We start from the raw sequence: 52,956 nt of genomic DNA, 5'->3' as shown, positions 1-52,956 counted from the left end.
CGCGGCCGGCGAAACCGATCCGTTCTACGCCAACAAGCTGGTCGTCGGCCGCTACTACGTCGAGCGCATCCTGCCGGATACGGCCGCGCACCTGGCCAAGCTGAAGACCGGCGCCGAGCTGATGATGGCGCTGCCGGCGGAGGCGTTCTGATGGCCGCCTACACCGCCGACGTCGCGTGGAGCCTGCGCGACGGCGAGGACTTCGCGAAAGGACGCTACAGCCGCGGCCACGTGATCAGCTTCGACGGCGGGCTGATCGTGCCGGCCTCGGCCTCGCCGCACGTGGTCGGCAAGTGGGCCGTGCAGGAGGCCGTCGACCCCGAGGAAATGTTCGTCGCCGCGCTGTCCAACTGCCACATGCTGACCTTCCTGCATAAGGCGCGGCTGGCCGGCTTCGTGGTCACGTCCTATCGCGACCACGCCAGCGGGATCATGGAAGAAATCGCGCCGGGCAAGATGGCGGTGACCAAGGTCACGCTGTCGCCGCAGATCGAGTGGAACGGCCAGGCGCCCGACGCCGAGCAACTGGCTCACCTGCACCATGAGGCGCACGAAGAGTGCTTCATCGCCAATTCGGTGAAGACTGAGGTGACGGTGGCCTAGGACGCCAGCAGCGCGCGCAGGCGGTCGGTCAGGGCCGCGGCGTCCTTCAGATCGCATTCCCAGATGGTCTCGACGCGCCAGCCGGCGGCGGTCAGTTCCGCTGCGGCGCGCTGGTCGCGGGCGATGTTGCGGGTCACCTTCGCGGTCCAGTACTCGCGGTTGGCCTTGGGCACCCGCGAGCCGCGACGGCAGTCGTGGCCGTGCCAGAAGCAGCCATGAACGAAGATCGCCAGCCGGCGGCCGGGCATGACGATGTCCGGTGAGCCGGGCAGGTCCTTGCGGTTCAGGCGATAGCGGGCGCCGAGCGCGGTCAGGGCCTTGCGGACCTTGAGCTCGGGCGCAGTGTTCTTGCCCTTCACCCGGGCCATCACCGCCGATCGCTTCTCGGGGGTGAAGACGTCGCTCACGGCCGCAGCGCCTTGGGCGTGCGTCCCAGACGCAGGGTTCCGGTCAGCACCCGTGCGGCGACCTGGCGACCGCCGGGCGCCTTGGACATCGGCGTGAAGAACGCGTCGCGCACGAACGGACCCAGCCAGCCGCCGGACTGGAACATCGGCGTCAGCCAGCGCGACATGAACTGGTAGAGCCCGGTGTGGCGGCGGCGCGAGGCCTGGAATCCGCGGACTGACCGGGAGACGCTGTCGCCCAGCCGTTCGGCCAGCTCGACGGCGTCGATCAGGCCCATGTTCGCGCCTTGGCCGAGCTGAGGGCTGGTTCCGTGAGCGGCGTCGCCGATCAGCACGAAGGGCCCGTCCGACCAGCGGCCGACGCGCACGTCGCGATAGCTGGCGCGGGAGAATTGCGCGGGCGTCTGGAACTGCTCGATGATCGGCGCGGCCTGCGGCCACATAGCGATCGCCCGCTGGCGCCAGTCGCCCAGGTCGCCGCTGAGGAAGCCGTCCATCTGCGTCACCGGCAAGGACCAGAAGAAGCTGACCAGCTGACCGTCGCCGTCGTCCGGGCGGCGCCCGATCGGCAGCACGCCCATCATGGTCGAGGCGCGATCATAGCGCTGGGAAAGCGACCCGGCGAAGGCGCCGGTCTCGTCGCGGGCGTTGGCCCAGACCGCGCCCCACGGATAGACGGGGGCCTTGGCGTTCGGCCGCAGCTGCGCGCGCAGGCGCGAGGCCGCGCCATCGGCGACGACCACGAGGTCGAAGGGGCCGTGGCTCTGGCCGGCCGTGTCGATCAGGCGTGCGACGGGGTGGTGCTCGACGCTCGCCACATCGACGTCGGTGAGCAGCTGGACACCGGCGGCCTCAAGGCCGTCATGCAGAACGTCGAACAGGGTGGCGCGGTGCGCGCCGACGCCAAACGCGTCCGGGCGCCAGTCGGCGTAGCGCATGTCCATGATCAGGCGGCCGCGCAAGTCGCGGCCGTCCAGCCGATCGACCCGCGCGCCGCGCGCGATCACCTGTTCAGCAAGCCCGAGCTGGCGCAGGGCCGCCAGGCCCGAGGGCTGCAGCAGCAGTCCGGAGCCCAGCGGGCGCGGCTGCTGGAAGGCTTCCAGCAGCGTCACCGCATGACCCTTGCGCGCCAGGGCGCGCGCCGCCGCCATGCCGGCGACGCCGCATCCGACGACCGCGATCCTCAGGGGCTTAGAGCCCTTCGAACAGCGCGGTGGAGAGGTAACGCTCGGCGAAGCTGGGGATGATCGCCACGATCAGCTTGCCGGCGTACTCGTCGCGGGAAGCCAGGTCGAAGGCGGCGGTCAGGGCCGCGCCCGACGAGATGCCGACCGGCAGGCCCTCTTCCTTGGCCACGCGGCGGGCCATGGCGAAGCTGTCGTCGTTCGACACCTGGATGATCTCGTCGATCACGCCGCGGTCGAGAATCGAGGGCACGAAACCGGCGCCGATGCCCTGGATCTTGTGCGGGGCGGGCTGGCCGCCGGACAGCACGGGCGAGGCTTCCGGCTCGACCGCGACCATTTTCAGGCCCGGCTTGCGGGCCTTCAGGGCCTGGCCGATGCCGGTGATGGTGCCGCCGGTGCCGACGCCGGAGATCACCGCGTCGACCTTGCCGTCGGTGTCGTTCCAGATTTCCTCGGCGGTCGAGACCCGGTGGATCAGCGGGTTGGCCTCGTTGTCGAACTGCTGGGGCATGACTGCGCCGGGCGTGGCCTCGACGATTTCCTTGGCGCGGGCGACGGCGCCGGCCATGCCGCGCTCGGCCGGGGTCAGTTCGAGCTTGGCGCCGAGGATCAGCAGCATTTTGCGACGCTCGATCGACATGCTTTCCGGCATGACCAGGGTGATTGGATAGCCCTTGGAGGCGGCGACGAAGGCCAGTGCGATGCCGGTGTTGCCGCTGGTCGGTTCGACGATCGAGCCGCCCGGCTTCAGCTTGCCGGTGACTTCAAGCCACTCGATCATCGCCACGCCGATCCGATCCTTGACCGAGGCCAGCGGGTTGAAGAACTCGAGCTTGGCGACGACTTCGCCCTTTGGCTTCAGCGCCTTGGTCAGGTTCGGCAGGCGGACCAGCGGCGTGTCGCCGATCAGGTCGATGACGGAGTCGAAGATCTTGCCGCGGCCGGAACGCTTGTAGCGGGCTGCGTCATAGGTGGAGTCGGCCATGGCTCTCTCGTCGGTTTAGCTGTGCCGCCAACCTAAGCGCCCAGGGGAGATTTGGAAGCGCACTTCTTCTGTTTCGCCGGCCAGTCTGGCTATTCGGCGGCGACGGCCGTCCGACGGTCGAGCAAAGGCTCGAGGATCTGCTCGGCCAGCCAGCGCACGACCGGGACCACGACCCCGTCGCCGACCACGTGCAGCGCGCCGGTGGCGGCGCGCGGCAGAGCGTAGCTGTCGGGCAGGCCCATCAGCCTGGCCCCTTCGCGCGGCGAGACCAGCCGGCTGCGCACCTCGCCGTGCTCGACGACGACCAGGGTCTGGCGAGAGGAGCCGCCGCGCGGGGTGCGAAGGCAGCCGGCCAGGCCGTCGAAGCGGACCTCGGCGCGTTGCACGCGCTGGCCGTCCTCGACGCGCATCCTCCGGAAGACGGCGCCGACCTGGCGGGTTCCGGACGCGCGGGCGGCCTCGATCTTGGCCAGGTGCGGCGGGGCCATCAGCGCCAGCAGGCGCTCGGTCTTGTCTTGTCCGTGCCAGGCTACGGCGGCGTCAGGCTCCAGCAGGGCGGCGAGGTCGGTGTTGCGGGCGGCGGGCGCGGCGCCGCGCCACCAGATCCAGCGGCGGGTCAGATCTTCGGGCAGCCGGGCGTGGGCCTCGCGCACCGCGCGGGTGTGGAAGGGGCTGTCGCCGGAAAGGCTGGGCGCCGGCGGCTCGCGCGTGGCGATCACGAAGACCCGCGGCCGCGACTGCGGCGTGAAGCGGGCCGCGTCGATCTCCAGCGCGCCGAAGGCGTAGCCCTGGTCGGCCAGCGCCTGGCAGAGGGCGGTGAAGTCGGCGCCGCCGTGCGAGGAGAGCAGACCGGTCACGTTCTCGATGACTATGGCGCGGGGCGCGGCGTCGCCCAGCGCCTGGACCAGCCGCCAGAACCCGAAGAAGGCCGACGAGCGTCCGCCCGCCAGCCCGGCGCGAGCCCCGGCGAGGCTGAAGTCCTGGCAGGGCGAGGAGGCCCAGGCGAGATCGGCGTGGGGCGGCAGGGCCGCGGGATCGATCGCCCATACGTCGCCCTGGTGGAAGTGCGCGTCGGCGTCAGCGAAGTTGGCCCGATAGGTGGCCGCTTTCAACGGGTCGAAATCGTTGGCGAACGCGCAGGCCCACGCTGGTCCCAGGCCCAGACGGGCCATGCCGCCGCCGGCGAAAAATTCGTAGAAGGAAAGCACCCGACTCATTGCGCGTTGAGTCTACCCTGGCCGCCGCCATGCGAAAGGACGCCGTATGCGACACGCTCTCCTGATCACCGCCGCCGCGCTTCTGCTCGCCGCCTGCCAGCCGCAGGCGCCGGACGGTTCGGTCGCCCAGCCGCCGGCCGATGCGCCCGCGCCCGCGCCCGCCCCGGCTCCTGCTCCGGCCGGATCGCTGCCGGCCGCCTTCCAGGGCGACCTTGACGCGCACGGGACCGAGCCGTTCTGGGGCGTGAAGATCCGTGAGGGCCAGATCGAGTTCTCGACCCCCGATTCCAACATCGCCTTCCCGAACAAGGGCGCGTCGGTGGCGGACGGTGCGGTGGTCTGGGAGAACGCCGACGGGCCGCGGCCGATCAAGGTCACGCTGCGCGAAGAGGCCGGCTGTTCGGACGGAATGTCGGACCTGAAGTATCCGCTGGCGGCCGAGGTCGCACTGGGCGGCACGACTTACAAGGGCTGCGCCGTGAAGACCGCGGAAAAGCCGCGGGAAGGTCAGTAGAAGGGATGCCGCAGCCCGGGCGAGCCGGGCTGCGGCCTGCCGCCGTCAGGCGGTCGGGAAGCCCTTGTCGCGCAGGTAGGCCTTAACGTCGACGTCGCGGCCCATCAGGGTGTGGTAGGCGATCGCTGGATCGATCGAGTTGCCGACGCTCATGACGTTGTCGTGCAGCTTCTTGGCCATGGCCTTGTCGTACATGCCGCCCGGCGAGCTCTTGAACGCGTCGACGACGTCGAGGGCCAGGGTCTCTGACCACAGATAGCTGTAATAGCCGGCCGAGTAGCCGTCCGAAGCGAAGACGTGCCCGAACTGCGGGGTGCGGTGGCGCATGACCACTTCGTGCGGCATGCCGAGCTTGGCCAGCTGCTCGCGCTCGAAGGCGTCGGGGTCGATGTCGGCGCCGCCGGCCAGGTGCAGTTTCATGTCGATCAGCGCTGAGGACAGGTACTCGGTGACGTCGAAGCCCTGGCGGAAGGTCTTGGCCTTTTCCAGCTTGTCGACCAGCGCCTGCGGAATCGGCGCGCCGGTCTTGTGGTGCAGGGCGAACTTGCTCAGCACCTGCTTGGTCGGCAGCCAGTGCTCGTTGATCTGGCTGGGGAACTCGACGTAGTCGCGCGGCACGGCGGTGCCGGCCAGGGTGGGGTAGTTCACGTCGGAGTTCAGGCCGTGGATGGCGTGGCCGAACTCGTGGAACATGGTCTCTGCGTCGTCCCAGGAGATCAGGACAGGCTCGCCGGGCGCGCCTTTCACGAAGTTGGAGTTGTTCGAGACGATCGTGGTGATCGGCTTGTCGAACTTCTCCTGGCGGCGGTAGGCGTTCATCCAGGCGCCCGAGCGCTTGCCGGTCCGAGCGTAGGGGTCGAAGTACCAGAGGCCGACGTGCTGGCCGCCCTTCTTCACGTCCCAGACGCGGATGTCCGGGTGGGCGACGGGGACGTCGGCGACCTGCACGAACTCGAAGCCGTAGACTTCGCCGGCGGCCCAGAACATGCCCTCGCGCAGCTTCTCCAGCTGCATGTACGGCTTGAGCTCGTTCATATCGAGGTCGTAGCGCGCGGCGCGGACCTTCTCGGCGTAGAAGCGATAGTCCCAGGGTTCGATCTTGATCCCGGCCCGTTCCTTGTCGGCGATCGCCTGCATCTCGGCGACCTCTTCCTTCACCCGGGCGATGGCCGAGGGCCACACGCGGGTCATCAGCTCCATGGCCGCTTCGGGGGTCTTGGCCATGGTGTTTTCCAGCCGCCAGTGGGCGTGGGACGCGTAGCCGAGCAGCTGGGCGCGCTCGAAGCGCAGCTTCAGGATCTTCTTGATGTTGGCGTTGTTGTCCTTGGCGTCGCCGTTGTCGCCGCGGCTGTAATAGGTGCGCCAGACCTTCTCGCGCAGGTCGCGGCGGTTCGAATAGGTCAGGAACGGATCCATCGAGGATCGTGTGTTGAGGATCGCCCACTCGCCCTTCTTGCCGCGCTCCTCGGCGGCCGCAGCGGCGGCGGCGCGGACGTCGTCGGGCAGGCCGGCCAGCTCGCTCTCGGTGCGCAGGTAGAGGACGTAGTCGGTCTCGTCGGCCAGCAGGTTCTGGCTGAAGCTGGTGAAGAGGGCGGCCAGTTCCTGGTTGATCTGGGCCACGCGCTTCTTGTCGGCGGCCGAAAGCTTGGCGCCGGCGCGCACGAAGCGGTTCCAGTAGACCCAGGTCAGGCGCTGCTGCTCGGGGGTCAGTTTCGCGCGATCATTGTAGACCGCCTCGATCCGCGCGAAGAGCTTCTCGTTCTGCAGGGTCTCGTCGCTGTGCGCGGCGAGCTTGGGGTTCAACACCTTTTCCTGGGCGCGCAGCTCCGGCGTCGACAGGGTCGAGGACCAGACGCCGCCGAACATGCCGACCCGGTTGATCAGGTCGCCGGACCGCTCGAGCGCGGCGATGGTGTTGTCGAAGTCCGCCGGCGCGGGGTTGGCGGCGATGGCGTTGATCTCGCCGCGCTCGGTCTTCATCGCCAGGTCGTAGGCGGCCGGGAAGTCGGCGACGGCGACCTTGTCGAAGGCGGGAACCCCGCCGAACGGGCCCGTCCATGCGGCCGTCAGGGCGCTGGTCGCGGCGGCGCCTTGCGCGAAGGCGGCGGCGGGCAGGGCCGAGGCGGCGGCGAGCGCGCCGGAGGCGGCAAGGAACGTACGCCGTTTCATGAGGACTCCAGGATGAATTGGTGGGAAGGCGGCGACCTTAAGGTCAAGCCGAACCGACGTCACATGACACGGTCGTAATGTGACGTCAGGCCGCGTCGAGGACGGCCTGGATCTCCAGGGCGACGGACGCGCCTTCGCGGCTGACGGCCAGCGCCGACTCGTAGGGCCGGCCGCAGGCGTTGAGCACCAGGGCGACCACCTGGATCGCGTGCTCCGGGCTGGACAGGCCCATCAGGATGTCTCGCTGGACCATGCGGCTGGCGCCGAACACCAGGGTGCGGACGGCGGCCGGGTCCATGTCGCGAAACTCGCCGCGCGACACGCCCTCATAGAACATCAGGTCGAGATTGGCCTCGAGCACCGGGGTGCGTTCGAGCCGCGATCCGTCGAGGCGGGCGGTCATCCAGCCCCAGGCCGGGTCGCGGCTGACCGAGAGGATGTAGCTGTGCAGCCGGGTGGCCAGGCGCAGCGACACCGACATGCTGGCCGGCAGCCGGGCGTCGAGCACCGCGGTCATCGCCGCGATGATCTTGCGGCTCACCGCCCGCAGCAGGTCCTCGGCGGTCGGGAAGTAGTTGTAGAAGGTGCCGCGGGAGACGTCGGCTGCGGCGACGAAGTCCTCGATCGAGCAGGCGTCGGGGCCCTTCTCGCCGATAACCGCGATGGCGGCCTCGAGCAGGCGCTCGCGCGTTTGCGCCTTGCGCTGCTCGGCCGCCGCGGCCCGGGCCTCAAGATTGACCCGCATGGGACGCCGGGGAGTCAGGCGGCCTCGGGCAGGTACTGGCGCACCGCGTTGGCGGCGGCGAGCGACAGGGGATCGCTCTGGCGTTCGAGCACGTCGATCTCGTGTTCCAGGGCGGCGGTGATTTCGCGATGCGCGAGCGGCGAGAGCTCGAGCAGGGCGCGGGTGGTCGCACGCGACAGCGCAAGCGCGGTGGCGAGGTCGACCTCAACCCCGATCTGCCAGGTCGGCGACGGGGTGTCGGGAGAGGTGGGGGCGCGGGCGGGGAGGGCCATGGCTGCTAGGTTTTCGGGTCCAGGTTGGCAGGCGACGCTGGGGAAAAAGGAATACGCGCGGCCGGCCTGCGTCTCGGGCCGTCCGCTGGGTTTACACACCACACTGCAACGCTTGATTTGACAGATATGTCAGCCTGACACGGTTGTCAATTTGAAATGTCGCAGTTCGGCGAACGGCCGCATGGACGGCCGCCGCGGGCCCGGTTACATCCAGGGACATGGCCATTGGCGTCTTCGATTCCGGCGTGGGCGGGCTCTCCGTGCACCGCGCGCTCGTGCAGCGGCTGCCGCGGGCCGACTTCATTTATCTGGGCGATCAGGCCAACGCGCCGTACGGCGGGCGGACCGGCGAGGAGATCGTCGAGCTGACCCGGGCCGGCTGCGAGCATCTGTTCGACCTCGGCTGCGATCTCGTTGTGCTGGCCTGCAACACCGCCTCGGCCATCGCCCTGCGGCGGCTGCAGCAGACCTGGCTGCCGGGCTATCGCAAGGCGCTGGGACGACCCGTCAACATCCTCGGCATCATCGTCCCGACCATCGAGGCGGCGACCGGCATGCCCTGGGAGCACGAGGCCGAGCTACGCGGCGACAAGATCGAGAAGCTCGACATCCTGGCCGTGTTCTGCACACCGGCCACGGCGCGTTCGCGAGTCTACGAGATCGAGATCGACAAGCGCCGCCAGGACGTGGCGGTGTTCGCCGAGCCCTGCCCCGAGCTGGCGCGGATGATCGAGAACGGCGCCGGCGCCGTCGAGCTGGCCCAGGCCGTCGAGGCGCACGTGGCGGCGGTGGCCACCCGCGTCGGCCGTGCTCCGGACCGGGCGATCCTGGGCTGCACCCACTACGAGATCATCGCCGACATTTTCCGCGCGGCGCTGAAGCCCGGCACGCCGCTGATCCACCAGCCGCAGGCGACCGCCGACGCGCTGGAGGCGTACCTCGCCAAGCATCCGGAGTACCGCACCGGCGATGGGGCCGGGCGGCGGTTCGTCACCACGGGCGAGCCGGGCGCGCAGAACTTGCTGGTTGAGACCTTCTGGGGAGGGCCGCTAAGCTTCGAGAAGGCTTAGGGAGGCCCAAGATCATGAAAGTGCTGGGTATTATCGCCGCGCTGCTGCTGGCGACCGGCTCGGCGCACGCCGAAGTCGCCGACAGCGGCCCGGCCGGATTTCAGGTGCGCCACGTCGTGGAGATCGCCGCGCCGGCGGCCAAGGTCCGCACCGCGGCGCTGGACATCGGCAAGTGGTGGAACAGCAGCCACACCTATTCGGGCGATGCGAAAAACCTGTCGATTGATGCGTCCGGGTGCTTTTGCGAGAAGCTTCCAGACGGCTTTGTGCGCCACATGACCCTGGTCTATTCCGCGCCGGACGCCCTGCGGCTGGCCGGGGCGTTGGGGCCGTTGGCGACGACCGGGGCGAGCGGGCACCTGGGCCTGGCGTTCGGCAAGACCAGCGATTCGAAAAAGACGCAACTGACCCTGACCTATGACGTCGGCGGCTACGCCAGGGGCGGCCTGGCCCAGACTTGGGCCGCGCCCGTCGACGGCGTGCTCGGCGAGCAGGTCGCGCGGCTCAAGACCTACGTCGAGACGGGCAAGCCGAATTAACTCCGCGCCGCCTTGGTCAGCACCGCGTCGAGGCGCGCGCCCGGTTCGTAGAGGTCAAGGCTCGGCGACGGCGCCGCGCCGGCGCTCTGATGGGCGTCGGCCATCGGCGCGCCAAGCCGGGTCTCGACCGGGATCACCCCGCTCCAGGCGCTCCAGCCGTCGTCGGCCGCCATGCGATTGACGCCGCCGTCGCGCCGCTTGGCGCTGGCCTCCTCGATGGTCATCTCGACCAGGCCGATCTGCAGGATCTCGTTGTCGGTCGAGGGGCGCAGTTCGGCCGAGCGCTCGGGATAGAGCCGGTCGATGAACGCCTCCATCGCTGCGCGGCGGGCGGCCAGTCCCTCGATCAGCCGCGCGCGGCCGAAGGCCATCACCGAGCGGTAGTTCATCGAGTGCGCGATTCCCGAACGCGCCAGCACCAGGCCGTCGATCTGGCTGACCGTGACGCAGACCGGCAGGCCGCAGCCTTGCGCCTTCAGCATCCGGCTGGCGGCCGAGCCGTGCCAGTAGAGCTTGCGCCCCTCGCGCCAGTAGGTGGTCGGGGTGACGAACGGCTGGCCGTTGATCACGTAGCCGACATGGCAGAGTAGTCCAGCGTCGAGAATGGCGAACACCGCCTCTTCGTCATAGGCGGCGCGGTCGGGCTTGCGCCGGGCCCGCGAGCGCGGGGTCGGGGTGAAGCTGCTCATCCCAGTGGCTCCTTTCGCGGAAAGACTAGCTGCATGCGGACTGTTGTGAAGATCCAGTATCGGCTATCTGTCCAGACCACATTGCGGCGGGGAGGCTGAATGAGCTGGGCCGACATCTATCCGTGGCGCGGCCCGCAGGCCGGCGAGCCGGTGATCCGGCAGATCTACGACCAGGTGCGTGGAGCCATCGTGCAGAGCGCGCTGAAGCCCGGCGAACGGCTGCCCTCCAGCCGCGACTTCGCCCGCCGCCTGGGCGTGGCGCGGGCCTCGGTTGTGGCCGCCTACGATCTGCTGCTGGCCGAGGGCTATGCGGTCGGCCGGCCGGGCTCGGGCACCTATGTCTCCGGCGACCTTTCCGGCGTCGCCGAACTGAAGCCGACGCCGCCCGAGGCGTACGAGCCGGCGGTGGTGCCCCCGCGCGTCCGCGAGCTGGACGAGGCGGCGCTGCCGACGCCTCAGCCCGAGCAGCGGCTGTTCACGACCGGGCGCACCCTGCTGGATGCGCGCGCGCAGGACGCCTGGTCGCGATCGACGCGGCGGGCGCTCCGCCATCTCGATCCGGTCCACTTCGGCTATTCCGACCCCCGCGGCGACCACGCGCTGCGGGCGGCGATCAGCGACTATCTGCGGGCCGCGCGCGGGGTGATCTGCGAGCCCGACCAGGTGATCGTCACGGCCGGCGCCCAGCACGCCGTCGACATCGCCGCCCGGGTGCTGCTGAAGGACGGCGACCGGGTGTGGATGGAGGATCCCGGCTATCCGGCCACCCGCCACGCCCTGGCGGCGATGGGGGCCGACATCTTTCATGCGCCGGTGGACCGGCACGGGATCGTGGTCGCAGCCGGGGTCGAGGCGGCGCCCGAGGCGCGCGTGGCCTTCGTCACCCCTTCGCACCAGTATCCGCTCGGCATGACGCTCTCGATGGGTCGGCGGATGGAGCTGCTGGCCTGGGCGCGGGCCGCCGGCGCCTGGATCGTCGAGGACGACTACGCCTCGGAGTTCCGCTACACCGGCCCGCCGCTGGAGTCGCTGCAGGGCCTCGATGGCGGCGAGCGGGTGATCTATGTCGGCACCCTCAACAAGGCGCTCTTTCCGGGCCTGCGCATGGGCTACATGGTGGCTCCCAAGCCGTTGGCCACGGCCCTAGCCAACGCCCGCCAACTGATGGACCGCCAGCCGCCGACCCTGACCCAGGCGATCGTGCTGGACTTCTTCCGCGAGGGTCATTTCGCCGCCCACATCCGCCGGCGACGGCTGGCCTACAAGGCCCAGCGCGACGCCCTGGCCGGCGCGCTGGAGGCCCAGCTCGGCCATCTTCTGGAGGTCGACGTCCCCGACCAGGGCATGACCCTGATCGCCTATCTGAAGGGGAGCGGCCCGGATCTCGAGGTCGAGGCGGCCGCCGCCGCCGGCGGGGTCAGCGTGCGGGCGATCAGCCGGCTCTATCGCCAGGCGCAGCCGCGCCAGGGTCTGATGCTGGGCTTCTCGGGCTTCCCGGAGCGGATGATGGCGGGCGGCGTGGCGCGGCTGGCGCGGGCCCTGGAGGCCTAGGCCCGAAAGACGTTCAGCGCCGCGTACTGCAGCAGGATGATGGTCTTGGCGTCGGCGATCTCGCCGCGTTCGATCATCGCCATGGCCTCGTCGAACGGCAGTTCGAGGACGCCGATCTCCTCGCCCTCGCTCTCCAGCCCCCCGCCGTCGCCGACCCGCATGGCGGCGTCGTACTCGGCGACGAAGAAGTGCAGCTTCTCGGTCACCGAGCCGGGGCTCATGAAGCACTCGAAGATCTTGCGGATGGCGCCCAGCCGGTAACCGGTCTCCTCCTCCACCTCGGCGCGAATGCGCTCCTCGGGCGTGGCGTCGTCGAGCAAGCCGGCGGGGGCCTCGACCAAGAGGTCGTCATGGCCGTTCACATAGGCCGGGTAGCGGAACTGACGGGTCAGGACCACGGTGCGCGCGGCGAGATTGTAGGGCAGCAGCGCCGCGCCGTTGCCGCGGTCGTAGGTCTCGCGGCTCTGGGTCTGCCAGGTCCCGTCGGCCCGCCGCCAGTCGAAGGTCGTGGCCTTCAGCACATACCAGTTATCGGACAGCAGGCGCACGTCGCGCACCCGGATACGGTCTGACACGGACATGGCGCGGGCCTCCTGGACGAAGGCGGCATTCGGAAACGATTCCGCCCGCCTGGCTATGGGCCGGGCGGGCGGAAAGGACGTCCGTCGAAGCGGGCGCGTCAGGCGGCCGAGGCGGTCTCGGCGGCGACCACGCGGCTGACCGCATTGACCACCGCGCCAATGCGCAGGGCGGCCTGGATCGAGGTGTTCGGCATGCCGTGCTTCTTCAGCTCGGACTCGTGCGCGTCCAGGCACATGCCGCAGCCGTTGATAGCCGAAACGGCGGTGGACCACAGCTCGAAGTCAACCTTGTCGACGCCGGGATTGGCCAGGATGTTCATCCGCAGCTTGGCCGGCAGGGTCTTGTACTCGGGGTTCGAGAGCAGGTGCAGCGAGCGGTAGTAGACATTGTTCATGCCCATGATCGCGGCGGCGGCCTTGGCGGCGGTCGCCGCTTCGGCCGAGAGACCGGCCGCCGCGGCGGCGGCGTCGACCGCCCTGATCACCGCCGGCGTGCCCACCGCGTGGGCCGACGCGACGAAAGCGCCCCACTTCTGCTGATCGGTGAGCAGGGTCTCGTTGGCCAGGCTCGACAGGTTGAGGCTGAGGTCCTTGGCGTAGGCGGGCAACGTCTCGCGCAGGGCGTCGAGCGACATGGCGTTCTCCAAACTTTAGGCGTGCAAAGGCGTCCGCCAGTCTCGGCGACGCTTACGCCAGGATAAAGGGCAAAGAGGCGTCCGGGCCGCGCGGGGAGGAGCGGCGGCCCGGACTAGGCGGCGTGCGGACGGGTCGTGACCCGTCCGTTTGCTGAAGGCCTTTAGGCCGCCAGGGTCTCGCCGCCGACCGCGCGGTTGCACGGGCAGAGTTCGTCGGTTTGCAGCGCGTCGAGGACGCGCAGGGTGTCGGCCGGAGCGCGGCCCACGTTCAGGTTGGTCACATAGACGTGCTGCACGACGTTGTGCGGGTCGACCACGAAGGTGGCGCGCAGGGCGACGCCCTCGTCTTCGTTCAGGACGCCGAGGGCGCGGGCGAACTTGCCGCTGTTGTCGGCGAAGTTCCAGATGGCCAGGCTGTTGAGGTCCGGGTGCTCACGGCGCCAGCCGAGCTTGGAGTGCTCGTTGTCGGTCGAGCCGCCCAGGACGACGGTGTCGCGCTCTTCGAACTGCGGGTTCAGGCGCGCGAACTCGGCGATTTCGGTCGGGCAAACGAAGGTGAAGTCCTTCGGGTAGAAGAAGATGACCTTCCACTTGCCGGGGAACGATTCGTTGGTGAGGGTCTCGAAGGCGCTTTCGCCGTTTTCTTCGTGACGGTTGAACTTCGGCTTCACGCCGACGACTTTGAATTCCGGAAGCTTTTCACCAACGCCGAGCATCGATCTCTCCAAATGATTTGAACTGGTCGGCCGAAGCCGTGGCGTTGAGATAGTGCTGCAGCGCACAAAAGGCCAATCGATAGTTTCTGGCTTTCGGATAGAAATTTCCTATCTTGGGCCTATGAACCTCCCGACCCTGCGACAGCTCCAGTACCTCAAGCTCTTGGCCGAGCACGGCTCGTTCGGCCGCGCCGCCGAGGCGGCCCACGTCACCCAGCCCACGCTCTCAGCCGGGGTGCAGGAGCTGGAGAAGATTCTCGGCGGCCCGGTCGTCGATCGGGCGCGCTCGGGGGTGATCCTGACCGCGATCGGCGAGGTGGCGCTGGGGAAGGCCACGACCATCCTCAACGAAGCCGAGGAGCTGGTGCAGTCGGCCCGCAACGCCGGCCAGCCGCTGACCGGCCGCTTCCGGCTTGGCGTCATCCCGACCGTCGCCCCGTTCCTGTTGCCGCGGGCGCTGCCGCTGTTGCGCGCCCGTTTCCCGAAACTGCGCCTCTATCTGCGCGAGGATCTGACCCATCGGCTGATCGCGCTTCTGAAGGCTGGCCAGCTGGACGCCGCGCTGATCGCCTTGCCCTACGACATGAGCGGCCTGGCCCACGCCCACGTCTCCGACGACGAGCTGCTGGCGGCGCTGCCTCGCACGCACCCGCTGGCCCGCGAGGCGGCGGCCCCGCCCTCGGCCCTGGAGAGCGACGACCTGATCCTGCTGGAGGACGGCCACTGCCTGCGCGACCACGCCCTGGCCGCCTGCGGGCTGCGCCCGCCGCGGGCGACGGGCGAGGAGGAGGCTTTCGCGGCGACCTCGCTGCCGACCCTGGTTCAGATGGTCGGCTCGGGCCTGGGGGTCACCTTCCTGCCTGCGATGGCGGTGGCGGCCGGCCTGACCGAGGCGGCGGACGTGGCGGTGATGCCGCTCGAGGCCGACCATCCGAGCCGCGAGATCGTCGTCGCCTGGCGGTCCGGCTCCAGCCGCGCCGCCGAGGGCCGACTGCTGGCCGAGACCCTCCGCACCTGACGATCTAAAAACATCTTAGATATATCTTGAACCTCGATCCAACTTCGATATATCTGCAATTGAGACATATCTAAATAGGATCGAAAATGCACCGACATCATCATTGGAAAGCTCATCGCGAGCATCGGGGCCGCGGGCCCTTCGGCGGCGGCGGTTTCGGCCGAGGCGGCGAACACTGGGGCGGCCGCGGCCGCGGCGGACCGCGCATCGGCCGGCTGCTGGAGCACGGCGACCTGCGCTTCGTCATCCTGGCGCTTCTCAAGGACAAGCCGAGCCACGGCTACGAACTGATCCGCGCGCTTGAGGAGCGCACCGGCGGGTCCTATCGGCCGAGCCCCGGCGTGATCTATCCGACCCTGAGCCTGCTGGAAGACGAGGGCTTCGCCCGACCCACCGGCGCCGAGGGCGGCCGCAAGGCCTTCGAGATCACCGAGACCGGCCTGGAGGCGCTGGAGCGGAACAAGCCGGCGGTGGACGCCGTTTTCGCTCGGCTGGACGAAGCGGCTGAATCCTCGCCGCGCTCTTCGCCCCGCGTGGCCCGGGCCATGCAGAACCTGGCCATGGCCCTGCGGGTCAAGCTCGCGGGCGAAAAGCCGACCGACGCCCAGGTGGACGCGATTGTCGCGGCCATCGACGACGCCGTCGCCAAGATCGAGAAGGCCTGAACATGGAGGCCGTCATGAAATCGAGCGCCACCGTCCCGACCGCCCACGCCGGCCGCTACATGGTGCAGCTCTGCAAGCACTTCGGCCACAAGGTCCCGGCCGAATGGAACGACCACGAGGGCAAGATCACCTTCGAGATGGGCGAGGCCGCGCTGCGGGCCGCCCCCGAAACCCTGATGATGGTGGCCCGCGCGGGCGACCCTGACAGCCTGGCCCTGCTTGAGAAGGTGATGGACAGCCACCTCAAGCGCTTCGCCTTCCGCGAGCCCGACATGGCCGTGGAATGGCGGCGCGGGGCGTGACCCCAGCTGTCATCCCGGTTTCGGCGCAGCCGAAGACCGCGACCCATTTGCGCCGGACGGCGCCGAGCACGCACCGAGAGATCCGGTGTTCATGGGTCCCGGTCTTGCTTCGCAAACCGGGATGACGCCTGGTCCTAATCCATCAGCTTCTGGGCCAGGTACACGTAGTGCCGGGCCCAGCGCTTGGCGTTCATCTCCGGGTCGGCGTCGTTCGAGTGCCCGCCGAAGGTGTTCTCGAAATAGAGGTAGGGGTAGCCGAGAGCCTCAAGCTTAGCGGCGAACTTGCGGGCGTGGCCGGGGTGCACCCGGTCGTCGCGCGTGTTCGTGGTGACGTAGGGCTCGGGGTACTTCTGGCCGGCCATCAGGTTCAGGTAGCCGTCGTACTTGGCGATGAAGGCGTGGTCTTCGGCGACGTCCGGGTTCCCGTACTCGCCGACCCACGAGGCCCCGGCCGAGAGCTTGTGGTAGCGCAGCATGTCGACCAGCGGGCTCTCGACGACGACGGCGTTCCAGAGCTCGGGATGCTGGGTCAGCGAGACGGTGGTCAGCACCCCGCCGTTCGATCGGCCGTAGATGCCCAGGCGGCGTGGCGAGGTGATCTTGCGCGCTTCCAGGTCGCGGGCGACTGCGGCGAAGTCGTCGAAGGCCAGCTGGCGCTTGTCGCGCAGCACCGACTGGTGCCAGGCGGGACCGAACTCGCCGCCGCCGCGGATGTTGGCGATCACATAGGCGCCGCCGCGCTCCAGCCAGATCTTGCCCAACTCCGGGATATAGATCGGCGGCTTGGCGACCTCGAACCCGCCGTAACCGTACATGATGGTCGGGATCGATCCGTCCAGCTTGGCTGCCTTCGGGCGGACCACGAAGTAGGGGATCTTGGTCCCGTCGGACGAGGTCGCCCAGAACTGGTCGACCTGGTCCTTGCCGGCGTCGAAGCGGGCCGGCAGCGACTTGAGCTTCTGCGCCTTGCCAGTCGCGCCGTCGGCCAGCCACAGGCTCGACGGGGTCAGGAAGCCCTCGGCCCCGACGAACAGCTGGTCGTCCTTGCCCGAGGTGGAGATGATCGACAGCGTCTCGCCCTTGGGCAGGGCCAGGCGCCGTGCGGTCCATTTGCCGGCCGTCAGGTCGTAGACGTCGACCGCGCCCTTGACGTCCTCCAGCAGCTCGACCGCCAGCAGGCCCTTGGTGTTGGTGACCGACTGGATCGCCTGGCGCGGGCCGGGCTGGAAGACCAGCGCCGGCCCCGCGGCCAGGTCCTTGGGGTCGTAGGCGATCAGCGCCCCGGTTCCGAAGCCGTTCCAGGCGTCCTGCAGGGTGAAGATCATCCGCCCGTCGACATAGGCCTGGAACTGGGCCTTCTTCGGCAGGGCGACCGGGGTCAGGCGGCCGTCGGAATAGAGCGAGTAGTCGGACTCGAAAAAGGTCAGGCCGCGCTGGATCAGCACCCCGTCGGTCTTGCCGCCCTCGCCGCGCAGCACGCTGGCGTTGGCCCAGACGTCGGACTCTTCACCGCGGAAGATCTCGGTGGCTTCGCCGGTGCGCTTGAGGATTTTGACCACGTTGGCGTAGCCCGAGGCGGTGACCTCGCCGGGCGTCCATTCACGCCAGGCGACCAGGGTGTCGCGGTCGATCCACTCGGCGCCCTGCTTGCCCTCGGGCGAGCGGAAGCCGCCTTCGACGAAGGTCTTGGTCGCGGTGTCGAACTCGCGCAATTCCACCGCGTCGCCGCCGCCGTTCGACAGCCGCACCAGGCAAAGCGTCTCGTCCGGCTTCAGGCAGGTCGCGCCCTTCCAGAACCAGTTGCGGCCCTCGTCCTTGGCCAGCCTATCGACGTCCAGCACCACGTCCCAGGTCGGCGCGGCGCTGCGATAGGAGGCGAGGGTCGTGTGGCGCCAGACGCCGTGGGTGTTGGTCGCGTCCTGCCAGAAGTTGTCGACCCCGCCGGCCCGGAAGTCGGGCTTCGGGATGCGGTCGGTGGCGGTGAAGATCGCGCGGCCCTCGCCAAGGAAGGTCGGGTAGCGGGCATCGCCCTCCAGCCGGGCCAGGGTCTTGGCGTTCTGGGCCTCGACCCAGGCCATGGCGCGGGGGCTGTCGATATCTTCGAGCCAGATGAACGGGTCGGCGGCTTGTGCAATGGCGGCGACCGGGGCGGCGATGAGAGCGCCAAAAAGCGCTGCTGTAACAAGCTTCATGGCCGTTACGCTTAGCGGGGCAGGCTGGGCTTGTCGCGTGCAAGGTGATCGCAGCTCGCCTATATAGCCCCGGCCATGAGCCGTCCGTTCCTGAAGATGAACGGGCTCGGCAACGACTTCGTCGTGGTCGAGGCCCGCACCGCCCCCTTCGCGCCCACTGCGGCGGAGGTGCGCGCGATCGCCGATCGAAAGTCCGGCGTCGGCTGCGATCAGCTGGTTTCTATAGAGCCGTCGGCGAAAGCTGACGCTCGCGTGCGATTCTGGAACGCCGACGGCGACGAGGTCGGGGCCTGCGGCAACGCCAGCCGCTGCGTCGGCTGGCTGCTGATGGAGGCTTCCGGCGCCGACCAGGCGGTGATCGAGACCCAGGGCGGTCTGCTGACGGCCACCCGCGCCGGCGACAAGATCGTCAGCGTCGACATGGGCGAGCCGGGCCTCGACTGGCGGCAGATCCCGCTGGACGAAGAGATGGACACCCGCGGCATAGAGCTGCAGGTCGGCCCGATCGACGATCCGATCCTGCACACGCCGGGCTGCGTCTCGATGGGCAATCCGCACGTGGTGTTCTTCGTGCCGGACGTGGAGACCGCGCCCGTGGTGCAGGTCGGTCCGATGATCGAGCATCACCGGCTGTTCCCGGAGGGGGTCAATGTCGGCTTCGCCCAGATCGTCGCGCGCGACCGCATCCGGCTGAAGGTCTGGGAACGCGGCGCGGGCCTGACCAAGGCCTGCGGCACCGGCGCCTGCGCGGCGCTGGTCGCCTCGTTCCGCCGCGGGCTGGTCGACCGCAAGGCGACTTTGGTGCTGGACGGCGGCGAGCTGGTCATCGAGTGGCGCGAGAGCGACGGCCATGTGATCATGACCGGGCCGGCCCAGGTCGATTTCACCGGAACCTTGCCGTGAGCCACGACCACGACGCCCTCGAAGACTTCGAGCTGACGCCGCGCACGGCGCGCGCCGAGCCCGGCGGCGTCGACATCGTCACCTTCGGCTGCCGCCTGAACGCCTATGAGAGCGAGGTCATCCGCGCGCGTGCGGCCGAGGACGGGCTGGAGAACGCCATCGTCTTCAACACCTGCGCGGTGACCAATGAGGCCGTCCGCCAGGCGCGCCAGGCGATCCGCAAGGCCCGGCGCGAGAACCCGGAGGCCAAGCTGATCGTCACCGGCTGCGCGGCGCAGATCGATCCGGCCGCCTTCGCGGCCATGGCCGAGGTCGACCTGGTGCTCGGCAACGCCGAGAAGTCGCAGGCCGGCGCCTATGCCGACCAGGTCCCCGAGGGCAAGGTCCGCGTCAACGACATCATGAGCGTGCGCGAGACCGCCGGTCACCTGATCGACGGCTTGAAGGATCGCGCCCGCGCCTATGTCGAGGTGCAGAACGGCTGCGACCACCGCTGCACCTTCTGCATCATCCCGTACGGCCGCGGAAACTCGCGCTCGGCGCCGGCTGGCGAGGTGGTCGAACAGGTCCGCAAGCTGGCCGCCCAGGGTTACCAGGAAGTGGTGCTGACCGGGGTCGACGTGACCAGCTGGGGCGCCGACCTGCCGGGCCAGCCGACCCTCGGCCAACTGGTCGCGCGGATCCTGAAGCTGGTCCCGGACCTGCCGCGGCTGCGGCTGTCGTCGATCGATGCGGCTGAGATCGATCCGGACCTGATGCGGGTGCTGGCCGAGGACCGCCGGCTGATGCCCTACCTGCACCTGTCGCTGCAGGCCGGCGACGACATGATCCTTAAGCGCATGAAGCGCCGTCACAATCGCACCGACGCCCTGAAGTTGGTCGCCGACGTGCGCGCCGTGCGCCCCGACGTCGCCTTCGGCGCCGACCTGATCGCCGGCTTCCCGACCGAGACCGACGAGATGTTCGAGAATACGCTGCGCCTCGTCGAGGAGGCGGGGCTCTCGTTCCTGCACGTCTTCCCGTTCAGCCCGCGGCCGGGCACCCCGGCGGCGCGGATGCCGCAGCTCCAGCGCCCGGTGATCAAGGCGCGCGCCGCACGCCTGCGCGCGGCCGGCGAAGCGGCTCTGCTGCGTCACCTGGATCGTCAGGTTGGCCGCACCCTGCTGGGGCTGGTGGAGCGGCCGGGCGTGGCGCGGGCCGAGGACTTCACCGAGATCGCCTTCGAGGGCGAGGTGAGCGTCGGATCGGTGGCGGCGCTGGCCGTCCACGGCCACGACGGCGGCAAGGCGCTGGCGCGGATTTCCTAGGTCGTCAGGACGTTCCGCGCCCCGGGAAGGCCGGCAGCGTCCAGCCGTAGCGGATCGCGCCGGCCCGCACCGCGAACGCCGCGGCGAAGCCGAGCAGCCCGGTCCAGACGTCGCGCAGGCCTAGCGTATCCAGCACCACATAGACCGCGGCGCCGATCAGGGCGCAGGTGACGTAGATCTCGCGACGCAGCAGCACCGAGGGCTCACCCGCCAGCACGTCGCGGATGACGCCTCCGAAGCACGCGGTCAGCACGCCCATCACCAGGGCCGAGAACGGCGGCGCGCCCAGCGACAGCGCCTTGGCCGCGCCGATCACGCTGTAGGCGGCCATGCCCAGGGCGTCGAACCACAGCAGCACTTTCATCCGCGCGCTGCCGGTGCCGAAGATCCAGACCGCTCCCGCCGCGGCGAGACAAACGATCAAATAGTCCGGGCGACCGACCCAGAATACCGGGGCGTCCAGCAGGAGGTCGCGCAAGGTCCCGCCTCCGACCCCGGTGACCGCCGCGAAGAAGGCGAAGGTGACGATGTCATGCTTGCGCTGTGCCGCCGCCAGCGCCCCGGTGGCGCCGAACACGGCGACGGCGGCGTAGTCGAACCAGGCGAAGGCTGTGGCGAGCGCGTCCATGGCTTCATCCTCTATCGCGCAACCCTTTGACGAGCTAGAAGCGGCCCATGACCGAACCGAAGAAGGGCTGGTTCCAACGTCTGACCGCCGGGCTGTCGCGCTCGTCGAAACAGATGACGGAACAGGTGGTCTCCACCTTCACCAAGCAGCCGCTGGACCAAGCCAAGCTCGACGAGCTGGAAGAGATGCTGATCGAGGCCGATCTCGGCCCGCACTCGGCTGCGCGCATCACCCAGCGCTTTTCCGACGAGAAGTTCGGCAAGAGCGTCGACGAGCGTGAGATCAAGGAGGCCCTGGCCGAAGCCATCGGCGCCGAGCTGGAAAGCCGTGAGGGCGAGTTCGCGCCGCTGACTGGGCCGCGCCCCTACGTGGTGATGTTCATCGGGGTCAACGGCTCGGGCAAGACCACCACCCTGGGCAAGATCGCCGCCGACCTGACCTCTCGCGGGGCCAAGGTGCTGGTCGTCGCCGGCGACACCTTCCGCGCCGCCGCGGTCGAGCAGCTGAAGGTCTGGGCCGAGCGGGCCGGCGCCGATTTCATGTCGCGGCCCACCGGCTCGGACGCCGCGGGTCTGGCCTTCGACGCGGTCGAGCGGGCCAAGGCCGATGGCTACGACGTCGTACTGATCGACACCGCGGGTCGTCTGCAGAACAAGCAGGGCCTGATGGACGAGCTCCTGAAGGTCATCCGCGTGGTCAAGAAGGTCGAGCCGGACGCGCCCCACGAAACCCTGCTGGTGCTGGACGCCACGGTGGGCCGCAACGCGCTGGCCCAGGAGAACATCTTCGGCAACCAGATCGGGGTGTCGGGAATCGTCATGACCAAGCTGGACGGCACCGCCCGCGGCGGCGTGCTGGTGCCGGTGGCCCAGGCGTCCGACAGCCCCATCAAGCTTATCGGCGTGGGCGAGGGGATCGACGATCTCCAGCCGTTCAAGGCGCGCGCCTTCGCCCGCACCCTGGTCGGACTCGACGAGGCATGAAGCTCTCCCCCAGCGCACGCAAATGGGTCCGCGGCGTCGTCGACTACGGCGGCTTGGTCGCGTTCCTGATCGGCTTCTTCCTGAACCGCGGCGGCGGCATGACCTCGCAGGAGGCGCTGGTCCAGGCGACCTGGTGGCTGGTCGGCGGATCGCTCCTGGGCCTGGTCGTTGGGTTCGTGTTCGAAAAGCGCATCGCGCCGTTCCCGCTGATCGCCGGCGGCGCGGCCCTGGTGTTCGGCGGCTTGACCCTGTTCTTCCACGACGTCCGCTTCGTGAAGCTGAAGCCGACGGTGATGAACACCCTGTTTGGCGTGGCGCTGCTGGGCGGGCTGGTCCTGCGCAAGAACCCGCTGAAGCTGCTGCTGGGCGACGCGGTGAAGATGCCGGACGTCGGCTGGCGCAAGCTGACCCTCAACTACGGCCTGTTCTTTCTGGCGCTGGCGGCGCTGAACGAGTTCGTCTGGCGCACCCAGCCCGACGACGTCTGGGTCGTATTCCGCTTCCCGGGCCTGCTGATCCTCACGGTGCTGTTCGGCTTCGCCCAGGTGCCGCTGATGATGAAGTACGCCAAGACCGACGAGCCGCCGCCGCCCCACGTCGAATAGCCTCCGGAGGCCCCTGGCGCCGGCGCCGTCCACTGACCATGTGTCGTCAAATCGACACCGTACGCCGCTAGCGTCCAGGCGTGTCGACAGGCGGGGGTGGAACCGGATGGCCAAGTCGAAGTCCCAGGACAAGAAGAAGGGCCTGCCGGCCCTTGAGAAGTCGCCCAGTCATCTGCTGCATAGGGCCTTGCAGCTGGCCCTCGACATTTATGCGGACGAGCAGGGCGAGGGCGGCGTCACTCAGCGGCAATATGCGGTGCTGGCCGCGGTCGAGGCCTATGAGGGCCTGACCCAGACCGATCTGGTGCGGACCACCGGCATCGATCGCTCGACCCTGGCCGACATGGTCGCGCGGATGATCGTCAAGGGCCTGCTGGAGCGCCAGCGCTCGACCGCCGACGCCCGCGCCAACGCCGTCAGCCTGACCGAAGCCGGACGCCTGGCCCTCGCCGCGGCCAAGCCGAAGATGGCGGCGGCGGATGCGCGGCTGCTGCGCCTGCTGTCGACCGCCAAGCGCGAGGCGCTGACGACGGGATTGCGCGAGCTGATCCGGGCGGCCGACGAGGCGGCCGCCGCGCCGGTGCCGATCGCTGCGCCAGCCAAGAAGCCCAAGGCGGACAAGGCTGAGAAGCCGAAGAAGGCCAAGGCCGGCAAGCCGAAGAAAAAGAAGCTCAAGAAAGCGGCCTAGCCGCGTTTCAGACCCGAATGTCGAGGATCGAACCCGGGCGCAGGATTTTCTGCGGCGGGTCGGCCGGCAATGAGGCGGGCATGCGGTGAACCGGCCCGGCCGGGGCCTGCGGCTGAGTCTGGACCTGAGCCTGCGTCGGGGCGGCGGCCGGGCGGCCCATCGCCGCGGCGAAGAACGCCTGCTGGGCGCTGTTGCGCGCGGGCGCCGTCGGCTGGGCCTGCGGCTGTGGCGTCGGGAAGATCGGCGGGCGGATCGTGCTCACGGGCGGCGCAACTATGGTTAACGGAACCTTGGCGAGGTTTCGTTGCGCCGCCTCAAGGATTGGTTAACGCGGCGCCTTGGCCAGCAACTCGCGCGCCTTTTCCAGGGTCAGCGGCCCGGTGTGCTTGGCCAGGATCGTCCCGCCGGGGCCGACCAGATAGGTCTCGGGCACGCCGGTGACGCCGAGGTCGATGCCCGCCCGGCCGTCACGGTCCACCAGGCGCTCGGAATAGGGGTCGCCGAGCCGGCCGATGAAGGCCTTGGTGTTCTCCGGCGCGTCCTTGTAGGCGACGCCGACGATGCGCACCCCCTGTTTCTTGAGGTCGACCAGAACCGGGTGCTCGATCTCGCAGGGGGCGCACCACGAGGCGAAGATGTTGACCAGCACCGGGGCCGGCTGGGCGGCGTCGTGCAGGCGGATAGGCCGGCCGGTGTCGAGTGTCGGCAGGGTCAGGTCCGGCAGGGGCTTGCCGACCAGGGCGTCGGGTTGGACCTGGGGATCGCGCTTGAGGGAATAGAGGCCGAACAGCAGGCCCAGCGCCAGCAGCGCGGCCAGCGGCAGGAAGGCGAGGGTCCGGTTCACTGGCCGTCCCGCTCGGCGCGGCGGCGCCAGATACGCGACTGGCGCAAAGTGAAGACGATCATTCCGATGAAGACGAGGGCGGTCAGGCCGTAGGCCGGCCAAACGAAGATCGCGTACTTGCCGGCGTCGAGGTCGAGCATCGGATTATCCTCTCGCCGCGCGCAGGGCGGCGGCCTCGGCCCGCCGACGCCAGACCTGGGCGCGGATGCCGACCAGCCACAGCGAGCCGAAAGCCGACATGTAGGCCAGACCCATCAGCAGCAGCGGCCACAGATAGTCGTTGGTCATGGCCGGTCCGTCGGCGCGGAACACCGAAGCGCCCTGGTGCAGGGTGTTCCACCAGTCGACCGAGAACTTGATCACCGGCAGGTTCACCGCCCCGACCAGGGCCAGGATCGCGCAGGCGCGGGCGGCCTTCGTCTCGTCGTCCAGCGAGGCGCGCAGGGCCATATAGGCCAGGTAGACCAGGAAAAGCACCAGCACCGAGGTCATGCGCGCGTCCCATTGCCACCAGGTGCCCCACATGGGACGGCCCCAGAGCGAGCCGGTGAACAGCGCCATGAAGGTGAAGGCCGCGCCCAGCGGGGCTGCGGCGCGGGCGGCCGCGTCGGCCAAAGCGTGGCGGAAGACCAGGGCCAGGAAGCTCGCTGTCGCCAGGCAGGCGTAGACGAACATGCTCATCCACGAGGCTGGCACGTGGATGAACATCAGCCGGACCGTGTCGCCCTGCTGGTAGTCTTCGGGCGCGGTGAAGCCCAGCCACAGGCCGGCCAGCGCCAGGACGACGGCGATGGCGCCGAACATCGGGGCGGCCCAGCGGGAAAAGGCCATGAACCGCTCGGGATTCGACAAAAAGGCCGGCGCCGGGATCATGCCTGCGGCTTAGCGTCGGGCGACCCAGGCTGCAAGCGGCGCGTGCGCAATGCCTGGCCGCGGGGCGAGAGCCGGTAGCCGACCGCGAGGCTCTCGGTCAGGCCCAGCGCCTTCAACTTGCGCACGTCGGTCTTGAAGGCGACGGTCTCGCGGCCCAGCCGAGCGGCGAGGTCTGGGGCGCGCACCCCGGGATGGGCGGCGATCAGGTCGAGCACCGTCGCGGTCCAGGGGCCGCGGGCGTCGAGCCGGGCCAGCCGCGCTTCGATCTCGCCCAGCGCCGCGTCCGAGACGTCGAGCCGCAGGGCCCGGCGCGGGTCCTCGCCGATCAGGCGGAAGGCGATGCGGTGGATGGGGGCTTCGCCCTCCAGGGCGGCCACCGCCTGGGCGGCTGACGCATAGCCGGCGCGGACCGCGTCGGCGTCGCTGATCGTCTCGGCTGCGACGATCATGATCTCGTCTATGGCCAGCACCCCGACCGGCGTGGTCAGGGTCCCGCCGGCCTTGACGGTCGGCTTGCGCCACCGACGGAAGGCCAGGTCGACCTTGCCTTCCGCGATGGCCGCCAGGACGGGCGCCTTGAACAGCATCGCCCGTCCCTTTTAGCATGGGAACGGGCTAGCCGCGCTGCGGTCCGTGGCCCCCGCGGCCGCCAGGGCCCTTGCCCTTGCCGGGGCCGCGGGGCGCCAGCGTATCGAACGCCTTCTGCTGGGCGGGGCTCAGTTGGGCGTAGAACTTCTTGGTCGCCGCCGCGCGCTGGTCGAAGCGGGCGAGGCGCTCGGTCATCCGCGCTCGTTGGGCGTCGAGCCGCTGCGGCGTAGACATCTGGGCCATGGCGGCGCGGTCGCCGCGCGCCGGGCGGGCGGCCGGCTTGCTGGCGTCGAGGAAGGCTTTCAGCGCCGGTTCCTGGTCCGGCCGCAGCTGCAGCGCAGCGCGCAGATGCTCGGCGCGGCGCGCGGCCATCGCCTCCGGGTCCGGACGACGCCATTCGCCGCGGCCATCGCGCGGCTGGCCGGCCGCGGCGGCGGGCGGCGGTTGCTGTGCGACGCTGGCGCTGGCCATCAGGCCGGTCAGCAGGACGCCGCCGAGCGCGACAGGCGCGAGTTTCTTGAAGGTCATGGGTCAAATGCTCCGATTGCCGCCCCTCTGACCCTTCAACGGCGCGGTTGGTGAAGTCCGTCGCCGTTTCGGAGCTTTTCGTCGACAATGCTGCAAGCGGTTCAACTGGATCGATTACACGTCGCGTGGCTTTCGGGGGCTCGGCCCCAGCGCAACACGGAGAAGGAACTCATGCGCAAGCTTTTTGCGGGCCTGGCGGCGACCTGCGTTCTGGCCGGCGGTCCGGCCCTGGCGGCGGACCTGGACGAGGTCGCGGTGCGGAAGATCGAGGCGACCGCCTACGATTATGTCGACGGCCAACTGGAAGGCGACGCGGACCGTGTTGCGCGTTCGCTGCATCCCGATCTCGCCAAGCGCGCGGTGAAGCCGACGCCGGACGAGGCGCTGGGCCTGCGCCGAATGAGCAAGGAGGAGCTCGTCGACCTGACCCGCCGCGGCGTTCTCAAGACCCCGCGCGAGCAATGGAGCCGCTTGGTCAAGGTGCTCGACATCGCCGGCGACGTCGCCGTCGCCCGGGTCGAGACGCCCTGGTTCGTCGACTACTTCCACCTTGGCCGGTTCGGCGACCGCTGGGTGATCGTGAACGCCATGTGGCAGCCCAAGCCGCAGCCGGCGGTGACCGACTAGATCAGCTCAGCGCGTTGCGGCAGGCAGCTGCCATGGCGATCGGGCCCAGCGCCACGGCGGCGGCTGCATAGGCCGCCAGCAGGGCGAACCCCGCCTTCCACGGCAGCCCGCCGGCGTAGGCGTCCAGCGCTCCGCCGCCGAAGATCACGGGCGGCACGAACAGCGGCAGCACGATCACCGCGGTCAGCAGGCCGCCGCGCCGCGCGCCCAGGCTCAACGCCGCGCCGATGCCGCCGACGAAGGCGAAGGCCAGCCCGCCCATCAGCGCGCAGGCGAAGATCAACGGCGCCAGATGCGGCTTGGCCCCCAGCGCGATGGCCGCCACAGGGGCGGCGAAGGCCAGCGGCGCGGCGGTGGCCAGCCACTGACCCAGGCACTTGATCGCGCAGGCGATCTCCAGCGGCACCGACGACAGCGTCAGCAGGTCCAGCGCCCCGTCCTCGTAGTCGCGCTCGAACAGACGGTCGAGCGAGAGCAGGGCGGCGAGCGCGAGGGCCACCCAGGCTGCGCCCGGCGCGACCGCCGCCAGCCGCGCGGGCTCGGGCCCCGTGGCCAGCGGCAGCAGGGTGGCGACGCCGCCGTAGAAGGCCAGTGAGACCATCGGGCCGCCGCCGCGGCCCCAGGCCAGGGCTGCTTCGCGCGAGAGCAAGGCCGTGGCGCGGCTCATGGCGCGGTCTCCCCGATCTCAACGCTGAGCGCCGTGATCGGCAGCGGATCGTGCACCGCCGCGACGATCAGCCCGCCGCCGGCCAGATGCTCGCCCATGATCTCGCCGAAGCGCGCGCGCCAGTCGGCGTCGAGCGGGCTGAGCGGTTCGTCGAGCAGCCAAAGCGCGCGCGGCGCGGCCAGCAGCCGGGCCAGCGACAGCCGCCGCCGTTGTCCGGCCGACAGCCGCCGCACCTCCAGGTCCAGCAGCCGGGTCAGCTCCAGCCGCGCCGCCGCTTCGCGCGCCGCCGATTCGCTCGCCCCGTTCCAGCGCGCCCAGAAGGCGAGCTCTTCCCAGGCGGTTCGGGCGGGCTTCTGGCCGTCCTGGTGGCCGGCCAGGTGGACGTGCTCGGCGCGGGCGTCGACGGGGTCCAGCGATCCGAAGCGGATGACGCCGGCGTCCAGCGGCACCAGCCCGGCGATCGCCCGCAGCAGGCTGGTCTTGCCGGCGCCGTTGCGACCGACCAGCGCAGCCGCGGAACCGGCTGGCAATTCGACGCTAAGGCCCGAAAACAAAAGCCTTCCGCCGCGCTGGAGCGCCAGATTTTCGATCACCAGCGCCTCGATCACGCGCCGGCTCCTTGCGGGTGGTTCTCAGGTAGCGAGGAAATGCCCCGCCCTGCATGGACGGTTAGGAAATCAGGGTCTATGACGCGCGCGGCCGTCGCCACCTTGGGGGGCGTACGCGGCGCTGGGACGAACGCTGTGTGTCCGCCCCGAAAAGCGCGCGATCCCCGAAGTGGTCCAAGAGCGGCCGAGAACAGAGGAAGGATCCCTGATATGGCGTCTAACGACAGCCTGAAGACCCGCCGCGAACTGGTCGTCGGCGACAAGACCTACGTCTACTACAGCCTTCGCGCCGCAGAGGAAGCCGGTCTTTCGAACGTCGCGCGTCTGCCCGTCTCGATGAAGGTCCTTCTCGAGAACCTGCTGCGCAATGAAGACGGCGCCACCGTCGGCGCCGATGACCTCAAGGCCCTGGCCGCCTGGATCGACAACAAGGGCGCCGTCGAGCACGAGATCAGCTTCCGCCCGGCCCGCGTCCTGATGCAGGACTTCACCGGCGTTCCGGCCGTCGTCGACCTGGCCGCCATGCGCGACGCCATGACCCAACTCGGCGCCGATCCCGAGAAGATCAACCCGCTGAACCCGGTCGATCTGGTCATCGACCACTCGGTCATGGTCGACCACTTCGGCACCGCCAAGGCCTTCGGCGAGAACGTCGAGCGCGAGTATGAGCGCAACATCGAGCGTTACCGCTTCCTGCGCTGGGGTTCGTCGGCCTTCAACAACTTCCGCGTCGTGCCGCCCGGCACCGGCATCTGCCACCAGGTGAACCTCGAGTACCTGGCCCAGACCGTGTGGCTGAACGAAGAGGACGGCGCCTCGGTCGCCTATCCGGACACCGTCGTCGGCACCGACTCGCACACCACCATGATCAACGGCCTGGCCGTTCTGGGCTGGGGCGTCGGCGGCATCGAGGCGGAGGCGGCCATGCTGGGCCAGCCGATCCCGATGCTGATCCCGGAAGTCATCGGTTTCAAGCTGACCGGCAACCTGCCGGACGGCGCGACCGCCACCGACCTGGTGCTGACCGTCACCCAGATGCTCCGAAAGAAGGGCGTGGTCGGCAAGTTCGTCGAATTCTTCGGCCCGGGCCTGGCCAACCTGACCCTGGAAGACCAGGCGACGATCGCCAACATGGCTCCGGAGTACGGCGCCACCTGCGGCTTCTTCCCGGTCACCAAGGCGACTATCGACTACCTGCGCGCCACCGGCCGTGACGCCGCGCGCGCCGATCTGGTGGAAGCCTACGCCAAGGAACAGGGCATGTGGGTCGAGGCCGGCGATCCGGACCCGGTCTTCACTGACACCCTCGAGCTGGACCTGGGCGCGGTGCTGCCCTCGCTGGCCGGCCCGAAGCGCCCGCAGGACCGCGTGCTGCTGTCGGACGCCGCCTCCGAGTTCAAGGCCGCCCTGGCCAAGGACTTCGGCAAGTCGGGTGAAGAGCCCCGCGTGCCGGTGGCCGGCGAGAAGTTCGACGTCGGCAACGGCGACGTGGTGATCGCCGCCATCACTTCCTGCACCAACACCTCGAACCCCTCGGTGCTGATCGCCGCCGGCCTGGTCGCCAAGAAGGCGGTCGAAAAGGGCCTGAAGGTGAAGCCGTGGGTGAAGACCTCGCTGGCCCCCGGCTCGCAGGTCGTGACCGACTACCTGAAGGCCGCCGGCCTGACGAAGTCGCTCGACGCGCTCGGCTTCAACCTGGTCGGCTACGGCTGCACCACCTGCATCGGCAATTCCGGCCCGCTGCCGGAAGCCATCTCGGAAGCCATCAACGCCAACGACCTGGTCGCCTGCTCGGTGCTCTCGGGCAACCGCAACTTCGAAGGCCGCGTGAACCAGGACGTCCGCGCAAACTACCTGGCCTCGCCGCCGCTGGTCGTCGCCTACGCCCTGGCCGGCAACATGAACATCGACCTGGCCACCGAGTCGCTCGGCGAAGGCAAGGACGGCAATCCGGTGTTCCTGAAGGACATCTGGCCGACCTCGGAAGAGATCGCCACGCTCCAGCGTAAGCACGTCACCCAGAAGATGTTCGCGACCCGCTACGCCGACGTGTTCAAGGGCGACAAGAACTGGCAGGGCATCAAGGTGTCCGGCGGCCAGACCTACGCCTGGGACATGGGTTCGACCTATGTGCAGAACCCGCCGTACTTCCAGGACATGAAGATGGAGCCGTCGCCGGTCACCGACATCGTCGAGGCCCGCATTCTCGGCGTGTTCGGCGACTCGATCACCACCGACCACATCAGCCCGGCCGGTTCGATCAAGGCGACCTCGCCGGCCGGCGTCTATCTGCGTGAACGCCAAGTGCCCGCCACGGAGTTCAACTCCTACGGCGCGCGCCGCGGCAACCACGAGATCATGATGCGCGGCACCTTCGCCAACATCCGGATCCGCAACAAGATCACCCCGGAAATCGAAGGCGGCGTGACCAAGCACTTCCCGTCGGGCGACGTGATGTCGATCTACGACGCGGCCATGCGCTACCAGTCCGAAGGCCGTTCGGCGGTCGTCTTCGCCGGCAAGGAATACGGCACCGGCTCGTCGCGCGACTGGGCGGCCAAGGGCACCAAGCTGCTGGGCGTCCGCGCGGTCATCGCCGAAAGCTTCGAGCGCATCCACCGCTCGAACCTGGTCGGCATGGGCGTGCTGCCGCTGCAGTTCACCCAGGACGGCTGGCAGAAGCTGGGCCTGACCGGCGAGGAGATCGTGACCATTCGCGGCCTCACCGAGCTGGCTCCGCGCAAGCAGCTGACCGTCGAGATGTACCGTCCGTCGGACGGCCGCATCGCCCGCTTCCCGGTCCGCTGCCGCATCGATACCCCGACCGAGCTTGAGTACTTCAAGAACGGCGGCGTGCTGAACTACGTGCTGCGCAACCTGGCCGGCGGTTCGGCGGCCTAAAGTCTTGGTTTGCCTCTCTCACGCAGAGGGGTAGATCATCGCGTTCGAGGGGGTCTGCCGCCCGTGCAGGCCCCCTCTTTCGTTTCCGCGACGCTGCAAGCTGGTCACGCCTTGTTGAAATCCAAAGCTCAGGGAAGTCCGCTTAATTGCGGCACGATGCGTAAGGCCGCGCTTTTCAGCCTCTTGCTCTGCGCCACCCCTGTCGCCGCGGCCGCCAAGCCGCCGGTGGTCGTCGAGCTGTTCACCGCCCAGGGGTGCGCCTCCTGTGGCGAGGCGAACGCCAATCTGGCCAAGATGGCGCAGCGCGAGGGCGTGCTCGCCCTGACCTTCCCGGTCGATTACTGGGATTATCTCGGCTGGTCCGACACCTTCGCCAAACCCGAGTTCACCGCCCGTCAGAAGGCCTATGTGGCCCGCCTGGAACTGCGTGAGCCCTATACGCCGCAGGTGGTCGTCGACGGCCGCTCCCAGGCCGGGGGCCTGCAGAACGAAAAGGTCGAGCGCCTGATCTCCCAGGCGGCCAAGGGGCCGCACGATCCGCCGGACATGGCCTTCATCGGCGCGCGTCGGGTCGACGTCGGCTCGGGCAAGGTCCCGCGCGGCGGGGCCGAGGTCTGGCTGGTGCGCTACGATCCGCGGGAACAGGATGTGGTCGTCCGTAAGGGCGACAACCGCGGTCAGACCGTCGTCCACCGCAACGTGGTGCGCGAGATCAAGCGCCTGGGTCCCTGGCGCGGCCGCCCGACCGCTTACCGGCTGCCGGCGGCCGAGGACGGCCTGGCGAGCGCCGTGCTGGTCCAGGGCGTCGACGGCGGCCGCATCATCGCCGTCGCCCTCAAGGACTGATTTTCAGGAATCCAGACGCAAACAAGCCCGCGCGGGAGGGGGGGAGGATCCGCGCGGGCTCGCATTGGGGTGGTGCTCAATGAAGAAGCGTCGGCTGACCGAAGCCCACGATCCAGGGGGGCTGGGGGGGCTGTTCAGGATCCGGGACCAGCAGGTCTCCGATCAACCGACCATGTCACTATCGAAGGCGGATCAGGCGCGCGAACGACCGAAATAAGGTCTTTCCGTGGCGCAACATTACGGTTGTTTTAGATTGGCGGGGGGCGTGTCAGCCGCGCAACGACCGCCGCCCACTGAGCATTTGTCGGCGGCCGGAAATTGGGGCACGCTCTACGCAATGGCGCTTGATCCGCAACAGCAGCCTCGGACCGTCCAGGTCTTTTTTGAGCGACGCGAGCTCGACCGCCTTCTCGCCCTCTATGGACGCATGGTCGCCGCCGGCGAATGGCGCGACTACGGCATCGGCGCATTGGCCGACGCCTGCGTGTTCTCGGTGTTCCGGCGGACCTCGGAGGCTCCGCTCTATCGCATCGAGAAACGGCCGGCCTTGGCCCGCCGCCAGGGCGCCTGGGCCGTCATCGGCCAGGGCGGCATGGTCCTGCGCCGCGGCCACGAGCTGGAGCAGGTGCTGCGGTTCTTCGACAAGGGCCGCTTCAAGGTCGTCGACTAGCCAAACAAAAACCCCGGCGGTTTCCCGCCGGGGTTCGAAGCTCTGGTCCTTGTCAGCGCTTAGCGGCGGTCGCCGAAGATGCTGAGCAGGAATTGGAACAGGTTGATGAAGTTCAGATACAGGCTGAGCGCGCCGTAGTTGGTGGCCACGGCCTGGGCCGTGTGGTCGCCGCCCATCTCGTAGTAGCTCATCTTCAGGCGCTGGGTGTCGTAGGCGATCAGGCCCGCGAAGATCAGCACGCCGGCGACGCTGATGATGAAGGCCATCATGCTGTTCGCCAGGAAGATGTTGACGATGCTGGCGATCACCAGGCCGACCAGGCCGATGATCAGGAAGCTGCCAAAACCGGTCAGGTCCTTCTTCGTCGTGTAGCCGAACAGCGACAGGCCGCCGAAGGCCGCCGCGGTGATCAGGAACGTCGAGAAGATCGAGGCGCCCGTATAGACGAAGGTCAGTACGCCCAGACCCGCGCCGATCAGGGCGACGATGGTCCAGTAGTAGATGCCCGACGAACGCGGCGTGACGTTCTTCATGGCGAAGGCGCCGAAGAGGATCACGGCCAGCGGCGCGAAGGCCACGATCATGCCGAGCAGGGTGTACCCGACCTTGCCGGTCGGCGAGACGCTGAACATCAGGTCGCGAACCGGCGGGAACGAACCAGTCACAAACGCCAGAGCGGCGGAGAGCAGGAGACCCAACGCTACCTTATTGTAGACGCCGAGCATGAAGCTGCGCAGACCCGCGTCCACCGACATGTCGGCGCGATCTGCGGGGATCGAGCGCGCGTAGCCGCGGTTATAGTCGCTCATAGGGATGTTGGCCCTTCTAGGAAGCGCCCCTAGCGGACGCCACTCAAATATCGTGGTCCAATGGCCTCCATGCAAGGCTGGGTCGATTACGATTGCGTCAGAACGTCAGCACCTTAGGTAGGTGACCATGATCCGCCTGTTCGCCGCGCTCGCCATTCCCGAGGACATCGCGCAGGACCTGGTCGTCCGGCAGGACCGTTTGCCGGGCGCGCGCTGGCGGCCGGCTGAGGCGTTCCACATCACCTTGCGGTTCGTTGGCGACGTGGCCGAGAACGTCGCCGCCGACCTTGATGCAGAGCTTACCACTGTGGGTAGCGGGCCGATCGAATTGTCCCTCCAGGGCGTGGGGGCTTTCGGCGAGGGGGCCGACATCCACGCGGTCTGGGCCGGCGTCGAGGAGAACGAGGCCCTGCGCCACTTGGCCCGATCCTGCGAGGTCGCCGCCCGCCGAGCGGGGTTGAAACCCGACACCCGCACCTACAAGCCGCACGTCACCCTGGCCTATCTGCGCCGGCCCAATCCGGCCGATGTCGCCAAGTGGATCCAGGAGAACAATCTGCTGCGGACCGAGCCCTTCAGGGTCACCAGCTTCGGCCTCTATTCCAGCTGGCAGTCGGACCAGGGATCCTGGTATCGCGCCGAGCGGGAGTATCCGCTGTTCTGAGCTAGGCCTCGACGGCGTGGTCCTTGAGCACGCCGAGCGGCACGATGGCCAGGGTCTCCTCGTGGGTCGCCTGCAGCACCACCTGCGGCGCGGCGCCGGCGTCCAGAGCCTCTTTCCAGCGCGGGGCGCACAGGCACCAGCGGTCCCCGGGTTTCAGCCCCGCAAAGCCGTACTCGGGCATGGGCGTCGACAGGTCGTTGCCGACCATCTTCGAATAGGCGAGGAACTCGGCCGTCATCACCGCACAGACCGTGTGCAGGCCCAGGTCGTGCGGCCCGGTCTCGCAGCAGCCGTTGCGGAAGAACCCGGTCACGGGGTCGAGCGAGCAGGCGAGCAGTTCGCCCCCCAACACGTTTCTGGCGCCGGCGTCGTAGCGGGTGGTCATGTCGCCATCCTAACCCTTATGACTGGGCCTTCGCTATCCCGCCTGGAGCCCGCCGACCTTGAACGTCGCCCGCCCGCGCCGCAGCGCCCTCTACATGCCCGCCGCCAACGCCCGGGCGATCGAAAAGGCGCGCGGGCTGCCCTGCGACGTGGTCATACTCGACCTCGAGGATGCGGTCGCGCCGGACGCCAAGGAAGTCGCCCGCGAACAGGCGGCGGCCGCGGTCCGCGCGGGCGGTTTCGGCCGCCGCGAGGTGGTGATCCGGGTCAACGGCCTCGACACCCCCTGGGGGCTTGAGGACCTGGCCGCCGCCATCGACGCGCGGCCGGATGCGATTCTGATTCCCAAGGTGTCGAGCGCGCACGACGTGCGGGCCTACGGCGCGGCCGAGGCCGGCGGGGTGCCGCTGTGGGCCATGGTCGAGACCTGCGCTTCGCTTTTCGCCCTGGACGACATCGCCGGGGCCGAGGGGTTGGCCGCCCTGGTCGTCGGGACCAACGACCTGGCCAAGGAAATGCGCTGCCGGCTGACCGTCGGGCGCGCAGCCCTGGCCGGCCCGCTTTCGCTGATCGTCGCCGCCGGTCGGGCGCACGGCCTGGCGGTCCTGGACGGCGTGTTCAACGAGATCGAGGACGACGCCGGCCTGGCGGCGCAGTGCGGACAGGGACTGGAGTTCGGTTTCGACGGCAAGACCCTGATCCACCCGCGCCAGATCGAGCCCGCAAACGCCGCATTCAGCCCGTCCGCCGAAGAGGTCGCATGGTCGCGGGTGGTGGTCGCAGCCTTCGATTCGCCGGAAAACGCCGCTAAGGGTGTTCTTAAAGTCGAGGGGCGCATGGTTGAGCGGTTGCACTTGGCCCAGGCGCGGCGGGTGATCGCCGTGGCCGAGGCCATCGCCGCGGCGTGAGGCGTGATTTGAATCATTTTCTGAGGTCTGCGATCGGGCTCGTGGCCCTGACCGCCGCGTCGGCGGCCCAGGCGCAGGACGTCGTCGATCCGATCGGCTCCATCCTGGACCAGATCGACGAGGAGACCGCCGAAACGCTCGGCGCGCCGCCTGCCCCGACTCCCGCCCCGACCCCGGCGACGACCGCCGCGCCCACCTATCCTTATGCGCCGGCGCCGCCTGCGCCGCCTCCGATCGAGCGGCCCGCGGCCGTCAGTATGCCCCCGGCCTATGCGCCGCCGCCGCCAGCCCCGCGCCGGCCGTTGCTCAGCGGCCCGGTCACGATCGACGAGTACGACAAGACGCCGGAGGGGCCGCTCAACGCCGTCGAGCGCAGCTACGAGAGCCGGCTGCGCTCGTCCTTCGCGTCAGCCCAGGGGATGCAGGGTCCGATGGACGGCGCCTGGGTGCTACGAGCGCGCTCGGGCGAGACGCTCTATTCATTCCTGCTGGTCGACAAGGGCGGCGGGACCCTGGAAGGAGCCTGGCGCGATCCGCGTCGGCGCGGCACGCCAGAGGGGTCGGGCTTCCTGGTCGACATCCAGCGCATTGGTACGCAGGTCACCGCCAGCTTCTATCCGCGGCCCGGCGGCGGGATCGCGACCCTGATGCTCAATCCCGGCCCCGGCGGCGAGTGGTCGGGCGACCTGCTCGAAGGCCGCGACCGCACCGCCGTCACCTTGCGCCGCAACTAGGCCAAGCCCAGCGCCGCTTTCGCCGCCGTCGCCACGCGGGCCAGATCGTCCTGGCCATAGGGCTCGGCTGGGCTATGGCCCCAGACCGGGCCGGGCCAAGCCGGATCGCCGACCCGGCGGCCGATCACATGCACGTGCAACTGCGGGGTGAGGTTGCCCAGCGCCCCGACGTTCAGCTTGTCGACGACGAAGCCCAGCGCCCGCACGGCGCGGCCGGCGGCGAGGATCTCGTCTGTCAGGATCGCCAGGTCCTCGCGGGACAGGTCCTCCAGCTCGCGCAAGGCGGCGCGGCGGGGAATCAGCACGATCCAGGGATAGCGTCCGTCGTCCTGCAGGCGGGCGTGGCTGAGGGCGAGGTCGCCGAGGGCGTGGGAGGTGGCGACGAAGGCCGGATCGATCTCGAACATGACCGCCGCTAGGTAGCCCTCAAGCCGCACCGAGTCACTTGCGCTTGCCGCAAAGCCCTTGCGGGTCTAGAGCCCGTGCGAATTTCGCACTGCAAACACGGGACAGTTCCATGACCACGAAGAAGCCGATCCGCGTCGCTGTCACCGGCGCCGCCGGCAATATCGGTTACGCCCTCCTCTTCCGCATCGCCTCTGGCGAGATGCTGGGCAAGGACCAGCCGGTCATCCTGCAACTGCTCGAAATCCCGACCGAAGGCGCCCAGAAGGCCCTGAAGGGCGTGGCCATGGAACTGGAAGACTGCGCCTTCCCGCTGCTCGCCGACATGGTGCTGACCGACGACGCCAACGTCGCCTTCAAGGACGCCAACTGGAACCTGCTCGTCGGCTCCAAGCCTCGCGGTCCGGGCATGGAGCGCGCCGACCTGCTGAAGGACAACGGCAAGATCTTCATCGCCCAGGGCAAGGCCATCGACGCCGTCGCCGCTGACGACGCCCGCGTCGCCGTGGTCGGCAACCCCTGCAACACCAACGTGATGATCGCCGCCGCCCAGGCCAAGCGTCTGACCGCCGACCGCTTCACCGCCATGGTGCGCCTGGACGAGAACCGCGGCCGCGCCCAGCTGGCCAAGAAGGCCGGCGTCTCGATCAACGACGTCAGCGACCTCTTCATCTACGGCAACCACTCGCCGACCATGTTCGCCGACTTCACTCACGCCAAGATCGGCGGCAAGCCGGCCGCCGAGGTCATCGGCGACGAAGCCTGGCTGAAGAACGACTACCTGCCGGCCGTCGGCAAGCGCGGCGCGGCGATCATCGAGGCCCGCGGCCTGTCCTCGGCCGCCTCGGCGGCCAACGCCCTGATCGACCACGTTCGCGACCTGACCACGGTCGGCGCGGTCCACTCGGTCGCCGTCAACAGCGAAGGCCGCTACGGCTTCGCCGAAGGCGTCTGGGCCGGCATGCCGGTGAAGACCACCGCCACCGGCTACGAAGTGATCACATCTTACGAGATGGACGACTTCGCCAAGTCGAAGATCGCCCTGACCAACGACGAACTGGTCGGCGAGCGCGACACCGTGAAGGACCTGCTGGCCTCCTAAACCAGACGACCCGAACCATCGAAGGGCCGGCCCGCATCGCGGCGCCGGCCTTTTTCGTGCTCGCTATCTGCCGCCGAGGCGAGCGCGGCCGGCGGCGATCGCCTCCAGTTCGCCGATGCGGCGGTCATAGGCGGCGGCGACCGCGCGCGGCGAGCGCAACGCCGCCTCCTCGCGGTAGGCCAGCCAGTCGTCCTGGTCCTCGCGCAGCGCCTCGATCGGTGCGCCCGAACGCTCGGCCCGGCGATAGGCGCGGGCCATGTGGCGATCTGCGGCGGCCAGCACCGCGTCGGTGCAGACCATCTCCTCGGCCAGCGATGCGGCGTTGCGGCAGTCGAAGCTCGGTCGCTCGCCCCAGGTCGGGTCCGGAGCTATCGGCGCCTGAGGCGCCGACGCAGCCTGCGGCGCGCGCGGCGCGGCGGGGGCAGGGCGCGGGATCGGCGCCGGCGCCGGCTCGACCGGCAGCGGAGCGACTCCGGGCGGCGGCGCTTCGACCATGTCCGGCGGCAGGGTTTCCAACGGTGGGGCGGGCGGCGGCGGCGCGGCTGGGGGCAACTCGGCCATGACGATGTCCATCTGCCGCTCGGGCTGCGCGGCCGGCTTGGCGACCGGCGCCATCGGCGTGCGGGCGGCCAGGTCGGTGATCAGTTGCGGCCGCGCGGCCAGGCCCAGCCCGATCCCCAGCGCTCCGGCCAGCGCCACGCCGGCCAGAAGCGCCTTGCCGCCGATCCTGCGGCGTGGCGGAGGCGGCGGGTTGCGCGGCTCCAGGGTCAGGGGCGGTTCGCCATCCAGGGTCATGGCCCCACCCTACGGCGCGGTGCTGAACGCCGGCTGAACCGCTGGCGCGGCCGCCCGAACCGGTGAAAAGTCGTCGCCATGAGCCTCGGACCGACCCTCGAAACCGCCCGCCTGCTCCTGCGCCCGACCTCGGGGGAGGACTTCGAGCCCTGGGCCGCCTTTTCCGCAGACGAGGAGGCCTCGCGGTTCCTCGGCGGACCGCAGCCGCGGGAGGCGGCTTGGCGGATGATGTGCACCATGGCCGGGTCCTGGGTGGTGCGCGGCTTCGGCATGTTCTCGGTTATCGAGAAGGAGAGCGGCCGATGGGTCGGCAGGCTCGGCCCCTGGCAGCCCGAGGGTTGGCCCGGAACTGAAGTCGGCTGGGGCGTGGCGCGCGAGTTCTGGGGGCGGGGCTATGCGACCGAGGGCGCGACCGCGGCGATCGACTGGGCCTTTGACCATCTGGGCTGGACCGAGGTCATCCACTGCATCGACCCCGGCAACGTCAATTCGCAGGCCGTCGCCCGTCGGCTCGGCTCCTCGCTGCTGCGTCACGCGATGCTGCCGCCTCCGATCAGCGAGAGCGTCGATGTGTGGGGTCAGAGCCGCGAACAGTGGCGTTCGCACTGCAACTAGTCGTTTGGTTCAATAATCCATAGCCTGAGGTTATGGACGGCGCCGTTGGTCACAGCCAACTGCGCTCGCGCAATCGCCGCGCATAGGTTCGGCTGACCGGAACCTCGGAACCGTCCTTGAGGGTCAGGGTGGCGCGGCCCTCGCCGCGGCGCGCCTGCGCGATCGCTGCGCGGGCGACCCACCAGGACCGATGCACCTGGGCGCCCTCGACGCCCTCCAGCTCGGCCACGGCGTCGCTCAGCCGCATCAGGATCAGCTCCTGGCCCAGCGAGGTGTGCAGCCGCAAATAATGGTCCTCGGACTGCACCGCCCAGATCTCGGCGCCGCGCAGCTTGGCTGGCAGCCGCTCGAGGAAGCGGGACGGCGCAGGGGCGATGATCGGCTCGGCCGCCGCCTGGCGGCGCCCGGCCAGCACGTTCACGGCCGTGATCGCCAGCGTAACCAGGGCGACGCTTACGAACAGGGAGGCCAGCGCCCGGAGCGGGATCGGCGCGTGCAGCAGCCGCCCGTTGACCAGCCAGACAAGTCCGGTCAGCGGTCCAGCGATCACCAGCGCATAGAGGATGGTGCGCAGCCAGGGGTTCGACGCCGCGTCCCGGGCCGGGAAGACGAGGCGCAGGATCAGTCCGCCCCAGACCGTGCCGATGGTCAGCATGCCGGCCCAGTAGAACAGTCGCACGCCTAGCGGCGTCCGGCTCATGCCGAAGGCGCCGGAGACAGCCAGGAACACCGCCGCGGCTGCGGCGATGGCGAAGCCGCGCCGCCATCCGGCGACGCCGCCCATGGGGCCATATTCGAACCACTTCGCCTTCACTGAGCGCATGCGCAGGAGAAAACACGATTGGGTCCGATGAGGAAGCGGGGCGCTGGCGCGTCCTTATGGTCGAGCGATTGTTGTAATTGGTCTTTCTTCGATGACGCTAGCGTCCGGATTGTATACAGTAGGCGAAAATACGCGGTTTTGTTGGGGGCTCGCGGTTGCCACATTGAGCGGTGGCGCCTATAACCCCGGCCGTCCGCCGAGCCCGGCGGGTTTCCCGATCACGCGTTACGCGGCCTCATGAACATCCACGAGCATCAAGCCAAGTCCGTCCTCTCCGAGTTCGGCGTGGCGGTCCCGCGCGGCTATGCCGCCTTCTCCGTAGACGAAGCGGTCAAGGCCGCCCAGGACCTCGGTGGTCCGGTCTTCGTCGTGAAGTCCCAGATCCACGCCGGCGGACGCGGTAAGGGCCGCTTCGAAGGCCTCGGTCCCGACGCCAAGGGCGGCGTGCGCGTCGTCAAGTCGGTCGACGAGGTCAAGGCCAACGCCGAGGAAATGCTCGGCCGCGTGCTGGTGACCCATCAGACCGGCCCGAAGGGCAAGCAGGTGAACCGCCTCTACATCGAGGAAGGCGCCGCGATCGCCAAGGAATTCTACCTGTCGCTGCTGGTCGACCGCGAAACGAGCCGGGTCTCGGTCGTGGCCTCGACCGAAGGCGGCATGGACATCGAGGAGGTCGCTCACTCGACCCCCGAGAAGATCATCACCTTCTCCATCGACCCGGCCACCGGCGTCTTCCCGCACCACGCTCGCACGCTGTCCAAGGCGCTGGGCCTGACGGGCGGCCTGGCCAAGGAAGCGGCCACGCTTCTCTCGCAGCTCTATACGGCGTTCCTCGCCAAGGACATGAGCATGCTTGAGATCAACCCGCTGATCGTGACCGGCGATGATCACCTGCGCGTCCTCGACGCCAAGGTCAGCTTCGACTCCAACGCGCTGTTCCGTCATCCGGACATCGTCGCCCTGCGCGACGAGAGCGAAGAGGACCCGAAGGAAATCGAGGCCTCGAAGTTCGACCTCAGCTACATCGCCCTCGACGGCGAGATCGGCTGCATGGTCAACGGCGCGGGCCTAGCCATGGCCACCATGGACATCATCAAGCTCTACGGCGCAGAGCCGGCGAACTTCCTGGACGTCGGCGGCGGCGCCGACGAGCCCAAGGTGACGGCGGCCTTCAAGATCATCATGGCCGACCCGAACGTGAAGGGCATCCTGGTCAACATCTTCGGCGGCATCGCCCGTTGCGACATCCTCGCCAACGGCGTGGTCAACGCGGTCAAGCAGGTCGGCCTCAACGTCCCGCTGGTGGTCCGCCTCGAAGGCACCAACGCCGAGCTGGGCAAGAAGATCATCAACGAAAGCGGTCTGAACGTGATCGCGGCGAACGACCTTTCGGACGGCGCTGAGAAGATTGTCAAAGCCGTGCGGGAGGCGAACTGATGTCCATCCTCATCGGTAAAGAGACGCGCGTCATCTGCCAGGGCATCACCGGCGCCCAGGGCACCTTCCACTCCGAGCAGGCCATCGCCTACGGCACCAAGATGGTCGGCGGCGTGACCCCCGGCAAAGGCGGCCAGACCCATATCGGCCTGCCGGTGTTCGACACCGTGGCCGAGGCGGTCAAGCAGACCGGCGCCGACGCCAGCGCGATCTACGTCCCGCCGCCCTTCGCCGCCGACTCGATCCTGGAAGCCATCGACGCCGAAGTCCCGCTGATCATCTGCATCACCGAGGGCATCCCGGTGACCGACATGATCAAGGTCAAGAAGGCCCTGGCCGGCTCGAAGTCGCGCCTGATCGGTCCGAACTGCCCCGGCGTTCTGACGCCGGACGCCTGCAAGATCGGCATCATGCCGGGCAACATCTTCAAGAAGGGCTCGGTCGGCGTGGTTTCGCGCTCCGGCACCCTGACCTACGAAGCGGTGTTCCAGACCACCAACGTCGGCCTCGGCCAATCGACGGCGGTCGGCATCGGCGGCGACCCGGTCAAGGGCACCGAGTTCATCGACATGCTCGACCTGTTCCTGAAGGACCCGGAAACCGAGTCCATCATCATGATCGGCGAGATCGGCGGTTCGGCTGAAGAAGATGCGGCCGAGTTCATCAAAAATTCGCCGATCAAGAAGCCTATGGTCGGCTTCATCGCAGGCCGTACGGCGCCTCCGGGCCGCCGCATGGGCCACGCCGGCGCCATCATCTCCGGCGGCAAGGGCGGTGCGGAAGACAAGATCGCTGCGATGGAGGCCGCGGGCATCCGCGTCTCGCCGTCGCCGGCGGCTCTGGGCGAAACCCTTCTGCAGGTGCTGAAAGGCGCCTGACGACGAGCCGGGCGCCTGGAAGGCGTCCGGCGACAACCTAAGTAGTATGGGCGGTCCGCGCTCGGCTCCTTCTTCCTGAAGTCCGCGCGACGGACCCCGGGAAACGGAAGAAATGGCGGACGACGGCAGTCTGATCAACGAGGTGCTCGCGGAGACCTCATTCCTCTACGGCGGCAACGCCACATTCGTGGAGGACCTCTACGCGAGATGGGCGGCGAACCCCGCCTCGGTCGACGCCTCCTGGCAGGCGTTCTTCAGCTCGCTGAACGACCGCGCCGAAGAGGTTAAGGCCGCCGCCGGCAAGCGCTCCTGGACCAAGCCGGGCGCGCCCGTCGCCCGTCCCGACTGGCTCTCGGCCATCGACGGCCTCTGGCCCGCGGTCGAGGCCAAGGTCGGCGCCAAGGTCGCCGAGCGCGCCGCGCCCAGCGCCTCGCCCGAGTCGGTCCGCGCCGCCACCCTCGACTCCCTCCGCGCGATCATGATGATCCGCGCCTACCGGATGCGCGGCCACCTGCGCGCCAACCTCGACCCGCTGGGCATCACGGTGCCGGACGGCGACGCCTCCGAGCTCGACCCGGCGACCTACGGCTTCACCGAGGCCGACTTCGACCGTCCGATCTTCCTCGACTACGTGCTCGGCCTCGAGACCGGCACGATCCGCGAGATCCTGGCGATCCTCAAGCGCACCTACTGCGGCGACATCGGCGTGCAGTACATGCACATCTCCGATCCGGCCCAGAAGGCCTGGCTGCAGGAGCGCATCGAGGGCCGCGACAAGGAGATCCACTTCACCAAGGAGGGCAAGGTCGCCATCCTGAAGAAGCTGATCGAGGCCGAAGGCTTCGAGCGCTTCCTGCACAAGCGCTATCCCGGCACCAAGCGGTTCGGCCTGGACGGCGGCGAAGCCATGGTCCCGGCCATGGAGCAGATCATCAAGCGCGGCGGCGCGCTCGGCGTGCGCGACATCGTCCTGGGCATGCCGCACCGCGGCCGCCTGAACGTCCTGGCCGCCGTGATGGCCAAGCCCTACCACGTGATCTTCCACGAGTTCCAAGGCGGCTCGTCGGTGCCTTCGGACATCGAGGGTTCGGGCGACGTGAAGTATCACATGGGCGCCTCGTCGGACCGCGCGTTCGACGGCAACAACGTCCACCTGTCCCTGACCGCCAACCCCTCGCACCTGGAGATCGTCAATCCGGTCGTCCTCGGCAAGGCGCGCGCCAAGCAGGCCTTCACCCTGCGCGATGCGCCCGAGAGCGGCCGTGGCCATGTGCTGCCGCTGTTGCTGCACGGCGATGCGGCCTTCGCCGGCCAGGGCGTGGTGGCCGAGTGCTTCGCGATTTCGGGCACCAAGGGCTACCGCACCGGCGGCACCATCCACTTCATCGTCAACAACCAGATCGGGTTCACGACGGCGCCGCAGTACAGCCGCTCCTCGCCCTATCCGTCGGACGTGGCGCTGATGGTCGAGGCGCCGATCTTCCACGTGAACGGCGATGACCCGGAAGCGGTGACCTACGTGGCCAAGGTGGCCACCGAGTTCCGCCAGCAGTTCGGCAAGGACGTCGTCATCGACATGTTCTGCTACCGGCGGTTCGGTCACAACGAGGGCGACGACCCGACGATGACCTCGCCCTTGATGTACGCCAAGATCAAGGACCACCCGCCGACCCGCGAGCTCTACGCCCGCAAGCTGATCGCCGAAGGCGTCGCCACCCAGGACGAAGTCGCCGGCTGGGTCGCCGAGTTCGAGGACTTCCTCGACAAGGAATTCGAGGCCGGCAAGACCTACAAGCCCAACAAGGCCGACTGGCTGGACGGCAAGTGGGCCGGGCTGGCGCTGCCCGAGGGCGACGACCGCCGCGGCGACACCAGCGTGCCGATGCAGAAGCTGATCGACCTCGGCCAGAAGATCACCGCCATTCCGGACCGCCTGGACGTCCACAAGACCGTCCGCCGCGTCATCGAGAACCGCCGCGCGGCGATCGAGGCCGGCGAAGGGCTCGACTGGGCGACCGGCGAGCACCTGGCTTTCGCCAGCCTGCTCGACGAGGGCTTCCCGGTCCGTCTGGCCGGCCAGGACAGCGTCCGCGGCACCTTCGTGCAGCGCCACTGCGACCTGATCGATCAGACGACCGAAGAGCACTACACCCCGCTGTCGCACCTGCGTCCGGGCCAGGCCCACTTCGAAGTCATCGACTCGGCGCTGTCGGAAGAGGCGGTGCTGGGCTTCGAGTACGGTTTCTCGCTGGCCGATCCGAAGACGCTGACCCTCTGGGAGGCCCAGTTCGGCGACTTCGCCAACGGCGCCCAGGTCGTCGTCGACCAGTTCATTTCGTCGGGCGAGCGCAAATGGCTGCGGATGAGCGGCCTGGTGATGCTCCTGCCGCACGGTTACGAGGGCCAGGGCCCCGAGCACTCCTCGGCCCGCCTGGAGCGCTATCTGCAGCTCTGCGCCGAAGACAACATGCAGGTCGTCAACTGCTCGACCCCGGCCAACTACTTCCACGCCCTGCGCCGTCAGCAGCGCCGCGAGTTCCGCAAGCCGCTGATCGTGATGACGCCGAAGTCGCTGCTGCGGCACAAGAAGGCCACCTCGACCCTGGCCGACCTGGCCGAGGGTTCGTCCTTCCACCGCGTGCTGAACGACGACGCCGAGCGCGGCGTCAACACCTCGGTCAAGCTCGTCCCGCCAGACAAGATCCGCCGCGTGGTGCTGTGCTCGGGCAAGGTCTATTACGACCTGCTGGACGCCCGTGAGGAGAAGGGCGTCGACGACGTCTACATCATGCGCCTCGAGCAGTTCTATCCGTGGCCGGTGAAGTCGCTGTCGACGGAACTGTCGCGCTTCCCGAACGCCGAGCTGGTCTGGTGCCAGGAAGAGCCGAAGAACATGGGCGGCTGGACCTTCGTCGACCCGTGGCTGGAGCTCACCCTGGAGCGCCTCAAGGTCAAGGCCAAGCGCGCCCGCTACGTCGGTCGTCCGGCCTCGGCCTCGACCGCCGCGGGCCTGATGAGCCGGCACATGCGCGAACTGCAGAACTTCCTCGCGGACGCCTTCGCCTAAGGCGTCCCGGGACTTCCAAGTAAAAGAACAGAGCGAAGAGAGACAGGTACTTCCAATGGCCGACATCATGACCCCCGCCCTGGGCGAGTCCGTCACCGAGGCGACGGTCGCGCGCTGGACGAAGAAGGCGGGCGACGCCGTTCGGAAGGACGAGATCCTCGTCGAGCTGGAAACCGACAAGGTGAGCCTTGAGGTCGCCGCTCCTGCGGACGGCGTGCTCGAGTTCATCGCCGCCGAAGAAGGCGCGACCGTCGAGCCGGGCGCCGTGCTCGGCCGCCTGGCCGAAGGCGCCGTGGCCTCGGCCCCGGCCGCCGCCCCGGCCCCCAAGGTTGAAGCGCCGAAGCCGGCGCCGGCTCCCGCCCCCGCGCCGGCTCCGGCCGCTGCTCCTGCCGCCGCCGCGCCGCTGGCCCCCTCGGCCCAGCGCATCGTCGCCGAAAACAACCTCGACGCCGGCGCCATCGCCGGCTCGGGCAAGGCCGGCCGCGTGACCAAGGGCGACGCTTTGGCCGCTCTGGAAGCCCGCGCCGCCGCACCGGCGGCGCCCGCCGCTCCGGCCGCGCCGCGCGAGATCCACGAGCGCGAAGAGCGGGTCCGCATGACCCGCCTGCGCCAGACCATCGCCCGCCGCCTGAAGGAAGCTCAGAACGCCGCGGCCATGCTGACGACCTTCAACGAGGTCGACATGAGCGCGGTCATGGCCCTGCGCAACCAGTACAAGGACGGCTTCGAAAAGAGCCACGGCGTGAAGCTCGGCTTCATGAGCTTCTTCGTGAAGGCGGTGATCCACGGCCTGAAGCACGTGCCGGACGTCAACGCCGAGATCGACGGCACGGACGTCATCTATAAGAACCACTACGATATCGGCGTCGCCGTCGGCACCGACAAGGGCCTGGTGGTTCCCGTGCTGCGTGACGCCGACGCGCTGTCGCTGTCGGGCATCGAGAAGGGCATCGGCGCGCTGGGCAAGAAGGCCCGCGATGGCCAACTCGCCCTCGAAGACCTGCAAGGCGGCACGTTCACGATCTCGAACGGCGGCGTCTACGGTTCGCTGATGTCGACCCCGATCCTCAACGCCCCGCAATCGGGCATCCTGGGCATGCACAAGATCCAGGAACGCCCGATGGCCGTGAACGGCCAGGTGGTGATCCGTCCGATGATGTACCTGGCGCTCAGCTACGATCACCGCATCGTCGACGGCCAGGGCGCGGTGACCTTCCTGGTCAAGGTCAAGGAAGCCATCGAAGACCCGCAGCGCCTGCTGCTGGACGTCTAAGACCGATGTGGCCAAGCTCCGACACTTGGTTGGAGCTGCGTCATGGCGCTGGTGGAAGTCGCAAGATTCGCCGATCTCACGGAGGCCCAGGTCGCAGCGTCGGCTCTGCGCGCCTCCGGGATCTTCGTCTTCCTCCAGAACCAGCACCACGGAGAGATGAACTTCGGGGTGCAGTTCGCGCTCGGCGGCTTCCCGCTCCACGTGATGGAAGAGGAGGCGGCCGAGGTGCGGGCGATGCTTTCGCAGATCCGCGCAGCGCCGTCGTCCCTGGCCCCGCCGCCGCCGGCGCAGAGCGTGCCGCGTCTGGCCTTCTCGCTCGTCATCACCTGGCTCTTCGGCGTCCCGACCCCGCTGCCCATCCAGCGCGAGCATCAGGACGAGGGCCGCGTTCCTATATCCTCCCCGTAACTCCTCCGATCAGGCACTGAACATCATGGCTCAATACGACGTCATCATCATCGGCGGCGGCCCCGGCGGCTACAACGCCGGCATCCGCGCGGGCCAGCTGGGCCTGAAGGTCGCCGTGGTGGAGAAGCGCACGACGCTCGGCGGCACCTGCCTCAATGTCGGCTGTATGCCCTCCAAGGCGCTGCTGCACGCCTCGGAACTCTACGAAGCCGCCGGCGGCGAATTCGCCACCCTCGGCATCGAGGTGAAGCCCAAGCTGAACCTCGTGCAGATGATGAAGCAGAAGGCCGACTCGGTGACCGCCCTGACCAAGGGCATCGAGTTCTTGTTCAAGAAGAACAAGGTCGAGTGGATCAAGGGCGCGGGCAAGATCGCCGGCCCGGGCAAGGTCGAGGTCACCGCCGAGGACGGCTCGGTCACCGCCCTGGAAGCCAAGGACATCGTCATCGCCACCGGCTCCGAGCCGACCCCGCTGCCGGGCGTGACCATCGACCAGGAGCGCATCGTCGACTCCACCGGCGCCCTGTCGCTGCCGGAGGTCCCCAAGAGCCTGATCGTCATCGGCGCCGGCATCATCGGCTTGGAGCTGGGCTCGGTGTGGCGCCGCCTGGGTTCGAAGGTGACCGTCGTCGAGTTCCTCGACCGCATCACGCCGGGGATGGACGCCGAGACCGCCAAGACCTTCCAGCGCTCGCTGACCAAGCAGGGCGTGGAGTTTAAGCTGGGCGCCAAGGTCACCGGCGCGACCGCCTCCAAGAAGGGCGTCTCGCTGACCGTCGAGCCGGTGGCTGGCGGCGCGGCCGAGACCCTGGAAGCCGAGTACGTGCTGGTCGCCATCGGCCGGCGTCCCTACACCGAGGGCCTGGGCCTGGAGAACGTCGGGATCACCCCGGACAAGCGCGGGTTCATCGAAACCGACCACTTCAAGACCTCCGCGCCCGGCGTCTGGGCCATCGGCGACGCCATCCATGGCCCGATGCTGGCCCACAAGGCCGAGGAGGACTCGGTGGCCTGCATCGAGATCATCGCCGGCAAGTACGGCCACGTGGACTACAATCTGGTCCCCAGCGTGGTTTACACTTACCCGGAAGTGGCCTGGGTCGGTCAGACCGAGGAGCAGCTCAAGGACGCGGGCGTCGCCTACAAGGTCGGCAAGTTCCCGTTCAGCGCCAACAGCCGCGCCAAGATCAACCATGAGACCGATGGCTTCGCCAAGGTCCTGGCCGACGCTAAGACCGACGAGATCCTCGGCGTCCACATCGTCGGCCCGCAGGCCGGCGAGATGATCGGCGAGTACTGCGTGGCCATGGCCTTCAAGGCCGCCAGCGAAGACATCGCCCGCGTCTGCCACCCGCACCCGACCCGCTCGGAAGCCGGCCGTCAGGCCGCCATGGGCGTCGAAGGCTGGACGATGCAAGCCTGATGATCGTGAGGCGCGCGCAGGCCGATGAGATCGCGGCCTGCGCGGCGCTGTACGAACGCGTTCAGCGCGAGACCTTCACTTGGATCCCGCCGCAGCAGCACCAGGCCGCCGACTTCCTCTCCGCCGCCGAAGAAGAGGAGGTCTACCTGGCCAAGGACGGCGAACGCCTGCTCGGGATCGCCGGCTTCTACCGCCAGAGCAATTTTCTCCACTCGCTCTACGTCGAGACCCGCGGCGCCGGCGTCGGCAAGGCGCTGCTTGACTACGTGACCGTGGTCGCCGACGGGCCGCTGTCGCTCAAGTGCCAGTCGCCGAACCTGCGCGCCCAGGACTTCTATCTGCGCGAGGGCTTTCGCATCGTCGACGTCGGCCGCGACCCCGGCGCGGCTTTCACCTGGCTGCGGCTAAGCCGCTGATTCTGCTTCGGGGCGTCACGCGCGGGGCTTAGGCTCCTCCCGACAGGAGGATCGACATGGCCGCTTCCCTGCTTCTGGCCGCCTTGGCGGCGACCACCCTTTCCGCGCCGCCCGCCCCATCCTGCCCCAAGGAGGCGAGGCTCCAGGTCGCCGACCCCGCCCGGCCCGCCGCCCTGCTGCGGCCGCAGGACCGCCGCGGCCCCGACGGCGCCCAGACCTTGGCCAGTTTGCCGCCGGCCGGCATGCACCTGACGGTCATGCGCTCGGTGGGCGGCTGCGCGGTCTCGACCATGGTCCGCCAGAATGTCCAGGGCGACGGCCGCTTCGCACGGCCGCGCTGACGCTGCGCGTGTCATCCCGATTTCGACGTAGACGCGCGGCGATGTCGAGGACGGGGTCGCCGGGATTGAACTGCCGCTAGAGCGCCAGCCCGCCGTGCAGATCCTCAACCGTCGCGGGCCGGATCACAGGCTAGAGCATGGACGCACGCTTGTTGGCGGGCAGGGGCCAGGCAATCTCGCTCTAGTGGCTTCGCGCGCACTATCGGTGAAACGCCCCATCGCGGGGGCTGTGAGCGGGCTTCGCGGGATTCACCCGATTGTCCCGCATCGGCGCCGCCGCGACGCTCCACGGTCATCCACGCCGCCGCCACCGCAGGAGCATCGCCATGCCAGGCAAAAAGCCCAACATTCTCATCCTCTGGGGTGATGACATCGGTCAGCACAACCTCAGCTGCTACTCGCACGGGGTGATGGGCTATCAGACGCCCAACATCGACCGCGTCGCCGAGGAAGGTGCGATGTTCACCGACTACTACGCCGAGCAGAGCTGCACGGCTGGCCGCGCCTCATTCATCACCGGCCAGGCGGGGATGCGCACGGGCCTGACCAAGGTCGGCCTGCCGGGCGCCGACCTCGGCATGAAAAAGGAAATCCCGACGATCGCGCGGATGCTCAAGCACCAGGGCTATCGGACCGGCCAGTTCGGCAAGAACCACCTGGGAGACCGGGACGAACACCTGCCGACCATGCACGGCTTCGATGAGTTCTTCGGCAACCTCTATCACCTCAACGCCGAGGAAGAGCCTGAACTGCGCGATTATCCGCCGGCCAAGGACTTCCCGGATTTCCGCAGGAAGTATGGGCCGCGCGGCGTGCTGCACTGCTGGGCCGACGGCAAGGGCGGCCAGAAGATCGAGAACACCGGCCCGCTCACCCGCGAGCGGATGAAGACCGTCGACGAGGAGTTCCTCGCCAGCGCAAAGACCTTCATCAAGGCCGCTGTCGACGCGGATGAGCCGTTCTTCGTCTGGTTCAACACGACGCACATGCACTTCCGGACCCACGCCAAGGACTCGAGCCTGGGCCAGTCAGGGCGCTGGCAGTCCGAGTACCACGACGTCATGATCGACCATGACAAGAACATCGGCGAGATGATCGATCTGCTCGATGAACTGGGCATCGCCGACAACACCTTCCTGATGTACTCGACCGATAACGGCCCGCACCAGAATTCCTGGCCGGACGCCGGGACCACGCCGTTCCGTTCGGAAAAGAACACCAACTGGGAAGGCGCCTATCGCGTCCCCTGCCTGGTGCGTTGGCCCGGCAAGATTGCGCCCCGCACGAAGTTCACGGGCATCGCCTCGCACCTCGACTGGTTCCCGACCTTCGCCAATCTGGCGGGCGCGGCGTCGGTCAAGGAGGACCTCAAGAAGGGCGCGACGCTCGACGGCCACAAGTTCAAGGCCCACCTCGATGGCTGGGACCTGACCGACTACATCACCGGCCAGGCCAAGGTGAGCCCGCGGCCGGGCTTCATCTATTTCAACGACGACGGTGACGTGGTCTCGCTGCGCTATGACAATTGGAAGATGGTCTTCTTGGAACAGCGTTCCAAGGGCACGTTGGAGCTCTGGGCCGAGCCGTTCACGCCGCTGCGGGTGCCGAAGATCTTCAACCTGCGGACCGATCCCTACGAGCGGGCCGACCGCACCTCGAACACTTACTGGGACTGGATGCTCGACCACATCTTCCTGCTGGTCCCGGCCCAGGCGATGGTCGGCGAGTTCCTGGCGACGTTCAAGGAGTTCCCTCCCGCCCAGAAGGCGGCCAGCTTCTCGATCGACCAGGTCATGGAAAAGATTGAGAGCGCTGCGGCCGGCCAGGCCTAACGCGGCCATTCGACTGTCCCTCTCCCCTCGGCGAGGGGGGAGGGCGCAGCAGGACGGGTGTTCACGCGTGCGGATGGGCCTTGGCGTAGGCGCTGAGCAGGGACGCCGCATCGACCTCGGTGTAGCGCTGTGTGGTCGAGAGCGAGGCGTGGCCCAGCAGTTCCTGGATCGAACGCAGGTCCGCGCCGGCGCCCAGCAGATGGGTGGCGAACGAGTGGCGCAGCGCGTGCGGCGTGGCGCTGTCGGGCAGGCCCAGGCGCGCGCGCAGACCTTGCACCGTCGCCTGGACGTGACGCGGGCTTAAGGGGCCGCCGCGCTTGGCGCGGAACAGCGGCTCGTCCGGCTCCAGCACGAACGGCAGGTCGGCGAGATAGGTGGCGATCGCCGCCTGCACCGCCGGCAGCACCGGGACCATGCGGGTCTTGCCGCCCTTGCCGAGGATGCGCAGCGTCTCGGGGATCGGCGCGTCGCTGCGCTTCAGCGACAGCGCCTCGGAGATCCGCAGGCCGCAGCCATAGAGCAGGGTCAGCACCGCCTGGTCGCGGCTGACCTCCCAGTCGTCGCGGTCGGGATCGAAGGCGGGTTCGGCGATCAGGCCGGCCGCCTGGTCCTCGCTGACCGGCCGCGGGGCCGAGGGGACAACGCGCGGGCCGCGCACGAGGGCGATGGCGGCGTTGGGGGTGTCCAGCCGTCGGTCGAGGAACTTGTGGAAGGTGCGGATCGCCGACAGCGCCTGCGATAGCGAGCGCGGCGACAGGGGGTGATCGCCCTGTCGCAGGTGCGCCAGCCAGGCGCGGATCTCGCTGGGGGCCAGGGTTCCCATGTCGGAGAGGCTTAGGGCCTCGCCGCGATGGCGTTCGAGAAAGCTGATGTAGCGGCCGCCGGCGAAGGCGTAGGCCTCGACCGTGCGCGGCGAGGCGCGGCGCTCCTTGGCCAGGTGCTCCAGCCATTGGGCCAGAGCGCGACGCGCCGAAGTGGGAACCGGCTCGGGCGCCTGGCGGGCGTTGGTCACAGGACCGGCCACCGCTCCGCCGTGCGCTCGACCACGCGGGCGAGGAAGGCGACCAATTCGACGCCCATGTCTTCGGTGAAGCCGTGCTCGTCGGCCGAGCCGAAGGCCAGCAGGCCCTCGCGCGAGGGCTCCCAGATCGCCATGCGGACCATGGCCATCGAGCGGACCTGCGGCGCGCGTTCGCCGAACAGGCCGAGCGCCACGGGCTCGAAGCCCATCAGCGCCACGCGGTCGTGGCCGATGATCATGTCGATCTGGCCCTCGACCAGCATCCGCCAGCCGGCCGGCGTGCGCTCGGGCCCTTCCAGGGCGACGACGCCGCTGACCAGGCCGAAACGCAGCTGCGCCAGCTCGTCGACCCGGCGGGCCAGGTCGGCGTGATTGCGCGACTCAAGCATGTCGACGACCGCGCCGTGCGTCTGGGCTTGGGCGGCGAAGTTGGCGCGTGCCGTAGCTTCCAGGTGCTTGCGCGCGCTGGACTCGCGCTTGTGCGCCTCGTGCACGCGGGCCAGCGCCGCCGGTCCGAAGTCGATCACGTTGCCGGCGTCGGCGCGCAGGCCGAGCTCGGCCAGCAGCGCTGTGTCGCCGCGCAGGAAGTCGGGGTTGTCGGCCAGGAAGGCGCGGACCTCGCGGGGCTCGAGACCATGTTCCTTAGCCTTCGCCCCGCCTTCCATGTGCCGCCCCCAGCATTCTACAGGATGGACTGACCCGTCTTGGCCCAGTCGCTGAGGAATTGTTCAAGACCCTTTTCGGTTAACGGGTGCTTGAAGAGGTCGGCGAAGGTGGTGGGCGGAATGGTCGCGCAGTCGGCGCCGGCGAGGGCCGCGGCGGTCACGTGGGCCGGCGTGCGGATCGAGGCGGCGAGGATCTCGGTATCGAAATCGTAGTTGTCGTAGATCGCGCGGATTTCCTGGATCAGGCCCATGCCTTCGGCGCCGTAGTCGTCCAGGCGGCCGATGAACGGCGAGATGTAGCTGGCGCCGGCCTTGGCCGCGAGCAGCGCCTGAGCGGCCGTGAAGCACAGGGTGACGTTGGTCTGGATGCCCTGCACCGCGAACTCCGACGTCGCGATCAGGCCGTTGCGGGTCAGCGGCAGCTTGACGACCACGTTCGGGGCGATGGCGGCCAGCTTCGCGCCTTCGGCCAGCATGCCCTCGACCTCGGTGGCGGCGACCTCGGCGCTGACCGGGCCCTCGACGAGCTCGCAAATCTCGGCGATGACCTCCAGCATGGGGCGGCCGGACTTGGCGATGAGGGTCGGGTTGGTGGTCACCCCGTCCACCAGGCCGGTGGCGGTGAGTTCCTTG

The 52,956-nt window shown here is 68.9% G+C and carries 61 protein-coding genes (2 of these 61 running past the window's edge); 32 read left to right on the top strand and 29 right to left on the bottom strand.

Features of this window, described 5'->3' with window-relative positions; genetic code table 11:
* Both GGQ61_RS16485 and GGQ61_RS16480 read left to right on the top strand, forming a co-directional pair.
* Positions 1 to 151 carry the end of an acyl-CoA dehydrogenase C-terminal domain-containing protein gene (locus tag GGQ61_RS16485; protein ID WP_183775227.1) on the top strand. 1,637 nt of this gene lie to the left of the window's left edge, so only the last 151 of its 1,788 coding nucleotides appear in the window; its start codon lies beyond the left edge, outside the window; it ends in the stop codon at positions 149 to 151.
* Positions 151 to 603: an OsmC family protein gene (locus tag GGQ61_RS16480; protein WP_183775225.1), complete on the top strand. Its 453-nt coding sequence runs from the start codon at positions 151 to 153 to the stop codon at positions 601 to 603. Before GGQ61_RS16485 ends, GGQ61_RS16480 begins: the two co-directional genes overlap by 1 nt.
* Here GGQ61_RS16480 and GGQ61_RS16475 read toward each other — a convergent pair.
* From GGQ61_RS16475 to GGQ61_RS16460, 4 genes are all read right to left on the bottom strand, one after another.
* Entirely contained in the window at positions 600 to 1,010 is a 411-nt protein-coding gene (locus GGQ61_RS16475; RefSeq protein WP_183775223.1) for a DNA mismatch endonuclease Vsr, read from the bottom strand. The two genes, GGQ61_RS16480 and GGQ61_RS16475, sit on opposite strands and share 4 nt — an antisense overlap.
* Positions 1,007 to 2,191 (bottom strand): FAD-dependent oxidoreductase, encoded by a 1,185-nt coding sequence (locus GGQ61_RS16470; protein ID WP_343056179.1) that lies wholly within the window; start codon positions 2,189 to 2,191, stop codon positions 1,007 to 1,009. Before GGQ61_RS16470 ends, GGQ61_RS16475 begins: the two co-directional genes overlap by 4 nt.
* 10 nt (positions 2,192 to 2,201) lie before the next feature.
* Entirely contained in the window at positions 2,202 to 3,182 is a 981-nt protein-coding gene (cysK, locus tag GGQ61_RS16465; protein WP_183775219.1) for a cysteine synthase A, read from the bottom strand.
* Positions 3,183 to 3,271: 89 nt separating this feature from the next.
* On the bottom strand, positions 3,272 to 4,399 hold the full coding sequence (locus GGQ61_RS16460; protein ID WP_183775217.1) for a DNA cytosine methyltransferase: 1,128 nt from the start codon (positions 4,397 to 4,399) through the stop codon (positions 3,272 to 3,274).
* Positions 4,400 to 4,445: 46 nt separating this feature from the next.
* Here GGQ61_RS16460 and GGQ61_RS16455 point away from each other — a divergent pair, with 46 nt between their 5' ends.
* Positions 4,446 to 4,913, top strand: coding sequence for a COG3650 family protein (locus tag GGQ61_RS16455; RefSeq protein WP_183775215.1), 468 nt, complete (start codon positions 4,446 to 4,448; stop codon positions 4,911 to 4,913).
* A 45-nt stretch (positions 4,914 to 4,958) separates the two neighbouring features.
* Here the strand turns inward: GGQ61_RS16455 and GGQ61_RS16450 are convergent, their stop codons facing one another.
* The 3 genes from GGQ61_RS16450 to GGQ61_RS16440 all read right to left on the bottom strand — a co-directional run bounded on the left by GGQ61_RS16450 (position 4,959) and on the right by GGQ61_RS16440 (position 8,099).
* Positions 4,959 to 7,082 carry a M3 family metallopeptidase gene (locus tag GGQ61_RS16450; RefSeq protein WP_183775207.1) on the bottom strand — a complete coding sequence of 708 codons (2,124 nt, stop codon included), beginning with the start codon at positions 7,080 to 7,082 and terminating at the stop codon, positions 4,959 to 4,961.
* A gap of 85 nt (positions 7,083 to 7,167) precedes the next feature.
* A complete protein-coding gene (locus tag GGQ61_RS16445) occupies positions 7,168 to 7,827 on the bottom strand; it encodes a TetR/AcrR family transcriptional regulator (protein ID WP_183775206.1) in 660 nt (219 codons plus the stop codon).
* Between the two features lie 14 nt (positions 7,828 to 7,841).
* Positions 7,842 to 8,099, bottom strand: a complete 258-nt coding sequence (locus tag GGQ61_RS16440; protein WP_183775204.1) for a hypothetical protein — start codon at positions 8,097 to 8,099, stop codon at positions 7,842 to 7,844.
* A 218-nt stretch (positions 8,100 to 8,317) separates the two neighbouring features.
* On the opposite strand from GGQ61_RS16440, the gene GGQ61_RS16435 reads away from it, so the two are divergent.
* Positions 8,318 to 9,169: a glutamate racemase gene (locus GGQ61_RS16435; RefSeq protein ID WP_183775202.1), complete on the top strand. Its 852-nt coding sequence runs from the start codon at positions 8,318 to 8,320 to the stop codon at positions 9,167 to 9,169.
* Positions 9,170 to 9,183: 14 nt separating this feature from the next.
* Positions 9,184 to 9,708, top strand: coding sequence for an ATPase (locus GGQ61_RS16430; protein ID WP_183775200.1), 525 nt, complete (start codon positions 9,184 to 9,186; stop codon positions 9,706 to 9,708).
* Here the strand turns inward: GGQ61_RS16430 and GGQ61_RS16425 are convergent.
* Complete coding sequence (locus GGQ61_RS16425; RefSeq protein WP_183775198.1) at positions 9,705 to 10,397, bottom strand: pyridoxamine 5'-phosphate oxidase family protein; 693 nt, start codon at positions 10,395 to 10,397, stop codon at positions 9,705 to 9,707. The two genes, GGQ61_RS16430 and GGQ61_RS16425, sit on opposite strands and share 4 nt — an antisense overlap.
* A gap of 99 nt (positions 10,398 to 10,496) precedes the next feature.
* Between GGQ61_RS16425 and pdxR the strand changes: the two genes are divergently transcribed.
* Positions 10,497 to 11,948, top strand: coding sequence for a MocR-like pyridoxine biosynthesis transcription factor PdxR (pdxR, locus tag GGQ61_RS16420; protein ID WP_183775196.1), 1,452 nt, complete (start codon positions 10,497 to 10,499; stop codon positions 11,946 to 11,948).
* Here the strand turns inward: pdxR and GGQ61_RS16415 are convergent.
* The 3 genes from GGQ61_RS16415 to GGQ61_RS16405 all read right to left on the bottom strand — a co-directional run bounded on the left by GGQ61_RS16415 (position 11,945) and on the right by GGQ61_RS16405 (position 13,880).
* Positions 11,945 to 12,529 (bottom strand): NUDIX domain-containing protein, encoded by a 585-nt coding sequence (locus GGQ61_RS16415; RefSeq protein ID WP_183775194.1) that lies wholly within the window; start codon positions 12,527 to 12,529, stop codon positions 11,945 to 11,947. The genes pdxR and GGQ61_RS16415 overlap by 4 nt on opposite strands.
* A gap of 98 nt (positions 12,530 to 12,627) precedes the next feature.
* Positions 12,628 to 13,164, bottom strand: a complete 537-nt coding sequence (ahpD, locus tag GGQ61_RS16410; RefSeq protein ID WP_183775192.1) for an alkylhydroperoxidase, AhpD family — start codon at positions 13,162 to 13,164, stop codon at positions 12,628 to 12,630.
* Positions 13,165 to 13,325: 161 nt separating this feature from the next.
* A complete protein-coding gene (locus GGQ61_RS16405) occupies positions 13,326 to 13,880 on the bottom strand; it encodes a peroxiredoxin (RefSeq protein ID WP_183775190.1) in 555 nt (184 codons plus the stop codon).
* A 121-nt stretch (positions 13,881 to 14,001) separates the two neighbouring features.
* On the opposite strand from GGQ61_RS16405, the gene GGQ61_RS16400 reads away from it, so the two are divergent.
* The 3 genes from GGQ61_RS16400 to GGQ61_RS16390 all read left to right on the top strand — a co-directional run bounded on the left by GGQ61_RS16400 (position 14,002) and on the right by GGQ61_RS16390 (position 15,865).
* Positions 14,002 to 14,898, top strand: coding sequence for a hydrogen peroxide-inducible genes activator (locus GGQ61_RS16400; RefSeq protein WP_183775188.1), 897 nt, complete (start codon positions 14,002 to 14,004; stop codon positions 14,896 to 14,898).
* 86 nt (positions 14,899 to 14,984) lie between these two features.
* Positions 14,985 to 15,563, top strand: a complete 579-nt coding sequence (locus GGQ61_RS16395) for a PadR family transcriptional regulator (protein WP_183775186.1) — start codon at positions 14,985 to 14,987, stop codon at positions 15,561 to 15,563.
* A gap of 14 nt (positions 15,564 to 15,577) precedes the next feature.
* On the top strand, positions 15,578 to 15,865 hold the full coding sequence (locus GGQ61_RS16390) for a DUF2218 domain-containing protein (protein WP_221221082.1): 288 nt from the start codon (positions 15,578 to 15,580) through the stop codon (positions 15,863 to 15,865).
* Positions 15,866 to 15,999: 134 nt separating this feature from the next.
* Here the strand turns inward: GGQ61_RS16390 and GGQ61_RS16385 are convergent, their stop codons facing one another.
* Positions 16,000 to 18,057 (bottom strand): prolyl oligopeptidase family serine peptidase, encoded by a 2,058-nt coding sequence (locus tag GGQ61_RS16385; protein ID WP_183775182.1) that lies wholly within the window; start codon positions 18,055 to 18,057, stop codon positions 16,000 to 16,002.
* A 75-nt stretch (positions 18,058 to 18,132) separates the two neighbouring features.
* Between GGQ61_RS16385 and dapF the strand changes: the two genes are divergently transcribed.
* Both dapF and mtaB read left to right on the top strand, forming a co-directional pair.
* A complete protein-coding gene (gene dapF, locus GGQ61_RS16380) occupies positions 18,133 to 18,960 on the top strand; it encodes a diaminopimelate epimerase (protein WP_183775180.1) in 828 nt (275 codons plus the stop codon).
* A 32-nt stretch (positions 18,961 to 18,992) separates the two neighbouring features.
* Positions 18,993 to 20,267, top strand: coding sequence for a tRNA (N(6)-L-threonylcarbamoyladenosine(37)-C(2))-methylthiotransferase MtaB (gene mtaB / locus GGQ61_RS16375; protein WP_221221094.1), 1,275 nt, complete (start codon positions 18,993 to 18,995; stop codon positions 20,265 to 20,267).
* A gap of 4 nt (positions 20,268 to 20,271) precedes the next feature.
* Here the strand turns inward: mtaB and GGQ61_RS16370 are convergent, their stop codons facing one another.
* A complete protein-coding gene (locus tag GGQ61_RS16370) occupies positions 20,272 to 20,895 on the bottom strand; it encodes a trimeric intracellular cation channel family protein (RefSeq protein ID WP_183775176.1) in 624 nt (207 codons plus the stop codon).
* Between the two features lie 47 nt (positions 20,896 to 20,942).
* On the opposite strand from GGQ61_RS16370, the gene ftsY reads away from it, so the two are divergent.
* The 3 genes from ftsY (at position 20,943) to GGQ61_RS16355 (ending at position 23,171) form a co-directional block, all read left to right on the top strand.
* Positions 20,943 to 21,878, top strand: coding sequence for a signal recognition particle-docking protein FtsY (gene ftsY / locus GGQ61_RS16365; RefSeq protein WP_183775174.1), 936 nt, complete (start codon positions 20,943 to 20,945; stop codon positions 21,876 to 21,878).
* Entirely contained in the window at positions 21,875 to 22,483 is a 609-nt protein-coding gene (locus GGQ61_RS16360; RefSeq protein WP_183775172.1) for an inner membrane-spanning protein YciB, read from the top strand. Before ftsY ends, GGQ61_RS16360 begins: the two co-directional genes overlap by 4 nt.
* Positions 22,484 to 22,589: 106 nt before the next feature.
* Positions 22,590 to 23,171 (top strand): MarR family winged helix-turn-helix transcriptional regulator, encoded by a 582-nt coding sequence (locus GGQ61_RS16355; RefSeq protein WP_183775170.1) that lies wholly within the window; start codon positions 22,590 to 22,592, stop codon positions 23,169 to 23,171.
* A gap of 7 nt (positions 23,172 to 23,178) precedes the next feature.
* On the opposite strand, the gene GGQ61_RS16350 is transcribed toward GGQ61_RS16355, so the two are convergent.
* The 6 genes from GGQ61_RS16350 to GGQ61_RS16325 form a co-directional block, all read right to left on the bottom strand.
* Complete coding sequence (locus tag GGQ61_RS16350) at positions 23,179 to 23,433, bottom strand: hypothetical protein (RefSeq protein WP_183775168.1); 255 nt, start codon at positions 23,431 to 23,433, stop codon at positions 23,179 to 23,181.
* Between the two features lie 63 nt (positions 23,434 to 23,496).
* Complete coding sequence (locus tag GGQ61_RS16345; protein WP_183775166.1) at positions 23,497 to 24,015, bottom strand: DsbE family thiol:disulfide interchange protein; 519 nt, start codon at positions 24,013 to 24,015, stop codon at positions 23,497 to 23,499.
* Positions 24,012 to 24,155: a heme exporter protein CcmD gene (gene ccmD, locus GGQ61_RS16340; protein WP_183775165.1), complete on the bottom strand. Its 144-nt coding sequence runs from the start codon at positions 24,153 to 24,155 to the stop codon at positions 24,012 to 24,014. The genes GGQ61_RS16345 and ccmD overlap by 4 nt, the downstream gene beginning before the upstream one ends.
* Before the next feature lie 4 nt (positions 24,156 to 24,159).
* The gene (gene ccmC, locus GGQ61_RS16335; protein ID WP_246370993.1) at positions 24,160 to 24,846 is read right to left on the bottom strand and encodes a heme ABC transporter permease CcmC; all 687 of its coding nucleotides are present in this window, start codon (positions 24,844 to 24,846) and stop codon (positions 24,160 to 24,162) included.
* A 38-nt stretch (positions 24,847 to 24,884) separates the two neighbouring features.
* The gene (locus tag GGQ61_RS16330) at positions 24,885 to 25,475 is read right to left on the bottom strand and encodes a hypothetical protein (protein WP_183775155.1); all 591 of its coding nucleotides are present in this window, start codon (positions 25,473 to 25,475) and stop codon (positions 24,885 to 24,887) included.
* A gap of 28 nt (positions 25,476 to 25,503) precedes the next feature.
* Positions 25,504 to 26,004: a Spy/CpxP family protein refolding chaperone gene (locus tag GGQ61_RS16325; protein WP_183775153.1), complete on the bottom strand. Its 501-nt coding sequence runs from the start codon at positions 26,002 to 26,004 to the stop codon at positions 25,504 to 25,506.
* Between the two features lie 171 nt (positions 26,005 to 26,175).
* Between GGQ61_RS16325 and GGQ61_RS16320 the strand changes: the two genes are divergently transcribed.
* A complete protein-coding gene (locus tag GGQ61_RS16320) occupies positions 26,176 to 26,631 on the top strand; it encodes a nuclear transport factor 2 family protein (protein WP_183775151.1) in 456 nt (151 codons plus the stop codon).
* Between the two features lies 1 nt (position 26,632).
* Here the strand turns inward: GGQ61_RS16320 and ccmB are convergent, their stop codons facing one another.
* The gene (ccmB, locus tag GGQ61_RS16315; protein ID WP_183775149.1) at positions 26,633 to 27,298 is read right to left on the bottom strand and encodes a heme exporter protein CcmB; all 666 of its coding nucleotides are present in this window, start codon (positions 27,296 to 27,298) and stop codon (positions 26,633 to 26,635) included.
* Positions 27,295 to 27,906 carry a heme ABC exporter ATP-binding protein CcmA gene (gene ccmA / locus GGQ61_RS16310; RefSeq protein ID WP_183775147.1) on the bottom strand — a complete coding sequence of 204 codons (612 nt, stop codon included), beginning with the start codon at positions 27,904 to 27,906 and terminating at the stop codon, positions 27,295 to 27,297. The genes ccmB and ccmA overlap by 4 nt, the downstream gene beginning before the upstream one ends.
* A 210-nt stretch (positions 27,907 to 28,116) precedes the next feature.
* On the opposite strand from ccmA, the gene acnA reads away from it, so the two are divergent.
* The 3 genes from acnA to GGQ61_RS16295 all read left to right on the top strand — a co-directional run bounded on the left by acnA (position 28,117) and on the right by GGQ61_RS16295 (position 32,323).
* Complete coding sequence (acnA, locus tag GGQ61_RS16305) at positions 28,117 to 30,807, top strand: aconitate hydratase AcnA (protein ID WP_183775145.1); 2,691 nt, start codon at positions 28,117 to 28,119, stop codon at positions 30,805 to 30,807.
* Between the two features lie 156 nt (positions 30,808 to 30,963).
* Entirely contained in the window at positions 30,964 to 31,653 is a 690-nt protein-coding gene (locus tag GGQ61_RS16300; RefSeq protein ID WP_183775143.1) for a DUF1223 domain-containing protein, read from the top strand.
* A 337-nt stretch (positions 31,654 to 31,990) separates the two neighbouring features.
* Positions 31,991 to 32,323: a DUF2794 domain-containing protein gene (locus GGQ61_RS16295; RefSeq protein ID WP_183775141.1), complete on the top strand. Its 333-nt coding sequence runs from the start codon at positions 31,991 to 31,993 to the stop codon at positions 32,321 to 32,323.
* Positions 32,324 to 32,382: 59 nt separating this feature from the next.
* Here GGQ61_RS16295 and GGQ61_RS16290 read toward each other — a convergent pair whose 3' ends face one another.
* Entirely contained in the window at positions 32,383 to 33,132 is a 750-nt protein-coding gene (locus GGQ61_RS16290; protein ID WP_183775139.1) for a Bax inhibitor-1/YccA family protein, read from the bottom strand.
* A gap of 127 nt (positions 33,133 to 33,259) precedes the next feature.
* On the opposite strand from GGQ61_RS16290, the gene thpR reads away from it, so the two are divergent.
* Positions 33,260 to 33,796 carry an RNA 2',3'-cyclic phosphodiesterase gene (gene thpR, locus GGQ61_RS16285; protein ID WP_183775137.1) on the top strand — a complete coding sequence of 179 codons (537 nt, stop codon included), beginning with the start codon at positions 33,260 to 33,262 and terminating at the stop codon, positions 33,794 to 33,796.
* A 1-nt stretch (position 33,797) separates the two neighbouring features.
* Here the strand turns inward: thpR and GGQ61_RS16280 are convergent, their stop codons facing one another.
* Positions 33,798 to 34,181: a DUF2237 family protein gene (locus GGQ61_RS16280; RefSeq protein WP_183775135.1), complete on the bottom strand. Its 384-nt coding sequence runs from the start codon at positions 34,179 to 34,181 to the stop codon at positions 33,798 to 33,800.
* Between the two features lie 58 nt (positions 34,182 to 34,239).
* On the opposite strand from GGQ61_RS16280, the gene GGQ61_RS16275 reads away from it, so the two are divergent.
* Positions 34,240 to 35,088, top strand: coding sequence for an HpcH/HpaI aldolase/citrate lyase family protein (locus GGQ61_RS16275; RefSeq protein WP_281372710.1), 849 nt, complete (start codon positions 34,240 to 34,242; stop codon positions 35,086 to 35,088).
* 41 nt (positions 35,089 to 35,129) lie between these two features.
* Complete coding sequence (locus GGQ61_RS16270; protein WP_183775133.1) at positions 35,130 to 35,822, top strand: hypothetical protein; 693 nt, start codon at positions 35,130 to 35,132, stop codon at positions 35,820 to 35,822.
* Here GGQ61_RS16270 and GGQ61_RS16265 read toward each other — a convergent pair.
* Positions 35,819 to 36,229, bottom strand: a complete 411-nt coding sequence (locus tag GGQ61_RS16265; protein ID WP_183775131.1) for an HIT domain-containing protein — start codon at positions 36,227 to 36,229, stop codon at positions 35,819 to 35,821. The genes GGQ61_RS16270 and GGQ61_RS16265 overlap by 4 nt on opposite strands.
* 110 nt (positions 36,230 to 36,339) lie before the next feature.
* On the opposite strand from GGQ61_RS16265, the gene GGQ61_RS16260 reads away from it, so the two are divergent.
* Positions 36,340 to 37,329, top strand: coding sequence for a malate dehydrogenase (locus GGQ61_RS16260; RefSeq protein WP_183775129.1), 990 nt, complete (start codon positions 36,340 to 36,342; stop codon positions 37,327 to 37,329).
* A gap of 63 nt (positions 37,330 to 37,392) precedes the next feature.
* Here GGQ61_RS16260 and GGQ61_RS16255 read toward each other — a convergent pair whose 3' ends face one another.
* Positions 37,393 to 38,124 carry a lysozyme inhibitor LprI family protein gene (locus GGQ61_RS16255; protein WP_183775127.1) on the bottom strand — a complete coding sequence of 244 codons (732 nt, stop codon included), beginning with the start codon at positions 38,122 to 38,124 and terminating at the stop codon, positions 37,393 to 37,395.
* Positions 38,125 to 38,202: 78 nt separating this feature from the next.
* On the opposite strand from GGQ61_RS16255, the gene GGQ61_RS16250 reads away from it, so the two are divergent.
* On the top strand, positions 38,203 to 38,739 hold the full coding sequence (locus tag GGQ61_RS16250) for a GNAT family N-acetyltransferase (protein ID WP_183775125.1): 537 nt from the start codon (positions 38,203 to 38,205) through the stop codon (positions 38,737 to 38,739).
* Positions 38,740 to 38,788: 49 nt separating this feature from the next.
* Here the strand turns inward: GGQ61_RS16250 and GGQ61_RS16245 are convergent, their stop codons facing one another.
* The gene (locus tag GGQ61_RS16245; protein ID WP_246370991.1) at positions 38,789 to 39,562 is read right to left on the bottom strand and encodes a LytTR family DNA-binding domain-containing protein; all 774 of its coding nucleotides are present in this window, start codon (positions 39,560 to 39,562) and stop codon (positions 38,789 to 38,791) included.
* A gap of 237 nt (positions 39,563 to 39,799) precedes the next feature.
* Here GGQ61_RS16245 and sucC point away from each other — a divergent pair, with 237 nt between their 5' ends.
* From sucC to GGQ61_RS16200, 9 genes are all read left to right on the top strand, one after another.
* Positions 39,800 to 40,999 (top strand): ADP-forming succinate--CoA ligase subunit beta, encoded by a 1,200-nt coding sequence (sucC, locus tag GGQ61_RS16240; RefSeq protein ID WP_183775123.1) that lies wholly within the window; start codon positions 39,800 to 39,802, stop codon positions 40,997 to 40,999.
* Positions 40,999 to 41,877: a succinate--CoA ligase subunit alpha gene (gene sucD, locus GGQ61_RS16235; protein WP_183775121.1), complete on the top strand. Its 879-nt coding sequence runs from the start codon at positions 40,999 to 41,001 to the stop codon at positions 41,875 to 41,877. Before sucC ends, sucD begins: the two co-directional genes overlap by 1 nt.
* Before the next feature lie 112 nt (positions 41,878 to 41,989).
* Positions 41,990 to 44,944 (top strand): 2-oxoglutarate dehydrogenase E1 component, encoded by a 2,955-nt coding sequence (locus GGQ61_RS16230; protein WP_183775119.1) that lies wholly within the window; start codon positions 41,990 to 41,992, stop codon positions 44,942 to 44,944.
* 55 nt (positions 44,945 to 44,999) lie between these two features.
* Positions 45,000 to 46,217 carry a 2-oxoglutarate dehydrogenase complex dihydrolipoyllysine-residue succinyltransferase gene (gene odhB / locus GGQ61_RS16225; protein ID WP_183775117.1) on the top strand — a complete coding sequence of 406 codons (1,218 nt, stop codon included), beginning with the start codon at positions 45,000 to 45,002 and terminating at the stop codon, positions 46,215 to 46,217.
* Between the two features lie 42 nt (positions 46,218 to 46,259).
* Positions 46,260 to 46,625 (top strand): hypothetical protein, encoded by a 366-nt coding sequence (locus GGQ61_RS16220; protein ID WP_183775114.1) that lies wholly within the window; start codon positions 46,260 to 46,262, stop codon positions 46,623 to 46,625.
* A 25-nt stretch (positions 46,626 to 46,650) separates the two neighbouring features.
* A complete protein-coding gene (gene lpdA, locus GGQ61_RS16215) occupies positions 46,651 to 48,048 on the top strand; it encodes a dihydrolipoyl dehydrogenase (protein WP_183775111.1) in 1,398 nt (465 codons plus the stop codon).
* Positions 48,048 to 48,464: a GNAT family N-acetyltransferase gene (locus GGQ61_RS16210; RefSeq protein WP_183775108.1), complete on the top strand. Its 417-nt coding sequence runs from the start codon at positions 48,048 to 48,050 to the stop codon at positions 48,462 to 48,464. The genes lpdA and GGQ61_RS16210 overlap by 1 nt, the downstream gene beginning before the upstream one ends.
* 56 nt (positions 48,465 to 48,520) lie before the next feature.
* Complete coding sequence (locus tag GGQ61_RS16205) at positions 48,521 to 48,805, top strand: hypothetical protein (protein ID WP_183775104.1); 285 nt, start codon at positions 48,521 to 48,523, stop codon at positions 48,803 to 48,805.
* Between the two features lie 326 nt (positions 48,806 to 49,131).
* A complete protein-coding gene (locus GGQ61_RS16200) occupies positions 49,132 to 50,637 on the top strand; it encodes an arylsulfatase (RefSeq protein WP_183775102.1) in 1,506 nt (501 codons plus the stop codon).
* Positions 50,638 to 50,698: 61 nt separating this feature from the next.
* On the opposite strand, the gene GGQ61_RS16195 is transcribed toward GGQ61_RS16200, so the two are convergent.
* The 3 genes in view from GGQ61_RS16195 to fsa are tightly spaced (at most 17 nt apart) and all read right to left on the bottom strand, a layout consistent with a single transcriptional unit that may run on beyond the window.
* Positions 50,699 to 51,649 (bottom strand): tyrosine-type recombinase/integrase, encoded by a 951-nt coding sequence (locus GGQ61_RS16195; RefSeq protein WP_183775644.1) that lies wholly within the window; start codon positions 51,647 to 51,649, stop codon positions 50,699 to 50,701.
* Positions 51,646 to 52,323: a DUF484 family protein gene (locus GGQ61_RS16190; RefSeq protein ID WP_183775099.1), complete on the bottom strand. Its 678-nt coding sequence runs from the start codon at positions 52,321 to 52,323 to the stop codon at positions 51,646 to 51,648. Before GGQ61_RS16190 ends, GGQ61_RS16195 begins: the two co-directional genes overlap by 4 nt.
* Before the next feature lie 17 nt (positions 52,324 to 52,340).
* Positions 52,341 to 52,956, bottom strand: the 3' portion of a protein-coding gene (fsa, locus tag GGQ61_RS16185) for a fructose-6-phosphate aldolase (RefSeq protein ID WP_183775096.1). The gene runs 38 nt beyond the window's last position; 616 of the gene's 654 nt are visible here — the last part of the coding sequence; its start codon lies off the right edge, out of view — the gene reads right to left on this strand; its stop codon occupies positions 52,341 to 52,343.

This window comes from Phenylobacterium haematophilum (assembly GCF_014196295.1).
GTDB lineage: Bacteria > Pseudomonadota > Alphaproteobacteria > Caulobacterales > Caulobacteraceae > Phenylobacterium > Phenylobacterium haematophilum.
Note: the sequence above shows the minus strand (reverse complement) of the source record. Positions and strands in the feature narration are given on the sequence as shown.

Bases quoted from the DNA above. Each gene is read 5' to 3' on its own strand.
- GGQ61_RS16480 (WP_183775225.1), top strand. From the start codon at position 151: ATGGCCGCCTACACCGCCGACGTCGCGTGGAGCCTGCGCGACGGCGAG.
- cysK (WP_183775219.1), bottom strand. From the start codon at position 3,182: ATGGCCGACTCCACCTATGACGCAGCCCGCTACAAGCGTTCCGGCCGC.
- GGQ61_RS16460 (WP_183775217.1), bottom strand. From the start codon at position 4,399: ATGAGTCGGGTGCTTTCCTTCTACGAATTTTTCGCCGGCGGCGGCATG.
- GGQ61_RS16455 (WP_183775215.1), top strand. From the start codon at position 4,446: ATGCGACACGCTCTCCTGATCACCGCCGCCGCGCTTCTGCTCGCCGCC.
- GGQ61_RS16450 (WP_183775207.1), bottom strand. From the start codon at position 7,082: ATGAAACGGCGTACGTTCCTTGCCGCCTCCGGCGCGCTCGCCGCCGCC.
- GGQ61_RS16445 (WP_183775206.1), bottom strand. From the start codon at position 7,827: ATGCGGGTCAATCTTGAGGCCCGGGCCGCGGCGGCCGAGCAGCGCAAG.
- GGQ61_RS16440 (WP_183775204.1), bottom strand. From the start codon at position 8,099: ATGGCCCTCCCCGCCCGCGCCCCCACCTCTCCCGACACCCCGTCGCCG.
- GGQ61_RS16435 (WP_183775202.1), top strand. From the start codon at position 8,318: ATGGCCATTGGCGTCTTCGATTCCGGCGTGGGCGGGCTCTCCGTGCAC.
- GGQ61_RS16430 (WP_183775200.1), top strand. From the start codon at position 9,184: ATGAAAGTGCTGGGTATTATCGCCGCGCTGCTGCTGGCGACCGGCTCG.
- GGQ61_RS16425 (WP_183775198.1), bottom strand. From the start codon at position 10,397: ATGAGCAGCTTCACCCCGACCCCGCGCTCGCGGGCCCGGCGCAAGCCC.
- pdxR (WP_183775196.1), top strand. From the start codon at position 10,497: ATGAGCTGGGCCGACATCTATCCGTGGCGCGGCCCGCAGGCCGGCGAG.
- GGQ61_RS16415 (WP_183775194.1), bottom strand. From the start codon at position 12,529: ATGTCCGTGTCAGACCGTATCCGGGTGCGCGACGTGCGCCTGCTGTCC.
- ahpD (WP_183775192.1), bottom strand. From the start codon at position 13,164: ATGTCGCTCGACGCCCTGCGCGAGACGTTGCCCGCCTACGCCAAGGAC.
- GGQ61_RS16405 (WP_183775190.1), bottom strand. From the start codon at position 13,880: ATGCTCGGCGTTGGTGAAAAGCTTCCGGAATTCAAAGTCGTCGGCGTG.
- GGQ61_RS16400 (WP_183775188.1), top strand. From the start codon at position 14,002: ATGAACCTCCCGACCCTGCGACAGCTCCAGTACCTCAAGCTCTTGGCC.
- GGQ61_RS16395 (WP_183775186.1), top strand. From the start codon at position 14,985: ATGCACCGACATCATCATTGGAAAGCTCATCGCGAGCATCGGGGCCGC.
- GGQ61_RS16390 (WP_221221082.1), top strand. From the start codon at position 15,578: ATGAAATCGAGCGCCACCGTCCCGACCGCCCACGCCGGCCGCTACATG.
- GGQ61_RS16385 (WP_183775182.1), bottom strand. From the start codon at position 18,057: ATGAAGCTTGTTACAGCAGCGCTTTTTGGCGCTCTCATCGCCGCCCCG.
- dapF (WP_183775180.1), top strand. From the start codon at position 18,133: ATGAGCCGTCCGTTCCTGAAGATGAACGGGCTCGGCAACGACTTCGTC.
- GGQ61_RS16370 (WP_183775176.1), bottom strand. From the start codon at position 20,895: ATGGACGCGCTCGCCACAGCCTTCGCCTGGTTCGACTACGCCGCCGTC.
- ftsY (WP_183775174.1), top strand. From the start codon at position 20,943: ATGACCGAACCGAAGAAGGGCTGGTTCCAACGTCTGACCGCCGGGCTG.
- GGQ61_RS16360 (WP_183775172.1), top strand. From the start codon at position 21,875: ATGAAGCTCTCCCCCAGCGCACGCAAATGGGTCCGCGGCGTCGTCGAC.
- GGQ61_RS16355 (WP_183775170.1), top strand. From the start codon at position 22,590: ATGGCCAAGTCGAAGTCCCAGGACAAGAAGAAGGGCCTGCCGGCCCTT.
- ccmD (WP_183775165.1), bottom strand. From the start codon at position 24,155: ATGCTCGACCTCGACGCCGGCAAGTACGCGATCTTCGTTTGGCCGGCC.
- ccmC (WP_246370993.1), bottom strand. From the start codon at position 24,846: ATGGCCTTTTCCCGCTGGGCCGCCCCGATGTTCGGCGCCATCGCCGTC.
- GGQ61_RS16330 (WP_183775155.1), bottom strand. From the start codon at position 25,475: ATGCTGTTCAAGGCGCCCGTCCTGGCGGCCATCGCGGAAGGCAAGGTC.
- GGQ61_RS16325 (WP_183775153.1), bottom strand. From the start codon at position 26,004: ATGACCTTCAAGAAACTCGCGCCTGTCGCGCTCGGCGGCGTCCTGCTG.
- GGQ61_RS16320 (WP_183775151.1), top strand. From the start codon at position 26,176: ATGCGCAAGCTTTTTGCGGGCCTGGCGGCGACCTGCGTTCTGGCCGGC.
- ccmB (WP_183775149.1), bottom strand. From the start codon at position 27,298: ATGAGCCGCGCCACGGCCTTGCTCTCGCGCGAAGCAGCCCTGGCCTGG.
- acnA (WP_183775145.1), top strand. From the start codon at position 28,117: ATGGCGTCTAACGACAGCCTGAAGACCCGCCGCGAACTGGTCGTCGGC.
- GGQ61_RS16300 (WP_183775143.1), top strand. From the start codon at position 30,964: ATGCGTAAGGCCGCGCTTTTCAGCCTCTTGCTCTGCGCCACCCCTGTC.
- GGQ61_RS16295 (WP_183775141.1), top strand. From the start codon at position 31,991: ATGGCGCTTGATCCGCAACAGCAGCCTCGGACCGTCCAGGTCTTTTTT.
- GGQ61_RS16290 (WP_183775139.1), bottom strand. From the start codon at position 33,132: ATGAGCGACTATAACCGCGGCTACGCGCGCTCGATCCCCGCAGATCGC.
- thpR (WP_183775137.1), top strand. From the start codon at position 33,260: ATGATCCGCCTGTTCGCCGCGCTCGCCATTCCCGAGGACATCGCGCAG.
- GGQ61_RS16280 (WP_183775135.1), bottom strand. From the start codon at position 34,181: ATGACCACCCGCTACGACGCCGGCGCCAGAAACGTGTTGGGGGGCGAA.
- GGQ61_RS16265 (WP_183775131.1), bottom strand. From the start codon at position 36,229: ATGTTCGAGATCGATCCGGCCTTCGTCGCCACCTCCCACGCCCTCGGC.
- GGQ61_RS16260 (WP_183775129.1), top strand. From the start codon at position 36,340: ATGACCACGAAGAAGCCGATCCGCGTCGCTGTCACCGGCGCCGCCGGC.
- GGQ61_RS16255 (WP_183775127.1), bottom strand. From the start codon at position 38,124: ATGACCCTGGATGGCGAACCGCCCCTGACCCTGGAGCCGCGCAACCCG.
- GGQ61_RS16250 (WP_183775125.1), top strand. From the start codon at position 38,203: ATGAGCCTCGGACCGACCCTCGAAACCGCCCGCCTGCTCCTGCGCCCG.
- GGQ61_RS16245 (WP_246370991.1), bottom strand. From the start codon at position 39,562: ATGCGCTCAGTGAAGGCGAAGTGGTTCGAATATGGCCCCATGGGCGGC.
- sucC (WP_183775123.1), top strand. From the start codon at position 39,800: ATGAACATCCACGAGCATCAAGCCAAGTCCGTCCTCTCCGAGTTCGGC.
- sucD (WP_183775121.1), top strand. From the start codon at position 40,999: ATGTCCATCCTCATCGGTAAAGAGACGCGCGTCATCTGCCAGGGCATC.
- GGQ61_RS16230 (WP_183775119.1), top strand. From the start codon at position 41,990: ATGGCGGACGACGGCAGTCTGATCAACGAGGTGCTCGCGGAGACCTCA.
- odhB (WP_183775117.1), top strand. From the start codon at position 45,000: ATGGCCGACATCATGACCCCCGCCCTGGGCGAGTCCGTCACCGAGGCG.
- GGQ61_RS16220 (WP_183775114.1), top strand. From the start codon at position 46,260: ATGGCGCTGGTGGAAGTCGCAAGATTCGCCGATCTCACGGAGGCCCAG.
- lpdA (WP_183775111.1), top strand. From the start codon at position 46,651: ATGGCTCAATACGACGTCATCATCATCGGCGGCGGCCCCGGCGGCTAC.
- GGQ61_RS16210 (WP_183775108.1), top strand. From the start codon at position 48,048: ATGATCGTGAGGCGCGCGCAGGCCGATGAGATCGCGGCCTGCGCGGCG.
- GGQ61_RS16205 (WP_183775104.1), top strand. From the start codon at position 48,521: ATGGCCGCTTCCCTGCTTCTGGCCGCCTTGGCGGCGACCACCCTTTCC.
- GGQ61_RS16200 (WP_183775102.1), top strand. From the start codon at position 49,132: ATGCCAGGCAAAAAGCCCAACATTCTCATCCTCTGGGGTGATGACATC.
- GGQ61_RS16190 (WP_183775099.1), bottom strand. From the start codon at position 52,323: ATGGAAGGCGGGGCGAAGGCTAAGGAACATGGTCTCGAGCCCCGCGAG.